Annotated in this window: 56 protein-coding genes, 1 tRNA gene, 1 other RNA gene and 1 pseudogene (1 of these 59 cut by a window edge); 34 read left to right on the top strand and 25 right to left on the bottom strand. The window is 66.6% G+C overall.

Features of this window, described 5'->3' with window-relative positions:
• The first annotated feature begins 75 nt into the window (after positions 1-75).
• Entirely contained in the window at positions 76-2475 is a 2400-nt protein-coding gene (locus tag DPQ64_RS01385) for a xanthine dehydrogenase family protein molybdopterin-binding subunit (protein WP_115862572.1), read from the top strand.
• A gap of 246 nt (positions 2476-2721) precedes the next feature.
• Here the strand turns inward: DPQ64_RS01385 and DPQ64_RS01390 are convergent, their stop codons facing one another.
• Positions 2722-3381 carry a nucleotide exchange factor GrpE gene (locus DPQ64_RS01390; protein WP_115862573.1) on the bottom strand — a complete coding sequence of 220 codons (660 nt, stop codon included), beginning with the start codon at positions 3379-3381 and terminating at the stop codon, positions 2722-2724.
• Positions 3382-3466: 85 nt separating this feature from the next.
• On the bottom strand, positions 3467-3907 hold the full coding sequence (locus DPQ64_RS01395; protein WP_157971549.1) for a luciferase domain-containing protein: 441 nt from the start codon (positions 3905-3907) through the stop codon (positions 3467-3469).
• Positions 3908-4027: 120 nt separating this feature from the next.
• Here DPQ64_RS01395 and DPQ64_RS01400 point away from each other — a divergent pair, with 120 nt between their 5' ends.
• Positions 4028-4555, top strand: coding sequence for a CinA family protein (locus DPQ64_RS01400; protein WP_115862574.1), 528 nt, complete (start codon positions 4028-4030; stop codon positions 4553-4555).
• 546 nt (positions 4556-5101) lie between these two features.
• Positions 5102-5584 (top strand): metal-dependent hydrolase, encoded by a 483-nt coding sequence (locus DPQ64_RS01405; RefSeq protein ID WP_115862575.1) that lies wholly within the window; start codon positions 5102-5104, stop codon positions 5582-5584.
• 63 nt (positions 5585-5647) lie between these two features.
• Here the strand turns inward: DPQ64_RS01405 and DPQ64_RS01410 are convergent, their stop codons facing one another.
• Entirely contained in the window at positions 5648-6406 is a 759-nt protein-coding gene (locus DPQ64_RS01410; RefSeq protein WP_115862576.1) for a PHP-associated domain-containing protein, read from the bottom strand.
• Positions 6407-6493: 87 nt separating this feature from the next.
• On the opposite strand from DPQ64_RS01410, the gene DPQ64_RS01415 reads away from it, so the two are divergent.
• On the top strand, positions 6494-7657 hold the full coding sequence (locus tag DPQ64_RS01415) for an acyl-CoA dehydrogenase family protein (protein ID WP_115862577.1): 1164 nt from the start codon (positions 6494-6496) through the stop codon (positions 7655-7657).
• A gap of 574 nt (positions 7658-8231) precedes the next feature.
• Here DPQ64_RS01415 and DPQ64_RS01420 read toward each other — a convergent pair.
• Complete coding sequence (locus DPQ64_RS01420; RefSeq protein ID WP_115862578.1) at positions 8232-9203, bottom strand: twin-arginine translocation signal domain-containing protein; 972 nt, start codon at positions 9201-9203, stop codon at positions 8232-8234.
• Positions 9204-9452: 249 nt separating this feature from the next.
• The gene (gene katG / locus DPQ64_RS01425; protein WP_115862579.1) at positions 9453-11591 is read right to left on the bottom strand and encodes a catalase/peroxidase HPI; all 2139 of its coding nucleotides are present in this window, start codon (positions 11589-11591) and stop codon (positions 9453-9455) included.
• Positions 11592-11942: 351 nt separating this feature from the next.
• On the opposite strand from katG, the gene DPQ64_RS01430 reads away from it, so the two are divergent.
• Complete coding sequence (locus DPQ64_RS01430) at positions 11943-12638, top strand: HAD family hydrolase (protein ID WP_157971550.1); 696 nt, start codon at positions 11943-11945, stop codon at positions 12636-12638.
• 268 nt (positions 12639-12906) lie between these two features.
• Positions 12907-13212: a DUF7565 family protein gene (locus DPQ64_RS01435; RefSeq protein WP_115862581.1), complete on the top strand. Its 306-nt coding sequence runs from the start codon at positions 12907-12909 to the stop codon at positions 13210-13212.
• 72 nt (positions 13213-13284) lie between these two features.
• Here DPQ64_RS01435 and DPQ64_RS01440 read toward each other — a convergent pair whose 3' ends face one another.
• On the bottom strand, positions 13285-13644 hold the full coding sequence (locus DPQ64_RS01440) for a DUF7410 domain-containing protein (protein WP_368275955.1): 360 nt from the start codon (positions 13642-13644) through the stop codon (positions 13285-13287).
• A gap of 19 nt (positions 13645-13663) precedes the next feature.
• The gene (locus tag DPQ64_RS01445; protein WP_115862582.1) at positions 13664-15046 is read right to left on the bottom strand and encodes a hypothetical protein; all 1383 of its coding nucleotides are present in this window, start codon (positions 15044-15046) and stop codon (positions 13664-13666) included.
• Between the two features lie 133 nt (positions 15047-15179).
• On the opposite strand from DPQ64_RS01445, the gene DPQ64_RS01450 reads away from it, so the two are divergent.
• The gene (locus tag DPQ64_RS01450) at positions 15180-15446 is read left to right on the top strand and encodes a hypothetical protein (protein ID WP_232820452.1); all 267 of its coding nucleotides are present in this window, start codon (positions 15180-15182) and stop codon (positions 15444-15446) included.
• A 141-nt stretch (positions 15447-15587) separates the two neighbouring features.
• Here DPQ64_RS01450 and DPQ64_RS01455 read toward each other — a convergent pair whose 3' ends face one another.
• On the bottom strand, positions 15588-15851 hold the full coding sequence (locus tag DPQ64_RS01455; RefSeq protein ID WP_115862583.1) for an MTH865 family protein: 264 nt from the start codon (positions 15849-15851) through the stop codon (positions 15588-15590).
• Between the two features lie 341 nt (positions 15852-16192).
• Here DPQ64_RS01455 and DPQ64_RS01460 point away from each other — a divergent pair, with 341 nt between their 5' ends.
• On the top strand, positions 16193-17671 hold the full coding sequence (locus DPQ64_RS01460; protein WP_115862584.1) for a hypothetical protein: 1479 nt from the start codon (positions 16193-16195) through the stop codon (positions 17669-17671).
• 214 nt (positions 17672-17885) lie between these two features.
• A complete protein-coding gene (locus DPQ64_RS01465; RefSeq protein WP_115862585.1) occupies positions 17886-18986 on the top strand; it encodes a DUF354 domain-containing protein in 1101 nt (366 codons plus the stop codon).
• A 144-nt stretch (positions 18987-19130) separates the two neighbouring features.
• Here the strand turns inward: DPQ64_RS01465 and DPQ64_RS01470 are convergent, their stop codons facing one another.
• Positions 19131-20150: a glycosyltransferase family 2 protein gene (locus DPQ64_RS01470; RefSeq protein WP_115862586.1), complete on the bottom strand. Its 1020-nt coding sequence runs from the start codon at positions 20148-20150 to the stop codon at positions 19131-19133.
• Between the two features lie 283 nt (positions 20151-20433).
• Between DPQ64_RS01470 and DPQ64_RS01475 the strand changes: the two genes are divergently transcribed.
• Positions 20434-21471 (top strand): M42 family metallopeptidase, encoded by a 1038-nt coding sequence (locus DPQ64_RS01475; RefSeq protein ID WP_115862587.1) that lies wholly within the window; start codon positions 20434-20436, stop codon positions 21469-21471.
• A gap of 326 nt (positions 21472-21797) precedes the next feature.
• Positions 21798-22382: a plastocyanin/azurin family copper-binding protein gene (locus tag DPQ64_RS01480; protein WP_115862588.1), complete on the top strand. Its 585-nt coding sequence runs from the start codon at positions 21798-21800 to the stop codon at positions 22380-22382.
• 77 nt (positions 22383-22459) lie between these two features.
• On the opposite strand, the gene DPQ64_RS01485 is transcribed toward DPQ64_RS01480, so the two are convergent.
• A complete protein-coding gene (locus tag DPQ64_RS01485; RefSeq protein ID WP_115862589.1) occupies positions 22460-23032 on the bottom strand; it encodes a type II toxin-antitoxin system RatA family toxin in 573 nt (190 codons plus the stop codon).
• A gap of 298 nt (positions 23033-23330) precedes the next feature.
• Between DPQ64_RS01485 and DPQ64_RS19445 the strand changes: the two are divergent.
• A pseudogene (locus tag DPQ64_RS19445) lies at positions 23331-23669 on the top strand (ATP-binding cassette domain-containing protein); the annotation flags it as partial.
• A gap of 30 nt (positions 23670-23699) precedes the next feature.
• Here the strand turns inward: DPQ64_RS19445 and DPQ64_RS19450 are convergent.
• Positions 23700-24095, bottom strand: a complete 396-nt coding sequence (locus DPQ64_RS19450) for a DUF7344 domain-containing protein (protein WP_232820460.1) — start codon at positions 24093-24095, stop codon at positions 23700-23702.
• Between the two features lie 232 nt (positions 24096-24327).
• Between DPQ64_RS19450 and coaBC the strand changes: the two genes are divergently transcribed.
• The 12 genes from coaBC (at position 24328) to DPQ64_RS01550 (ending at position 35612) form a co-directional block, all read left to right on the top strand.
• Complete coding sequence (coaBC, locus tag DPQ64_RS01495) at positions 24328-25530, top strand: bifunctional phosphopantothenoylcysteine decarboxylase/phosphopantothenate--cysteine ligase CoaBC (RefSeq protein ID WP_115862591.1); 1203 nt, start codon at positions 24328-24330, stop codon at positions 25528-25530.
• Between the two features lie 173 nt (positions 25531-25703).
• Complete coding sequence (locus tag DPQ64_RS01500; protein ID WP_115862592.1) at positions 25704-26819, top strand: monovalent cation/H+ antiporter subunit E; 1116 nt, start codon at positions 25704-25706, stop codon at positions 26817-26819.
• Positions 26816-27091: a cation:proton antiporter gene (locus DPQ64_RS01505; protein ID WP_115862593.1), complete on the top strand. Its 276-nt coding sequence runs from the start codon at positions 26816-26818 to the stop codon at positions 27089-27091. Before DPQ64_RS01500 ends, DPQ64_RS01505 begins: the two co-directional genes overlap by 4 nt.
• The gene (gene mnhG / locus DPQ64_RS01510; protein WP_115862594.1) at positions 27088-27426 is read left to right on the top strand and encodes a monovalent cation/H(+) antiporter subunit G; all 339 of its coding nucleotides are present in this window, start codon (positions 27088-27090) and stop codon (positions 27424-27426) included. The genes DPQ64_RS01505 and mnhG overlap by 4 nt, the downstream gene beginning before the upstream one ends.
• Positions 27423-27956 carry a DUF4040 domain-containing protein gene (locus DPQ64_RS01515; protein ID WP_115862595.1) on the top strand — a complete coding sequence of 178 codons (534 nt, stop codon included), beginning with the start codon at positions 27423-27425 and terminating at the stop codon, positions 27954-27956. Before mnhG ends, DPQ64_RS01515 begins: the two co-directional genes overlap by 4 nt.
• Positions 27953-28528, top strand: a complete 576-nt coding sequence (locus DPQ64_RS01520; protein WP_115862596.1) for an MnhB domain-containing protein — start codon at positions 27953-27955, stop codon at positions 28526-28528. Before DPQ64_RS01515 ends, DPQ64_RS01520 begins: the two co-directional genes overlap by 4 nt.
• Complete coding sequence (locus DPQ64_RS01525) at positions 28525-28881, top strand: cation:proton antiporter subunit C (RefSeq protein WP_115862597.1); 357 nt, start codon at positions 28525-28527, stop codon at positions 28879-28881. Before DPQ64_RS01520 ends, DPQ64_RS01525 begins: the two co-directional genes overlap by 4 nt.
• Entirely contained in the window at positions 28874-30451 is a 1578-nt protein-coding gene (locus DPQ64_RS01530) for a monovalent cation/H+ antiporter subunit D family protein (protein ID WP_115862598.1), read from the top strand. Before DPQ64_RS01525 ends, DPQ64_RS01530 begins: the two co-directional genes overlap by 8 nt.
• A 4-nt stretch (positions 30452-30455) precedes the next feature.
• Positions 30456-32318 (top strand): cation:proton antiporter, encoded by a 1863-nt coding sequence (locus tag DPQ64_RS01535; RefSeq protein ID WP_115862599.1) that lies wholly within the window; start codon positions 30456-30458, stop codon positions 32316-32318.
• Positions 32318-34075 carry a Na(+)/H(+) antiporter subunit D gene (locus DPQ64_RS01540; protein ID WP_115862600.1) on the top strand — a complete coding sequence of 586 codons (1758 nt, stop codon included), beginning with the start codon at positions 32318-32320 and terminating at the stop codon, positions 34073-34075. Before DPQ64_RS01535 ends, DPQ64_RS01540 begins: the two co-directional genes overlap by 1 nt.
• 84 nt (positions 34076-34159) lie before the next feature.
• Entirely contained in the window at positions 34160-34726 is a 567-nt protein-coding gene (hpt, locus tag DPQ64_RS01545) for a hypoxanthine/guanine phosphoribosyltransferase (RefSeq protein WP_115862601.1), read from the top strand.
• Between the two features lie 109 nt (positions 34727-34835).
• On the top strand, positions 34836-35612 hold the full coding sequence (locus tag DPQ64_RS01550; RefSeq protein ID WP_115862602.1) for a nucleoside phosphorylase: 777 nt from the start codon (positions 34836-34838) through the stop codon (positions 35610-35612).
• Between the two features lie 23 nt (positions 35613-35635).
• Here DPQ64_RS01550 and DPQ64_RS01555 read toward each other — a convergent pair whose 3' ends face one another.
• From DPQ64_RS01555 to DPQ64_RS01565, 3 genes are all read right to left on the bottom strand, one after another.
• Positions 35636-35923 carry a hypothetical protein gene (locus tag DPQ64_RS01555; RefSeq protein ID WP_198661965.1) on the bottom strand — a complete coding sequence of 96 codons (288 nt, stop codon included), beginning with the start codon at positions 35921-35923 and terminating at the stop codon, positions 35636-35638.
• A gap of 244 nt (positions 35924-36167) precedes the next feature.
• Positions 36168-36240 (bottom strand) — tRNA-Arg (locus DPQ64_RS01560).
• A gap of 18 nt (positions 36241-36258) precedes the next feature.
• A complete protein-coding gene (locus DPQ64_RS01565; protein WP_115862603.1) occupies positions 36259-36579 on the bottom strand; it encodes a Sec-independent protein translocase subunit TatA/TatB in 321 nt (106 codons plus the stop codon).
• Between the two features lie 213 nt (positions 36580-36792).
• Here DPQ64_RS01565 and DPQ64_RS01570 point away from each other — a divergent pair, with 213 nt between their 5' ends.
• A complete protein-coding gene (locus DPQ64_RS01570) occupies positions 36793-37272 on the top strand; it encodes a redoxin domain-containing protein (RefSeq protein WP_115862604.1) in 480 nt (159 codons plus the stop codon).
• Positions 37273-37367: 95 nt separating this feature from the next.
• Positions 37368-38198: an HD domain-containing protein gene (locus tag DPQ64_RS01575; RefSeq protein WP_115862605.1), complete on the top strand. Its 831-nt coding sequence runs from the start codon at positions 37368-37370 to the stop codon at positions 38196-38198.
• 9 nt (positions 38199-38207) lie between these two features.
• On the opposite strand, the gene DPQ64_RS01580 is transcribed toward DPQ64_RS01575, so the two are convergent.
• Together DPQ64_RS01580 and DPQ64_RS01585 are read right to left on the bottom strand one after the other, a co-directional pair.
• Positions 38208-39314, bottom strand: coding sequence for a glycosyltransferase (locus DPQ64_RS01580; protein WP_115862606.1), 1107 nt, complete (start codon positions 39312-39314; stop codon positions 38208-38210).
• A 123-nt stretch (positions 39315-39437) separates the two neighbouring features.
• Positions 39438-40445 carry a glycosyltransferase family 4 protein gene (locus DPQ64_RS01585; protein ID WP_115862607.1) on the bottom strand — a complete coding sequence of 336 codons (1008 nt, stop codon included), beginning with the start codon at positions 40443-40445 and terminating at the stop codon, positions 39438-39440.
• A 323-nt stretch (positions 40446-40768) separates the two neighbouring features.
• Between DPQ64_RS01585 and DPQ64_RS01590 the strand changes: the two genes are divergently transcribed.
• The 3 genes from DPQ64_RS01590 (at position 40769) to DPQ64_RS01600 (ending at position 42344) form a co-directional block, all read left to right on the top strand.
• A complete protein-coding gene (locus tag DPQ64_RS01590) occupies positions 40769-41047 on the top strand; it encodes a ribonuclease P protein component 4 (protein ID WP_115862608.1) in 279 nt (92 codons plus the stop codon).
• 72 nt (positions 41048-41119) lie between these two features.
• Entirely contained in the window at positions 41120-41365 is a 246-nt protein-coding gene (locus tag DPQ64_RS01595) for a YhbY family RNA-binding protein (protein ID WP_115862609.1), read from the top strand.
• A gap of 97 nt (positions 41366-41462) precedes the next feature.
• Entirely contained in the window at positions 41463-42344 is an 882-nt protein-coding gene (locus DPQ64_RS01600; protein WP_115862610.1) for a mechanosensitive ion channel family protein, read from the top strand.
• Positions 42345-42516: 172 nt separating this feature from the next.
• On the opposite strand, the gene ffs is transcribed toward DPQ64_RS01600, so the two are convergent.
• From ffs to DPQ64_RS01615, 3 genes are all read right to left on the bottom strand, one after another.
• An RNA gene (gene ffs, locus DPQ64_RS01605) (signal recognition particle sRNA) lies at positions 42517-42829 on the bottom strand.
• A gap of 139 nt (positions 42830-42968) precedes the next feature.
• Complete coding sequence (locus DPQ64_RS19455; RefSeq protein ID WP_232820453.1) at positions 42969-43535, bottom strand: DUF5658 family protein; 567 nt, start codon at positions 43533-43535, stop codon at positions 42969-42971.
• A 173-nt stretch (positions 43536-43708) separates the two neighbouring features.
• Positions 43709-44128, bottom strand: coding sequence for a DUF7548 family protein (locus DPQ64_RS01615; RefSeq protein WP_115862611.1), 420 nt, complete (start codon positions 44126-44128; stop codon positions 43709-43711).
• A 138-nt stretch (positions 44129-44266) separates the two neighbouring features.
• On the opposite strand from DPQ64_RS01615, the gene DPQ64_RS01620 reads away from it, so the two are divergent.
• Both DPQ64_RS01620 and DPQ64_RS01625 read left to right on the top strand, forming a co-directional pair.
• A complete protein-coding gene (locus DPQ64_RS01620) occupies positions 44267-44587 on the top strand; it encodes a DUF5798 family protein (protein ID WP_115862612.1) in 321 nt (106 codons plus the stop codon).
• Positions 44588-44689: 102 nt separating this feature from the next.
• Complete coding sequence (locus DPQ64_RS01625) at positions 44690-45670, top strand: PLP-dependent cysteine synthase family protein (RefSeq protein WP_115862613.1); 981 nt, start codon at positions 44690-44692, stop codon at positions 45668-45670.
• A gap of 588 nt (positions 45671-46258) precedes the next feature.
• On the opposite strand, the gene DPQ64_RS01630 is transcribed toward DPQ64_RS01625, so the two are convergent.
• From DPQ64_RS01630 to DPQ64_RS01645, 4 genes are all read right to left on the bottom strand, one after another.
• Positions 46259-46927 carry an HAD family hydrolase gene (locus tag DPQ64_RS01630; protein ID WP_115862614.1) on the bottom strand — a complete coding sequence of 223 codons (669 nt, stop codon included), beginning with the start codon at positions 46925-46927 and terminating at the stop codon, positions 46259-46261.
• 70 nt (positions 46928-46997) lie between these two features.
• Positions 46998-47408 (bottom strand): CoA-binding protein, encoded by a 411-nt coding sequence (locus DPQ64_RS01635; RefSeq protein WP_115862615.1) that lies wholly within the window; start codon positions 47406-47408, stop codon positions 46998-47000.
• Positions 47409-47462: 54 nt separating this feature from the next.
• Positions 47463-49670 (bottom strand): type II secretion system F family protein, encoded by a 2208-nt coding sequence (locus DPQ64_RS01640; RefSeq protein ID WP_115862616.1) that lies wholly within the window; start codon positions 49668-49670, stop codon positions 47463-47465.
• Positions 49670-51346, bottom strand: coding sequence for a type II/IV secretion system ATPase subunit (locus DPQ64_RS01645; protein ID WP_198661966.1), 1677 nt, complete (start codon positions 51344-51346; stop codon positions 49670-49672). The genes DPQ64_RS01640 and DPQ64_RS01645 overlap by 1 nt, the downstream gene beginning before the upstream one ends.
• 597 nt (positions 51347-51943) lie before the next feature.
• Here DPQ64_RS01645 and DPQ64_RS01650 point away from each other — a divergent pair.
• Positions 51944-52417, top strand: coding sequence for a DUF5793 family protein (locus tag DPQ64_RS01650; protein ID WP_115862617.1), 474 nt, complete (start codon positions 51944-51946; stop codon positions 52415-52417).
• 137 nt (positions 52418-52554) lie between these two features.
• Here the strand turns inward: DPQ64_RS01650 and DPQ64_RS19705 are convergent, their stop codons facing one another.
• Positions 52555-52677, bottom strand: coding sequence for a hypothetical protein (locus DPQ64_RS19705; RefSeq protein WP_269814461.1), 123 nt, complete (start codon positions 52675-52677; stop codon positions 52555-52557).
• A gap of 102 nt (positions 52678-52779) precedes the next feature.
• Between DPQ64_RS19705 and DPQ64_RS01655 the strand changes: the two genes are divergently transcribed.
• Positions 52780-54141 carry a phosphopentomutase/phosphoglucosamine mutase gene (locus DPQ64_RS01655; protein WP_115862618.1) on the top strand — a complete coding sequence of 454 codons (1362 nt, stop codon included), beginning with the start codon at positions 52780-52782 and terminating at the stop codon, positions 54139-54141.
• Positions 54142-54188: 47 nt separating this feature from the next.
• On the opposite strand, the gene DPQ64_RS01660 is transcribed toward DPQ64_RS01655, so the two are convergent.
• Positions 54189-54935, bottom strand: a complete 747-nt coding sequence (locus tag DPQ64_RS01660; protein ID WP_157971551.1) for a hypothetical protein — start codon at positions 54933-54935, stop codon at positions 54189-54191.
• Between the two features lie 164 nt (positions 54936-55099).
• On the opposite strand from DPQ64_RS01660, the gene DPQ64_RS01665 reads away from it, so the two are divergent.
• Positions 55100-55825, top strand: partial view of a BMP family lipoprotein gene (locus tag DPQ64_RS01665; RefSeq protein WP_394338826.1) — the 5' portion only. It continues 429 nt past the right edge of the window; the window shows 726 of its 1155 coding nt (coding positions 1-726); its start codon is at positions 55100-55102; the stop codon falls past the right edge of the window.

Below are 55825 nucleotides of genomic sequence, written 5' to 3' on the forward strand. Positions count from 1 at the left end.
GGACGCCGCGCGGGATCCGCGCGGCGTCCGCACACTCGCCAGAGCAGGGCAAACTGACGCCGTGGAGCAACAGAGATGGAGGACAGATCCGTGACCGGTGACGAATCCGAACCCACCGGCATCGGAGCCGAGACGCCCCGCCGCGAGGACGAACCCCTACTCACCGGCGAAGCCGAGTACACCGACGACCTGTCCGCACCGGGGATGGTCCACCTCGCGTTCGTCCGGAGCGAGCACGGCCACGCTCGCATCGAGTCGGTCGACACCGGATCGGCAGCCTCCTGCGAGGGCGTCCTCGGCGTCTACACGTGGGACGACATCGCGGCCTCCGACGCGCCCGGCGTACTCCCCATCGCCACCTCGCGGCTCGACTGCGACCCACCGGGCCACCCGGTGCTGGCCGGCGACAGGGTCCGGTATCACGGCCAGCCCGTCGCCGCAGTGGTCGCGGAAAGCCGGGCCGGTGCGCGCGACGCCGCCGAGGCAGTCGCGGTCGAGTACGCGCCACTCGACGCGGTGGTCGACCCGGAAGCAGCAACCGACCCCGACGCGCCGACCATCTTCGAGAGCGCGCCAGACAACGTCGCCGTCACGAGCGAGCAGGGCGACCGCGAGGCGACCGACGAGGCGTTCGCCGACGCCGACCGCGCGGTCGAGGTCGAACTGGAGAACAACCGGCTCATCGCGTCCGCGCTCGAACCCCGGGCTGCGCTCGCGCGCTGGAAGGCCGGCGACGACCAGCTCGCGGTGGAGATGACCAGCCAGTCGCCCCACGGCCACCGCCGGAAGCTCTCGACCACGCTCGGACTCCCGGAGAACAAGATTCGAGTAATCTCGCCGTCGGTCGGCGGCGGCTTCGGGCACAAGGGCCACCACTATCCGGGCGAGGCGATGGCCGGGTGGACGAGCAGAGAACTCGACCGCCCCGTCAAGTGGACCGCCACGCGCTCGGAGAACTACCTCGCGGGGGCACACGGCCGCGACCACCGGACGACCGCCGAGATCGCGGTGGACGACGACGGGACGATTCGGGGCCTCCGCGCCGAAACCCACGCGGGCGTCGGCGGCTACGGCCTCGGCGGCGGCCCCGCGATGCCGGGCTGGTACGGCCGACTGCTCTCCTCGCAGTACCGTATCCCGGCCATCCACTGCGAGACAAAGGCGTTGTTCACCAACACCGCCCCGGTCCACTCGTACCGCGGCGCGGGCCGCCCGGAGGCCATCTACGTCACCGAGCGCCTCGTGACCGCGGCCGCGCGGGAACTCGACCTCGACCCCGCGGAACTCCGCCGCCGGAATCTGCTCGGTCCAGACGACTTCCCCTACCAGACCCCGGTCGGCGCGGAGTACGACAGCGGCGACTACGAGCCGGCGCTCGACGCCGCGCTGGACGAACTCCGCACCGGGAACAGCGAACTCGACGCCGGGAGCGACGAACTCGACTACGAGTCTCTCCGCTCGACCGACCGCGACGACGAGGGCCGCTTCGTGGGCGTGGGCCTCGCCTGCTTCGTGGAGTCGACTGGCGGGGGCTTCGAGAGCGGCGTGGTCCGGGTCCACCCCGACGGCGGGGTGACGGCCTACGCGGGCACCCACTCGCACGGCCAGGGTCACGGGACGACGTACGCCCAGATCGTCGGCGAGGCGCTCGGCGTGGCCGACGAGCGCATCGAGGTCGTGGAGGGCGACACCGAGCCAATTCCGCAGGGGACCGGCACCTTCGGCAGCCGGAGCACCATCGTCGGCGGCAACGCGGTCGCCGAGGCCGCCGAGGCAGTGCGCGAGAAGGCCGAGTGCATCGCGGCGGGGCTGCTCTCGGACGAGAGCGACGGGGACGGCGACGGGGCGGTCAGTCGCGAGGACGTGACGGTCGACGCAGGCCAGTTCCGCGTCGCTGGCAATCCTGGGCTGTCCTGCTCGTTCGAGGAAGTCGCCTCGGCGGCGTACGGCCGAGGACGGCCCGAGGGCGTCGAACCCGGACTGGAGGCGACCAGCTTCTACGAGCCGGACGGGACCGCCTACGCCTTCGGCACGCACGCGGCGGCGGTCGCGGTCGACCCCGAGACGGGCGAACTCGACATCGAGCGCTACGTCGCGGTCGACGACTGCGGCGAGCGCGTCAACCCGACCATCGTGGAGGGACAGGTCCACGGCGGGGTCGCGCAGGGCATCGGACAGGCCCGCTCGGAGCACGCGGTGTACGAGGCGGACGGGACGCTCGCGACCACGCACCTCACCGACTACGCCGTCCCGCGGGCCGCCCACCTCCCGGAGTTCGAGACCGAATCGACCGTGACCCCGAGTCCGCGCAACCCCCTCGGCGTGAAGGGCATCGGCGAGGCGGGCACCATCGCCGCACCGCCTGCGGTGGTGAACGCAGTCGTCGACGCGCTCGCCCCGCTGGCCGTCCGGCACCTCGACATGCCGCTGACCGACGAGACCATCTGGCGGGCCATCGAGGACGCGCGGGAGTGAGACGGCGGATTCGCGCTCGGTCCCACAGCCACCGTGGGTGGGACTGAAACGGCCGCCCGCTCTCGTTCACATTCCATCGTAGCGCGAGCGGGCGGGGGATTTCGAAACAATGCTAGCTAGTGATCAACTGATAGCAGACTGGCACGAATAGGCGTATAGTTTCCAGAAGTTCACTATCTCCCAGCCACCTCTATCGCGGAAAACTACTACAGCTGACTCCGAAAAATCTACTCCCGACGACACAACTTATTCGTCCGAGTCGCCGTCGCTGACGGTGACCTGCGCGGCGCGCAGGACCTTCTCGCCCATCTCGTAGCCGGGCTGGTACACGTCCGCGACGGTGCCTTCCGGCTGGTCGCTCTCGACCTGCATCATCACCTCGTGGCGCTGTGGGTCGGTCTCCGCGCCGGGCTCGGGCGCGATCTCGTCGACGTTCTCGTCGTCGAACACGCGGTCGAGTTCCTTCAGCGTGATCTCGACGCCCTCTCGGAGGCTGTCGAGGTCGTCGTGGTCGTCGTCGAGCGCGCGGACGAGATTGTCACGCACGTCGAGCAGGTTCTCCACGAGGTCCTCGGTCGCGGTCTCCTGCAGCTGTTCTTGGCGCTTCTTGGCGCGCTTCTTGTAGTTCTGGAAGTCCGCGCGCTCGCGCTTGAGCTTCCCTTCGAGGTCGTCGGCGCGCGCCTCGGCCTCCTCGGCGTCGGCCTCCAGCTCTGCGAAGTGGGCTTCGAGGTCGGTGGCGAGTTCGGCGTCCTCGACCGCGACCTCGGCGACGAGCTGCGTGCTGGTCGGGCCGAGCGCGTCCTCGGTTTCTCCCTCGTTAGCCTCGGCCTCCTCGGCGTCGGCCGCGGACTCGTCGGACGCCTCGGTGTCCTTGCGCACCTGCTCCGTGGCTTCCTCCTCGGTCATGTGCGGTACAAGTAGGCGGGCGCGTTTAAGCATTCAGAAAGCGGCCGAGGCCCACCGTTCGACTCGCCCGTCGAACACCTATGTCTCACCCCTCGAACGCCGCCTTCACCTCGTCGCTCGCGCCCAACTCGGCTAACTCCGCGTCGACGTCCACCTCCGCGAACGTCTCGGCTCCCGCAGGCGTCTTCTTCAGCGTGGCGACGTGGTAGAGGTACGAGAGGCGCAACAGCCAGACGCACCGCTCGACATCCTCGTCGTCGCGGACGTAGCACGTCGTCCACCCCGACTCCGGGACGACCTGGTGCTCGCCGGTCATGCCCTCCGCGACCAACTGCTCGCGCAGGCGCTCGGTGAACGGCACGTCCACGATGCCCCAGCGGTGGACGTGTCCGACCTCCCGCGGGCCGAGCGTGAACTCCCGGCCCTCGAAGCGATGTTCCTCGGTGGTGACGTGGGGCCACGCGGCTACCTTCTCGATGACGCGGTCGACCAGTCTGGCCGCCTCGCGCTTGTCCAGATTCCCCATGGTAGTCCCACATGACGAACGCCGTCCGGGAACTTAGTCTGCGTGCCCGCGACGGGTTCGCTCGCCCGGAGGCGATTCGCGTCCCCCACTTTCATCCTCGCGCGCTGCGTTGGAACTCCCATGAGCGAGGACGACACGGAGCCACCTATCGAGGAGGCCATCGGAGACGCCCTGCGCGAAGCGGACGCCACGGTCGCTGTCGCCGAGTCCTGCACGGGCGGGCTGGTCGGCTCGCTGCTGACCGACGTGCCGGGGTCGAGCGACTACTTCGACCGCGGGCTGGTGACCTACTCTTACGACGCCAAGCTCCAGCAGCTCGGGGTCGCCCGCGAGGCACTCGACGACCACGGCGCGGTCAGCGAACCGGTCGCCCGTGAGATGGCTCAGGGCGTCCGGGACGTAGCCAGGACGACGTGGGGCGTGGCGACCACCGGCATCGCCGGGCCGTCCGGCGGGAGCGACGAGAAGCCGGTCGGCACGGTGTTCGTCGCGGTAGCGTACGCGGGCGAGTGGGGCACGCAGGACTCCTACGCGACGGTTTCGCGCTACGAGTTCGACGGTTCTCGGACGGAGGTCAAGGCCCAGATCGCTCGACAGGCGCTTCGGGATCTGCAAGCGGAGGTGGAGTCAAGGCGGGACGAGGGCTGAGGGATTCTGGTGGATTTCGTGATTTTGATTTTGAAACCCGGCGCGCGCTGCGCGGCGCACGGGAGCGCCGCGCAAAGCGTGCGAGGGACGAGCATCGCAGCGAAGCGAGAAGCGCAGGCGGCTGGGGAGGTCCGAGGATGCGGTGCTGTGCGGTGCGGTCACGCCTATGCTCAAGCAGTAGTTTGCTAATCTATTCGTACGACAGAAATGGACGAGACTGAGAAGCTAGCTATCGCTTGAGCCGAGGCGTGACCGCAACCGCACCGCACCTCGTCCTCCCCAACCGCCTGCGTTGCTCGGTCGCTTCGCTCCACTGCGCTACTCGGCCCTCGCGCGTTTTGGCGCGAGATGAACTCGCGCCAGCACGCGCCGGGATGGAGGAACAACCAGCGCGAGCGGGATTGAAAGACGAGTAGCACGAAGCAAGCGAACTGACCCACAGAGCAGACACCACGACAAAACCCGAGATCGCATGACGTGCGTCAGACACAGGAGAGAAAGGCTTGAGTCCTCCCCGGAGAAGGAATCGAACGTGACCGAATTCGCATGAACAAGGAGGGGCACGTCCTGAACGCGGTCCTGTTGAGCATCGGACTCGGGTACGTCCTCCACCCCGCGGGCGACGTGCCCACGTTCCGGGCCATCGCCGAGATGTCGGTCCCAATCGTCCTCGGCGCGCTGTTCCCGGACGTGGACACCGCCTTCGGCAAGCATCGCAAGACACTCCACAACCTGCCCGTGCTGGCGGTGTTCGCCGCCTACCCCGTCTACTTCGGCAATCTCCACTTCGTCTGGATCGGGGTGGTGACCCACTACGTGCTCGACCTGCTCGGGAGCAAGCGCGGCATCGCGCTGTTCTACCCCTACGCGAAGGAGTACAACCTCCCGTTCGGCGTCGCCGTGTCGAGCAAGTGGGCCACCGGCGTCACGGTCGCCGTGACGGCGGTCGAACTCGCGCTGGTCGCGGTGGTCGTCCACTTCGATCTACCCGTGCAGGACCTTACGCGGACGGCCGCGAGTCTGCTGTAGGGCAACGGAGCTACGTTGTCCACAGCGTCGAAAACGAGCCGTTCCAGTCTGCGACGTCGAGTTTCAGTCCGCGACCCCGAACCGGTCGTCGTACGCGACGTGGTCCGGGTGGGTCGGCTCCATCCCCGAGAGCAGCACGCGATCCAGTTTCTCGTAGGAGTTCTCCCAGCCGAGGTGCGCGAACTCGGCGGCACGGCGCAGTCGATGCGTCCAGCCCGAGCGGTGGGCCACCCGGCGCGGGACCGCGCGCTTCAGTCCGTCGATCAGTTCCTCGCGCGAGTCGAACGACGCGTCGAACTCGGTCCACGCCTCGCCGACCGTCCCGCGCAGGTGGGCGTACGAGGAGGTGAAGCCCGGCAGGTCGAACTTCGCCGACAGCGCCTTCGCCCGCCGGTCGTGGTGGGGCCAGTGCTTGGGGTTGTACACCTCCACGGCATCGATTGTATCACGGTAATCGGCCACGTCGTCGGCGCTGAGGGACACGTTGAGGAACGTCGGGTGGGGCACCAGCACCGCGGCGTCCTGGCGGTCGAACGCCGCCATCGCGTCGTCGAGCGGGAGGAAGTCCGGCACCGGCTCGTCCAGTCCGAGCGCGAGGACGTGTTTGCGCTCGTGCCAGCGCCCGGTGAACACCTCGCGGGCGGGCACGACGAGCAACTCGTCGTCGGAGAATCGGTCGGCGCGCTCGCGGACGTCCGGCAGTCGGGTGAAGTGGGGCGCGTACGCGAGCGCGTCGAGCCCGCGGGCCTTCGCGCGCTCGACCACGGACTCGTCGAGCACCTTGACGTGGAAGTCGACGCGGAACGACTCGGCCCCTGTCACGTCCGAAGATTGAGAGACTGCGGTGTTAACGATTCTGATTCTCACAAGCACCCCGGAGCATAACTCCGTGGGGGCCGTTCTGCGAGTATGGAACTCCTCGCAGACGACATCGTTCCGGAGGACGCCCGCGACGTCAAACACGAAGCGCGCGAGTTCGCCGACGAGCACGTCGCGCCCAACGCCGAGGAGTACTTCCGAGCGGGCGAGTATCCCCACGACGTTCTCGAAGCCGGGCAGGAGGCCGGCCTCGTCGCCCAGGACATCGGCGAGGAGTGGGGCGGCCGCGGCTGGAGCCTCACCCAGATGCTCGCGGTGGCCGAGGAGTGGTTCCGCGCGGACGCCGGCATCGCGCTGACGCTCCAGCTCGCCAGCTTCGGCGCGGAGATCGTCGAGCAGTACGGCACCGACGAGCAGCGCGAGGCGTACCTCCGCCCGGTCGCCGAGGGCGAGCAGATCACTGGCCTCGCGGTGTCGGAACCCGACACCGGGAGCGACCTGACTGGGATGGAGACCACCGCGGAGAAAGACGAAAGTTCCGACGAGTGGGTGCTGAACGGCGAGAAGTACTGGATCGGCAACGGCGTCGAGGGCGACTGGCTCACGGTGTACGCCCGGAGCGGCGACCCGCCGGAGGAGGCCGACGACCGCTACAGCAACCACTCGCTGTTCATCGTCCCCACGGACGCCGAGGGGTACGAGGCCGAGCACATCCCCGAGAAGATGGGGATGCGCGCGAGCAAGCAGGCCCACATCGTCTTCGACGACTGCCGGATTCCGGCCGAGAACCTCATCGGCTACGAGGGCGCGGGCTTCGCGATGCTCGCGGAGTTCTTCAACTTCGGCCGGGTCGTCGTCGCGGGCCACGGCCTCGGCCTCGCCGCGGCCGCCATCGAGGAGACGTGGGCGTTCGTCCACGACCGCGAGGAGTTCGGCCGCACCATCGCGGACTTCCAGGCGGTCCAGCACGGCCTCGCCGATATGCGCACCGAGTTCGAGGCGGCCCGCGCGCTCACCTACCGCGCCGCCGAGAAGGTCGAGAACGGGACGAAGCCCGGGCTGTGGGCCGCGATGGCGAAGACGAAGGCCACCGAAACTGCGACCGACTGCGCCGAGCAGGGGATGCAGTTCCACGGCGGGCGCTCGATCCTCGCCGACCGGCGCATCGCGCGGGTCTACCGCGACGTTCGCATCCCGGTCATCTACGAGGGCGCGAACGAGATCCAGCGGAATCTGGTGTATCGGCAGTCCTAGTGACCTAGATTGCTCCTAAAATACAGAATTATATAACCGAAAGTTTTGAAAGGAGGCCTACATGTAACTTATCACACAAGGGATAACGAACCGAAAGGAATTTATTTTAGATTTACATTAATACGGGTAAATGAACCGGCGGAGCTTTGCACGCGCCCTCTGTGCTTCTGCAGGAACTTTTAGCGGGTGTACATTCTTACGGCAAACTGATACGGTGCGGATTGAACTTGCAGAAATCGTTAACGCGGACGAATCAAGTGAACACCAAGTCCGTGTTCAGTTTCGTGAGGGTGGCAACGTCATTTATGACAAAAATCACTTAATTCCGAAACAGACTGGGTCAGTCCCACCAAGTGTGGTCCTAGACGATGAACTTCCGGACACACAGGGCCAGTACGAACTTCGAGTAACCGTAGATTCACAGCCAGAACCGGAGCAAATGGACATCGTGTCGATGACAGATAATGATTGCACAAATGTAATTGTTCTAATCAGAAGTGCTTCTTGGGTTGGTCTGACGGCAACTGAGCGATGCTATGAGCAGACTACTAAAGAACAGACTAATCTCTGAGTCCTACTCGCGGAGAGGTCGAACCTTAACTCCGGGGTTCTCTGCGACGTAGATCGACTGGTTGGGGTCAACATCCCCTTGAATCGCTAAGGAATGAATGTCGCCTGCACGCTTCTTTTTGATTCCGTACTCCTTCATCTGAGTCGTGTTTGCAGACGATGGGCTTGGGAGGACGGGGTGTGAGAGACTCCAACTCATCGAATAGTCTTTATTCGGAATGTTATCTCCATCGTTCTCGAAAAGCGTATTGCGCAATTTGTTTTCCACTGTCATGTCGACATAGTCGACATCTAGGACTTGTTCAGATGGGAACACAATATTGAACCGCATGAAATGTCCGGTCGTCTGTCTTGTTTTGTAACGTTTCCATTCGTGTTCTATCCCGTTATCGACAGCTCCATTCTGACTCGCCTTTTTCCAGTAAGTATGTATTTGATCCGCAGTTGTAACACCTGAGACTGAATCCGCAAAATGGTTAATGACTGCAATGATGGATTGCACAGTTGCCGTACTCCAAGAGTACCCGTGATCTTGGCCAGTTGTCACACCGAGGCCCCAATCGGCGTTCCCGAAGTAGTTCGTGCTGACCTGACTAGGGGCGTCATGTTCAGTTATATTGACCATCTGGTCTCCTTCAAACATCGCGTATTTAGATCCGTCTCCACTTGAGCCAACCTGCTTTCTGCAATTTGAGGCGTCAGCCGACGTGAGATACACATACTGCCACTTCTCCGAACCGGGGAGCCAGACAGCGTTGTCGACCAAGTCGAGAGTCGATCCAGCCGAGGTAGTGTACTGGATTTCATGTCCAAGCTCGTTAATCTGAATTTGACTACTTTCTGCGTGATTCTTGGGCCAGTCTCCATCTCCGACATTATCAGCTAAAGCGAACCCACTTAACCCGGTCACTCCGACCGTGGCCGCAACACCTGTCAAACTTGACTGCTTCAGGAACGCTCGTCTATCGTATGACATCAGTTAATAAGATAGACATAAATAACTTATAATTTTCTAAGTATAGTTTATATATTAATAACTTATGGATAATATGAAGATAAACCTGTAGACTATAGAAGTAGAGTTCTATACAGAAAAATATTTTAAATATTTAACAATCAGGACCTTCATAATGGCATGAATTCTATGCTTGTGCCTGTGCTATCAACGAATAGTGGCGCAGGCTAAGACGCGAGGTAAACCACCAAAATATACTTTTAACCGAAATTACGCGAGGTCGAAGCGGTCGAGGTGCATCACTTTGCCCCACGCGTCCGCGAAGTCGCGAACGAACTTCTCCTCGCCGTCCTCGGATCCGTACACGTCCGCGATGGTGCGAAGCCGGGAGTTCGACCCGAAGATGAGGTCGTTGCGAGTGGCCGTCCACTCGAGTTCGCCCGTGGCGCGGTCGCGGCCCTCGAACACGCCCGCCTCGTCCTCGGACTCTTCCCACTCGGTGTCCATGTCGAGCAGGTTCACGAAGAAGTCGTTGGTCAGCGTGCCCGGCCGGTCGGTGAGGACGCCGCGGTCGGTGTCCTGGTAGGTCACGCCCAGCGCGCGCATGCCGCCGACCAGCACCGTCATCTCGGACGCAGTCAGGTTCAGCAGTTCGGCCTTGTCGACCAGCAGGTCCTCGGCCGGTCGGTCGGCTGCGTCGCCGAGGTAGTTCCGGAAGCCGTCCGCCTTCGGTTCGAGCGCCTCGAACGACTCGACGTCGGTCTGCTCCTGCGAGGCGTCGACCCGCCCCGGCTCGAAGCGAACGTCCACGTCGTAGCCGGCCTCTGCGGCCGCCTGCTCGACCGCCGCGTTGCCGCCCAGCACGATGAGGTCTGCGAGCGAGACCTTCGTGCCGTCGGACCGCGACTCGTTGAACTCCGCCTGGATCTCCTCGTAGGTCTCCAGCACGGTCTCCAGCTCCTCGGGTTCGTTCACGTCCCAGCTCCGCTGGGGTTCGAGGCGGACGCGAGCACCGTTCGCGCCGCCGCGCCTGTCGCTGTCGCGGTACGTCGACGCCGACGCCCACGCGGTCTTGACGAGCTGAGGAATCGACAGCTCCGAGTCGAGAATCTCCGCTTTGAGCGCGTCGACCTCCTCGTCGCCGATCACGCCGTAGTCGGCGTCGGGGAGCGGGTCCTGCCAGATCATCTCCTCGTCCGGAACCTCGGGGCCGAGGAACCGCTCGGGCGGGCCCATGTCGCGGTGAGTGAGCTTGTACCACGCCTTCGCGAAGTTGATGCCGAACTCCATCGGGTTGTCCTGGAAGCGCTCGATAATCTCCCGGTAGTCGGGGTCGCGCTTCAGCGCGATGTCGGTCGTGAGCATCATCGGCGTGACCGACTCCTCACCCTCGACGTCGGGTGCGGACGTTCGGAGGTCCTCGTCGAGCGGGATCCACCGCCAGCCGCCGCCGGGGCCCTTCTCGGCCGCCCACTCGTAGTCGAGCAGGTTGTCGAGGTAGCCCGTGTCCCACGAGGTCGGTGCCTGCGTCCACGGCCCCTCGATGCCGCTCGTGATGGTGTCTTTGCCCTTGCTCGAGCCGTAGTCGCTCTCCCAGCCGAGGCCCTGCTGCTCGATGGGGGCGGCCTCTGGCTCCGGGCCGACGTGCTCGTCGGGGTCGTCCGCGCCGTGGACTTTCCCGAACGTGTGCCCGCCGGCGATGAGCGCGACGGTCTCCTCGTCGTTCATCGCCATGCGGCTGAACGACTCGCGGATGTTCTCCGCGGACGCCTCGGGGTCGGGGTTGCCGTCCGGGCCTTCGGGGTTGACGTAGATGAGGCCCATCACGGTGGCTCCCAGACCTTCGTGGAGTTCGCCCTCCTCGCCGAAGCGCTCGGAGGCCTCCCATTCGTCTTCGGGCCCCCAGTCGACGGCTTCGTCGGGCTTGAACGCGTCCTCGCGACCGCCGGCGAAGCCGAACGTCTTGGCACCCATCGACTCGATGGCGACGTTCCCGGCCAGAATGATGAGGTCGCCCCACGAGAGCTTGCGACCGTACTTCTGCTTGACCGGTTCGAGCAGCCGGCGGGCCTTGTCGAGGTTCGCGTTGTCGGGCCAACTGTTGAGCGGCGCGAGCCGCTGAGCGCCCTCCGAGGCGCCGCCGCGGCCGTCGCTGGTTCGGTAGGTGCCGGCGCTGTGCCACGCCATCCGGATGAACAGCGGTCCGTAGTGGCCGTAGTCGGCGGGCCACCAGTCCTGCGAAGTCGTCATGACGTCTTCGATGTCCGACTTCACCTCGTCGAGGTCGAGGTTCTGGAACGCCTCGGCGTAGTCGAAGTCCTCGCCGTACGGACCGAGGTCGCGAGCGTTCTCGTCGAGGACGTCCAGGTTCAACTGGTCGGGCCACCAGTCGCGGTTGGACCGACTCATCGTCGAGCCACCTCCGCACCTTCGTCGGTCGTCAGGGCGTCGCGTTCGCTGTCGGGCGTTACGTGATCGGAGCTGCCCGTTCCGCGCGTGGGCGTGTTGTCATCAGACATTAGGGAAATCTCCTACGGGCGAATGATACGAGTAGTAGCGTATAAATTCACCGATGATATTTTCGCCTTCCGACGCATATGTTCCGCAACTGGCGCAGATAGTCTCCTGATCCCGTATAATTTGTTCGTATTTCGTAACAGAATATTCGGTTATTCGAGGATTGAGGGACGAGGGCGTACCCTCACCGTCGACTCCGCGCTCACACTGACGTTTTTCGGGGTGGAGTGTGAATCTCACGATATGCGCGCCGTCTTCTTCGACCTCGACGGAACGCTGGTCGAACTCCCCGAGGACTTCGCCGGGCTGTTCGAAGCGACACTCCGCGAGCACGGCGTCGGTTCGGACGCAGACTCCCACGACCTCCACGATTACCACGAGCAGTACATGGAGGCGTTCTTCGACCATCTCGCGGACTGTCACCCCGAGCCGTATCGCGCGGCGATGGCAGACCTTCGCGAGAGCGCCGACCTCCCATCGAACCCGGACGCGCTCGCCGAAACGTACACCGAGCGCGAGGCCCGCGCAACGGCCATCCGGCCGAGTGCGCGGGAGATGTTAGAAGTACTCGACTCCGGCGGTCCTGACGCTCCCGACACGCCCGATCTCGCACTCGGCGTGCTGACAAACGGCGGCGCAAGAGCCCAGCGCCGCAAACTGGCCCACCACGGAATCGCCGGCCAGTTCAGGGCAGTCGTTGTCTCGGGAGAGGTGGGCGCGAGCAAGCCGGATTCCGAGATTTTCGCCGCCGCCGAGGACGCCATCCCGGCCGACGAGCACGTCTTCGTCGCCGACGATTTGGAGCGCGACGTGGTTCCCGCACAGGAGGCCGGCTTCACCGGCGTCTATCTCGCGGACGAAGACCCCCCCGAGGATGCCGAAGAGCGCGCGAACCACGTCGTGGAATCGCTCGGCGAAGTTCCGGATGTCGTCCGCTGAGTAGTCTCACCACCGGCGGGCGAAGACCGATTTTCCGCCAGCGCCCAGCAGTCGTCCCGCGAGCGACGACCGCAGGGAGGAGCGAGCGGCCCAAGTGACGACCGGAGCGAGCGTCGCGAGCGAAGGGAGGAACGCGGTGGTTTTGGTCGAGCTTTTGCCAGCGAGGGAGGCGGACGCCGCAGGCGTCCGCCGACCGAGCGCAGCAAAAGGTCGTGTTAAAAGGTCGTGGGGCGAAAGCTTGTTACCCCGGGACTTCGACCACCCGCTCATGAGCGACTGGGAGTGCGGCATCGACAGTTGCGGCGAGACGTTCGACGACGTGGAGGCTGCCATCGTCCACCAGACGACAGATCACAAGCGCCGCGAGTGCAAGGTCTGTGGGTCGGTCGTCCCCGACGGCTACTTCGCCATCAGACACGCGTTCGACGAGCACTCGCGCGCGGAGTACGTCCGGGCGTACGGCGCGAGCGCGGCCGAGGTCCGCCAGCGCGAGCGCGTGCGCGAGGCCATCGAGGACGACGCGGACCTCCAGCAGGTGGTCGACAAACTGGACGAAGTGACCGGCGGGCTCTGAACGGCGTCGCTGACCGAGAGTTCGTTCGTGCAGCAGCGCTGCGAATTCGTTCGTGAGTGCTGGGAGTTCGTTCTATCTGACCCCGCGCCAGCAGCCGACCAACAGTAGCGCGGCGTTCGTCGAACTGAAGGGGTCTTCCATCACGTAGGAGTAGACGAACAGGAACGCGAAGTACACAACGACCAGCAACGCGAGCATCTTGAGCCGGAACGTCCGGAGGTCGTCGCCCTCGCCGACGTACGCTTCCTGGAACGCCTCGCGGCGGTCGTCGTCGAGGCGCTCCCAGTGGTCGAGCCCTTCGTGGAGCACCAGCAGTCGCTCGCTCTCCAGCGGCCGCCCGCAGTACGGACACTCGGCGGGCGACTCCTCGGGCGGCACGCTGGTCTCGTAGCCCGTCTCGTCGGGGGAATCGGTGAGGTTGGAGTCGGTCATGGTCTACGAATATCGCTCATCAGACGAACGGCGGTTCCGCGCTCGGCGCGGAGACGATCCAGAGGCTGGTCATCGTGTACAGCACCATCACGATCACGAACGGGTACTGGCTCCGGACCGCCTGTAGCCGTCCGGGGAACACCTCGTACGCGCTCGCGTGGGCCACCCACACGGCGAGCAGGTGGCCGAGCAGGACGAACGCCACTGCGAGGCCGCCGAACCAGTCCGGCAGGACGATGACGGAGGGGTTGATCGGCGGGTTCCACGGGTTGGTCAGCGCAGACGCCAGCGCGGGCGACAGTGACAGGAAGTAGCCGAGGAAGTGCGCGAGGTGGTAGCCTGCCGCGATGGGCAACAGCGAGGGTGCGAACCGCCGCGCGATGGCTCCGACCGTGAGGTAGGTGTCGGCTGTCTGCCGGGAATACCGCGCTGCGGTCCAGTACGCCCAGAGGAACAGGCCGAAGCCGGCGACCAGCGCGGACGGATAGACGACCACTGCGGGCACGCCCGCGCCCACGACCGCCTCCGCGAACTCGGCCCACTGTGGCGTTCCGACGAGCCCGTCGAACGTCGTGACCCAGAGGATGGCGACCACGAACGCGACCTCGTCGGCGTCGTCGACCAACTTCGGCTCGGCCAGCGCCGCGCCCGGCGGCCGGAGTTCGAGCCCGTCGTCGCCGTACCGGAGCGGCGCGACCCGGCCGTAGTAGCGGAACACCCGCGCGACGGGGTCGACGTGACCGAACCACCGGTCGGGGCCGAACGCGAGTGCGCCGGCCAGCGTGACGGCCGAATAGCCCGCGATGACGGTGGCCAGAAGCCGCGGGTCGTCGGCCAGCGGGCTGACCACTTCGAGCCAGATCAGCGCCAGCAGGCCGACGACGCTCGGCCACGCGCCGAGCTTATCCGGATAGTTCCTGTCGAGCGTCGGGAGCCACTGGGTCACCGCGCGCCACGGGTTGAGCGCGGGCCAGGTGTTGCCCACGAGGTACACCGTGGCGACGTAGCCCGCCCACCAGCCGACCCACACCACTAGCACCGCGGCGTTGCGCAGCGGGTCGGTCGGGCCGTCGAACCCGACGGCGACGACGCCGACCAGCGCGAGGACGGACAGTGCCTGCGTCACGGTCGTCAGTCCCGCCAGCGGCGCGCTCGCGACGCGTCGCCAGTCGTGGATCGCCCGGATCAACGCCCGGTCGGTGACGAAGCTTGCGAGCAGGAACGACGCGCCGACGACGCCGCCGCCGGTCAGCAGGAACAGCCACGTCGGGACGGACATGCTTCCGGCTTCCGTGCGCAGGCTTCCCCCGTGGGCGAGCGCGGTGCCGGCGAACGCAATCGCGGCGACCAGCGCGGTCCCGGCCAGCGCGAGCAGACGTTTCCGAGCGGTCGACCGTCTCATCGTCGGCTTTTGGCGCGGTCGTGACTTGTCGCTTCCGGACGTTCGTTAGCTCCGAAGCCTCGCCGTTTCGGAAATCCCGTGCGCCGGTAGCGTTTTGTGAACCCGGGTGGTACGGAGCGCCGGGAGGTTCACCGTGGAACGTCAAGATACACCGACAGGACCGGGAGAGCAGGGCGTGGGCGACGGGATGGAACCGGGCCAGCAGCCCGACGACATCGCGGAGATGGACATCACGGAGCCGACCGTGACGTGGCTCGAAGTGTCCCATCCTCAACAGCCGATTCCCATCGGCGAGAACGACCGCGTGCTGAACAGCCACTTCAACGAGCAGTACGACGTGTGGGAGGTCCTGCTCGTCGCGCTCCCGGAAGACGACGAGGAAGAGGACAGCGAGGACTGATCGAGGAAGAGAGCGAAGAGAATTGACCGAGTAGAGTTCGACGGAGACGCTTTTTATCGTCTGTTTGGTCGTCTCGCGCCGATTGCAAGAAGTAGTCCGAGTCGGTGACTCGGATCGGTTGATCTGTGCGGAGTCCCGCTCTCAGAGCATGTCGTTCGCCTTCAGCCCCTCCAGCAGGTCGTCGACCAGCGTCTCGACGTCGTCGTAGGGGAAGTCCTGATCGCCCGAGAGCTTCGTCGACAGCTCCATCGCGGTGAAGCTCACGTCGCCCGCCTCGAAGCGCGTACCCGGGCCGTCCGGGAGCCCGGGGACGAGATCCATCGGGTTGTTGACCGGGTAGTCGGCACCCTCGAACGCCTCGGTGAACTGCTCGCGGAGTTCGGCCTCTGTTTCGTCGTCTGCCATACCCGGACATGAGTGTCGGTTTCGGCAAAAACGTTCCGGAACAACTGAGAACTGGTTGAGGGTTGTTCGCGTTCGGAAAGACGCCCGGCCGAAACGGTCGCTCTTCGGAGACGATAACGTCGAATTACGGCCGGAAATGGCTTCGTACCGGACCGTTCAATACTCCACATCTGCTGTTTTCAGGGCCCAGAAACCGATTTTCCCCGGTTGCTCTCTCGGGCTTCTCTGACGAGAAATCTGCTTCGAAATCGGTCCCAAGTAAGCTCTACTGATAAATCGATACGCGGCCCTTGAAGAGAAACCACAAGGTTTGTAAACCAGTAATCGAGCATTGAAGCCGCATGGCACGCGACAAGGCACGCGAACGCGACGACGAACTGACGGTCGACAGGCGCTCCTTCCTCGGAGCGGCGGGTGCGGGCATCGCTTCCGCGGTGGGAGTGGGCACGCTCGCGAGCAGTGGGGCCGCAGCGGACTACCGGACAGTTACGGTCCCGGCCGGCGAGACCCAGTCGTTCAGCGTCGGCGACGGCGAGACGCTGGAGAACCTCCTGATCGACATGACCGCCGACGGCGCGTCGGCGAAGATCACCGCCTCGGGCGACGACTGGACCATCCGGAACGTCGGCTTCGAGGGCGAACACCCCGGCGGCCACTACCTGCTCGTTCCCGCCGTGTCCAGTCCGGACGCGACCGGAACCATCGAGAACGTCTACATGGGCGACGGGCAGGCCCCCCGAAGCGCGAAGGGCGGCGTCTGGGTGAACGCGAACGTCCCCCACCGTGGGACGATCGAGTTCCGGAACGTCCACATCGCGCACATGATCGACAACGGCCTGTACGGGAGCGGGCCGGGAGCGCAGGGCGCCGGCGGCGTCACGAACGTGTACGACTCGTACTTCCACTCGAACATGATCTCGAACGTTCGGCTCAACTCGCGCGACGAGACCAGCTACGTCGAGAACACGACTATCGACGTGGACGACTCGGTCCGACCGTGCGGCGCGGGCTGTAGCGCCCCGGGCAGTACGAGCACCCGAGCGGTCTGGTCGTGGTACGGCAAAACCGTCGTCGAGAACTGCGACGTTCGCGGCGATATGCTCGGTCACGACGGTGGTTCTGTCGAGACCAGAAACACTCGGACCGGGAGCGACGCCGACCTGAAACCCCCGAGCGGCGTCCCGATGTCGGCCGAGGAAGCGGCGGGCGGTAGCTCCAGCGCCGACGGTGGCGACTCCGGATCGTCGACGACCACGGAGTCCGACGGGGGCGCCGATGGGAACGCCGAGGGCGCGGTGCTGGAACTGGTCGCGGGGTCGAACACGTCGGACGCCTCCTACGAGTTCACGGTCGAGGGCAGCGCCAGCAAGCGCACCTCGGCGGGTGACGTTGCAGCCGAGTCCAACGACACCGTCACCGACAACGGCGACGGCACGGTGACCGTCTCCGGCGTCGCTGGCAACGGCTACGGCGACTCGTTCCTCGTGGACGGCGAGGTGGTCTCGATGGATCTCGACGAGAGCCAGTGGACGCTCCGCTACGAGGGCGACGAGGTGGCAGTCAGCGATCTCGTGCTCCCGAACAAGCTGGTGATCGACGGGAGCGACCACCCACGACTCGCCAGCACCTACTCGTTCACGGTCAGCGGCGAGGCGCGCAAGAGCGCTGCGCTCGGGTCGGTCAACGACCGTGACACCATCTCCGAGGGCGAGATCTCGGGCCGCGTCATCGGTGGCAAAGACGGGTTCCGGTTCTCCGGGGAGATCACCGGCTTCTCGCTCGAGGGCCCCGCGAGGGTCCGCGTCGAGAACGGTTCCTAACTCGAACGTCAAGACGGTTTTTGAGACGGAGTACTACGACGGTTTCTCCGAGCGGCGCATCGCGCCACCGCGCGTTCATGCGTCACCCGACGATAAGCCAGCCTTACCGTGGGCGACAGAACTCGCGTACCGGAGCTGTACGGGCGGTTGTCCGACGCTAACCGGGCGAACGTACCGTAGAACAATGGCTCGGCCCGTCCGACGTGAGGCTGACATGAGGTACCTGTTCTTCACGAACACCCCCGCACACGTCCACCTCTATCGGAACGCCGTGGCCGAACTGCGCGACCGCGGCCACGAAGTACTGTTGCTGGCCCGCGACTACGGCTGTACCCGCGACCTGCTCGACTACTACGACCTGCCGCACGTCATCTACGGCGAACTGGCGACCAGCAAGCTCTCGCTCGCCCGCCAGCTCCCCACCCACTACGTCAACATCGTCCGGGAGGCTCGCGAGTACGACCCGGACCGCATCTTCGGGGTCGGCGCGTACGCGGCTCACGCCGGGGCCGTCACCGGAGCCTCGGTGGTGCTCATCACCGACTCGGCGAACACGCACCTCGACCACGCCATCTCCCGGCCCTTCGCGGACGCCTACCTCACGCCCCACACCTTCGGGAAGGACCTCGGCGAGAAGCACCACGCGTTCAACGGCTTCAAGGAGTGCGCCTACCTCCACCCCGAGGTGTACGACCCGGACGCCGATATCCGGGACGAACTCGGCGTGGGACCGGACGAGACGTACGCCATCGTCCGGCTGAACGCTTTCGGCTCCCACCACGACGTAGGCGAGGACGGCTTCACGCCGGAGAAGCGCGAGCACCTCGTCGAGGAGCTCAGCGAGCGCGCCACAGTGTTCGTCTCGGACGAGGGCGGCGACATGGACTTCGCGTCGGTGCCCGCCGAGCCGTTCGATCTCCACCCCGCGCGCATCCACGACGCGCTCGCGGAGGCGTCGCTGCTGGTCGCCGACACCCAGACGATGGTCACCGAGGCCGCGCTCCTCGGCACGCCAGCGGTTCGCTCGAACTCCTTCGTCGGCGAGGACGACATGGGCAACTTCCACGAGCTCGAACGCGAGGGACTGGTGTACAACCTCGAAGCGTTCGGTGCGGTGCTCGACACCGCAACCACCCTGCTCGAACGCGAGGGAGTCGCCCGCGAGTGGGAGCGCAGGCGCGAGGCGTTCCTCGCGGACAAGGTGAACCTCACCGATCTCGTCGTAGACGTGGCGACCGACCCGACGATGATCCAGTCGTTGCCGACCGAGCGGACCCACAGCCAGCTTCCGCGGGAAGCGTCGGCCCTGAAGTAGTCGGCGCGACTCCGACCGTCGGCCGAACGGCTGAAGATCCGAGAACCGTCGAAACCCGCGAGGAGAGCGAAGCCGTCCGTCCCTGTCGTGAGCGTTCGTTTTCGTCCCGAAAGCCAGTCACCGTCCGGCGTGTCTGTCTCCGTCCTACGCGTCTGCTTCCGCCTCGCCGAACACCTGTATCTCCAGGTCCTCGTTGCGCTCCACGTCGAGGAGCACGGCGAGCGCGAGCGACGTGGCGCTCACCAGTCCGGCCACGCCGACGTGGTCGAGGTCGATGGCCACGCCGCCGAGTACCCCGAGACCGGCGAGGAGCGTGGCGAGGAGTCCGAGGACGCCCAGCACGTAGCAGAGGACGGTCGAGCGGTCGCCATCCTCGGTGGACTGGGTCCGGAGCCGGCGACAGAAGTTCACGAGCAGGAGCGTCGACAGTCGGGGCACGAAGGTCCGGTACCGAATGGTGCTCTGCTCGTCGCCGTAGAGCGCGGGGACCGCCACGTCGGCGACCTGCATACCGCACTCGTTCAGGCGCACGAGGAGCTCGTTGGCGAAGCCGTACTCCTCGTAGAGGTTCTCGACGTCGAGTTCGTCCAGCGCACGGTAGGAGATAGCGGTGTAGCCGTTCTGCGGATCGCCGATGCGCCAGTAGCCGCTGGCGATCTTCGTGAGCAGCGAGAGCACGGCGTTGCCGAACAGCCGGAATCGGGGCATCCCGTCCCGGAACTCGGGGTGGAGGAGCCGGTTGCCCTTCGCGTAGTCGGCTCCGTGGTCCACGACGGGATCGAGGAGGCCGTCGAGCAGGTCGGGGTCCATCTGGCCGTCGCCCGCCATCACGGCCGTCACGTCCATCTCGTCCCGATAGGCGCGTCGATAGCCGGTCTTGATGGCTCCGCCGACGCCGCGGTTGGTCTCGTGACGGATGGGGACGACGCGCTGCGAGGAGGCGAGGCCGCCGTCAGCGATGGTGGCGTCGGCTCGGCGCTGGCTCGCGACCCGATTCGCCTCGTCGGCGTGGTTGCGGATCTCCTGCCACGTCCCGTCGGTCGACTGGTCGTCGACCACGTAGACGCGGTCCACGAAGTCGGGCATCGTGTCGATGACCTCCCCGACGAACCCCTCCTCGTTGTACGCCGGGACCACGACGCCGACGGTGTGACCCTTATACATCGTTCGACGCCGCTGCGGTGTCGGTCGTCCGATAGCAGTCACAGGCAGAACGGGTCTCAGTCATGGCGCTCGCGTCTATTATTCCGACAGATACGACTTTGTTATACGCGCGCTTCGCGACGATTGGCGGAGGATATAACCGGATAGGGGCCGCCATCCGGCGAACAGGCCCCAACAACCGACCGGCTGACGCGAGCCTCGGGTTGGTCCGGTCCGATCAGGGCCGCTCGACTCCTCCCGCGTACGACGGGTCTTTATACCGGCGGAGCCGCCACGGTTCCGCATGGATTTCGACCTGCTGTGCGAACTGACCGAGACGAGCGGCGTTCCGGGCTACGAGGACCGCGTGCGCGACCTCGTCCGCCGGGAACTCGACGGCGTCGTGGACTCGCTGCGGACCGACGCGATGGGCAACGTCGTCGGGACGGTCGAGGGGTCGACCGACTACGAGGTCGCGATCGCGGCCCACATGGACGAGATCGGCTTCATGGTCAAGCACGTCACCGACGAGGGGTTCCTCGAAATCGACGCGCTCGGCGGCTGGGACCCGGACGTGCTCCGGGCCCAGCGCGTGACGGTCCACACCGAGTCGGAGGACCTGACGGGCGTCATCGGCTCGATTCCGACCCACGTCCGGAGCGACGACGACGAGGAGTACTCCGTCGAGGACGTGACAATCGACCTCGGGCTCCCGGCCGAGGAGGTCGAGCAGCGCGTCTCTGTCGGCGACCTCGTGAGCACGGACCAGACCACGGTCAGGATGGGCGACCAGATCACCGGCAAGGCGCTCGACGACCGGGTGTGTCTGCTCGCCATGCTGGCGGCCGCCGAGCGCGTCGAGGACCCCGAGGTAACTGTCCACTTCTGCGCGACGGTGCAGGAGGAACTCGGCGTGCGCGGCGCGCCAGCGGTCGGCGCGGACCTGGACCCCGACCTCGCGGTCGCGCTCGACGTGACGGTCGCCAACGACATCCCCGCGGTCGATGACGAGGGCAAGTACGTCACGCGACTCGGCGACGGCGCGGCGATCAAGGTCAAAGACTCCAGCGTGGTCACGACGCCGAAGGTGTACCGCCGGATGGCCGCGCTCGCCGACGAGCGTGACATCGACCACCAGATGGAGGTGCTGCCCTCCGGGGCCACGGACACCTCGGGCTTCCAGAACACCCGGCGCGCGCGACCCGTCGGCGCGATTTCGATCCCGACGCGGTACCTCCACACCACGACCGAGACGGCCCACTGCGACGACGTGGAGGCCGCCACCGACCTGCTCACGGCGTTCCTCGAAACCGAGGACGGTCAGCACGACTACAGTCTGTAGAGCCCAGTTTTCGTTCCACCTTCTCACGCTCGCCCATTCTTCCCCTAACAAACTAGCTGTTCTACCGCGAGCGACGAGCGATAGCGCGGCGCGAAGCGCCGCGGACACGCGAGCGGTGAAACCGCGAGCGAAGCGAGGAGCGAGCGGACCAAGGAACCCTCGAAGGAGCGAGGGCGAGGCGGCCTCGCCGCCTCGCTCCAAGCGACTGAGGGGGTGACGCCGTGTTTTTCATCAACGTTTTGCCAGCGAGGGAGGCGTCCCGCCGACCGAGCGCAGCAAAAGGTTGGACCGAAAGTATAGAGTACCCGCCACCGCTACCCTCGGGCATGAGCACGGACGGAAGCGAGTCGGTCACGCGGCGCGGGTTCATGCGGACCGCCACGGGCGCGGCGGCGGCCGCGGGCGCGGCCGGAACTGCATCGGCGCAGGACGAAACCACCGAAGGCGAGGACGGCGGCGGGGGCGGTGGCGGCACCGAGGAAGTGGCCGTCGGCCCCGGTGGGAGTCTGGTGTTCGAGCCCGCAGAACTGGAGATCCAGCCCGGCACGACGGTCCACTGGGTCTGGGACTCGGACAATCACAACGTCCAGCCCTCGGCTCAGCCCGAGGACGCCGACTGGAGTGGCACCGAGGGCGGCGACGACCAGACGTACAACACCGGCCACGAGTACTCCTACACCTTCGAGGTCGAGGGTGACTACGAGTACTACTGTACGCCTCACCGGCAGGCGGGCATGACCGGCACCATCACGGTGTCGGCGGACGCTGGCGGCGATGGGAGCGCCGGTCCCGCCATCCCGTCGAGCGCGAAGACCCTCGGCATCGCCACCACCGCCGCGATGGTGTTCACGCTCGGGCTGGCGTACTTCTTCCTGAAGTACGGCGGCGACTACGCCGGCGTCGAGGAGTAGCGCGGCTCGGAAGGGGACTTTCGAGAGTTTTCACCGGTGTATCCGAACGCGAGCCTCGACTTCACCTCGTCGAGTGGCTAAATCTCGTCGGGCGACTCGTGGAGTGTCAAATTCACCTCGCGGCGCTCGCCTTCGAGGTCCTCGACGATCCGGGCGACCACCTTCTCGGCCTCCTTCAGGACCAGCGGTCGCACCTTGTCGACGACCCAACCGAGCGAGACCAGCGCCGGGAGGTCGAGCATGTCGGAACTCGCCGAGTTGGGGTCGAACTGGATGACCAGCCGGACGCGCGAGGCCGCCTCGGCGTCGTCGGGCGTTTCCGCGTCGTCGTTTGCGGCGTTGGGGGCTTCGTCGACGGACGCCTCGGGCGCGTCCTCGACCACCCACGCACCGTGCGCGTGGAGGTCCTCGACGATGCGCCAGTCGATGCGCTCGGGCGGGTCGGTGTCGGTCACGGCCGACCGGACGGTGTAGTTCAGCTTCCACCACTGAAGGTGGATGTCGTACTCGGTGCCGACCTCGCCCTCGCCGTGGCGCTCGACCCGGTCGAGGTACTCCGAGTAGCGGGCGTACCCCTCGAAGTCGAGCAGGAACTCGTAGGCCTCCTCGGGCGGCACGTAGACGACGGTACTGAGTTCGACGCTGTCCACGCGCCGGGATTCGGGTGAGTCCGGCGTAAAGGTTCCGGCGAGGAAAATCCGCTTTTAAGATCGGATAGTGTCGAGAATCGCCTCCACTGATGGTAGCTCGATGTTAAAATTGGATGTCGGCGCGCGCGAGCAACGCGAGCGAGGTCTGCGCGAGTGGAATGAGCGCAGGCTCGTGGGAGCAAGCTCGGACGGTGGACAAGTGAGCGACCAGCGGGAGCGAACGAGGAGGCTGGGGAGGTGTGAGGTTGCGGCGACTCATATGCCTCGGCAGTAGCTAGCTTCGTGATTCTTTGATTGATTGCTGAGTCCGAGCGAGCTACTGCTTGCGCCTCGGCGTGACCGCACAGCACCGGCGATCACCGACGCGCCGGACGCCGAGGAACTCGGCGCAGTCCGCGGGCAGGTCGAGGACGATTCGGTCGACTTCGTCTACGAGGACGAACGCGTACTCGATGACATCGACTTCGAGGCCGAACCGGGCGAGACGGTCGGGCTGGTCGGCCCCACCGGCGCGGGCAAGACTACGGTCCTGAAGCTCCTCGTACGGCTGTACGACGTGTCGGACGGCGCGACCCGGGTCGACGGCCTGAACGTCCGTGACGTGACCCTCGACAGCCTCCGGAACGCGGTTCGGCTTGTCTCCAGTTTGCCTGCCCGCGACTCGCCCTCAGTCCGCGGGCTCGGTTCGACGGGTGAGGTGGGACGGCGGCGACTCGGACTCGCCCGCGGCGCGGAGGTACGGATCGAGGTCGTGGGCTTCCGCAAGCTCCACGGTGCCGTCGTGCGCGTCGTAGTCGACGACCTTCGCATCAGCCAGCTTGGGCAGGTGGACGTGGAGCAGCGACGTCCGCACGTCCGCCGGCGAGGGTGACGCGTCACCCTCGCCCTGCTGCGCGCCCGCGCCGGCCTGCCACGCCGCGATGCGCTCGGCGAGTTCCTCGACCGTCGCCGCGCCGTCGCGCTTGACAGCGTACAGCACGCCGCGGCGGCGGGCGTTCGCCAGCAGGTCGAACGTGACGCTCACTTCGGCGCTGTTCTCTTCGGCGGGGGTGCCTTCGGTCATACGATTCGTGGCTTGGACCGAGGGCATATCAACCGGCGTTTCGCTCCCGGTGCGTTCGGCGGAACCGTTCCGGCCGTTGCGACTGTTTCAATGCAATCTTTCCATTTTTATTCGTTTCTTCGGATTCGGCGCTGTTTCCGAGACCGCGGTATTCAGCGGTTCTCCGCGACCGATGACGACGGCCCGGCGTGACTTCCACGGGTTTAACGGCTCACGCTCCGAACCCCCGGTAATGCTCGCGGGAGTCAACGTCGCGCTGGGCGTGACCGGCAGCATCGCCGCGGTGAAGGTCGTCGAATTGGCCCACGAACTCCGCCGGCGGGGCGCGTCGGTCCGGGCCGTGATGACGAATAGCGCCCAGAATATCGTCCATCCATGGGCGGTCGAGTTCGCCACCGAGAATCCGGTGGTGACCGAGATCACCGGCGCGGTCGAGCACGTCGAGCTCTGCGGTCGCGACGGCTGGGCCGACGCGTTCCTGATCGCTCCCGCGACCGCGAACACGGTCGGGAAGATGGCCGCGGCGGTCGACGACTCGCCGGTCACCACCTGCGCGACCACGGCGCTCGGCGCGGACGTACCGGTCGTGGTCGCGCCCGCGATGCACGAACCGATGTACGACCACCCGGGCGTGCTCGACGCCATCGAGCGCGCCGAGTCGTGGGGCGTCGAGTTCGTGCCGCCCCGGATCGAGGAGGGGAAGGCGAAGATCGCGACCGAAGACGCCATCGCGCAGGCGGTCGCGCGCGAGAGTTCACCGGACCTCCTCGCGGGCGCACGGATCGTCGTCACCAGCGGTGCGACCGCCGAACCCGTCGACCCGGTGCGCGTGCTGACCAACCGGTCGTCGGGGAAGACCGGCCGGGCAGTCGCGCGCGCCTGCGACGCGCTCGGCGCGGACGTGACCCTCGTCCACGGCGCGGTCGGCCCGCACGCGCTCGGCCGCGGGCCGGGCGTCGACGGCGTCCCGTACGTCGACCTCGTGAGCGTCGAGACGACGGCGCAGATGATCGACGCGGTGGTGGAAAGAGCGGACGGCGAAGCCGGAGACCACGAGGCCGACGCGCTCGTCTCGGTGGCCGCCATCGGTGACTACACCGTCGAGGCCGCCGACGAGAAGATCCGGTCGGGGCAGAACCTCTCGCTCGACCTCTCGCCGACGTCGAAGCTCCTCGACGAGGTGCGGGCGGCCAGCGACGTTCCCATCGTCGGCTTCAAGGCCGAAACGTCGGGCGACGACGAGTCGATGGTCGAGCGCGCTCGCGAGACGCTCCGACGCGCGGACCTCTCGTTCGTCGTCGCCAACGACGCGAGCGTGATGGGCGAGGCCGACACGCGCGCGCTGTTCGTCCGCGAACGCAGCGTCCGCGAGTACGTCGGGTCGAAGGAGAAGCTGGGCCGGCGGGTGGCCGAGCAGTTAGCTGGAGCGGTATAAATCGTAGATTCGCACGCGCGAGCGCGACGCGGACGACTTGGGAACGCGAGCCGACCGCGGGAAACCGAAGCAGTCTTTGGACGCGGGGCCCGCGTTTCGGGTAAGAGACTCACGATGGTCGGCCACGGACAGGTGAACAGCCGCTTCGAACGAGATTACGACGACACAGTACAATGACGGGAGCGAACGTCCTGGTTCCGGTTCGGGAGTCGGTCACGCTCAGGAACACGGTCGCCTACGCGGTCGACAGCGCGATCGAGTCCGAATCGGAGTCGCCACCGACCGTCCACTTCGTCTTTCCACTCGTCCGGCGCGCCGTCCTCGGACCGCCACCGGACGACGCCGAGGAGTTGCTCGGCCGGGTCGAGGCGTGGGCCGAGGAGGACCTCGAAGAGCGCGAGACGGACGTCCGGGTCGAGACGGCGTTCGTCGGCCGCGAGGAGTACCTGTTCAACCCCGGCGACTACGCCGACGTGCTCGCACGGTACGCGACCGAGCACGGCGTCGAGACGGTCGTGCTCGACCCGGAGTTCAACCCCGCGGGGATGACGCCGTTGCTGCCGCCGCTGGAGACCGAGCTCGAACGTCTGGGTATCGACGCGGAGATCGCGCCCGTCGAGCGACCCACGCGCCGGTTCCCCATCATGCGGCGCGCCAGCCTCGGCCAGTTCGTCGTGCTGTTCGGCTGGGCTTTCGGCTTCTACCTCCTCATCGCGGGGTCGCTCGCGCCCTTCGAACTCGCGACCGGCGCGATAAGCGGCCTCGTGGTCGCCGCGCTGCTGTGGCGCATCTCGCTGAGCGGCTTCGCCAACGTCCGCCGACTGGCGGGGCGGCTCGCCCGGATGGGGCTGTACGCCCCCTACCTGCTGTGGGAGATCGCGGTGGCGAACGTCCAGATCGCCTACGTGGTCCTCCACCCGAAGCTGCCCATCGACCCCGAAATCGTCGAGTTCGACGCCGCGGTGTGGTCCGAACTCCCAGTGACGACGCTCGCGAATAGCATCACGCTCACGCCGGGCACGCTCACCGTCGACGTGAACCGCCGGCAGTTCACGGTCCACGCGCTCACGACCGAGACGCGCAAGGACCTGCTCGACGGCGGACTGGAGCGGGCGGTCCGGTTCGTCTTCTACGGGCGCTCGGCCGCCCGCATCCCGAGCCCCGCCGAGCGGAACGCGGAACGGACCTGGGAATCGGACGCGGACGCGGAGTCGGACGTGGCGGAAAATTCGGACTCGGACGCCGAATCGGGAGCCGACGACGACTCGACGGGAGGTGAGAACGCGTGAGCTTCGTCAGTAGCGTCCTGCTGGGCGCGGCCGGAGCGCTCGTCCTCATCTCACTGGCCATCGCCTACCGGCTCGTCCGCGGGCCGACGATGCAGGACCGGGTCATCGCGGTCAACGTCATCGGCTCGAACATCGTCGTCATCATCGCGCTCGTAGCGGCCGCGACCGGCGAGGCGTCCGCGCTGGACATCGCCATCGTCTACGCGCTGTTGAACTTCCTGATGAGCATCGCCATCTCGAAGTTCACCGTCGAGCGGGGTGGTGTGCTGTGACGCCCCGCGAGATCGCCATCGCGGTGCTGGCGGCCGGCGGCGTGTTCTTCGCGTTCGTCGCCGCGGTCGGGGTGCTCCGGCTCCCCGACCTGTACACCCGCTCGCACAGCGCCTCGAAGAGCGATACCCTCGGGGCCGGACTCGCGCTGGGTGCCGTCGTGGTTACGTTCGGCGCCAACCTGTCAGCTGTCAAGGCACTCCTGCTGATGCTGTTCATGCTCATCACGAACCCGACCGCCGCCCACGCCATCGCGCGGGCGGCCGCGGAGGAAGGCATCGAACCGTGGACCAGAGACGACGGAACGCAGACGAGCGACGAGGAGGTCGAACGATGAGCACCCTCGAGTTCGCGCTGGTGGCGTTCGTGCTCGCGACCGGGCTCGCGACCGCGGTGCTGCGCGACGTGCTCGGGTCGATCATCGCGTTCGCCGCCTACAGCCTCGGTATCGCGGTCGTCTGGGTCGTGCTGCAGGCCCCCGACGTGGGGCTGACCGAGGCCGCGGTCGGTGCCGGGGTGACCACGGTGCTGTTCTTGCTGACCATCGCCAAGACGGTCCGGCCGTCGGGCGAGCGCACCCTCGAACGTCTCGATCTCCCGGCGCTCGGGGTCGCGGTCGCGCTGGTCGCCGTGCTGGCGACCACGCTCGGCGCGCTCCCGCCCGTCGGCGGCGCGGAAACGCCGGTGGCGACCTCCGAGGTGACCAGCTACTACCTCGAAAACGCGTATCACGAGGCGGGCGTGGAGAACGTCGTCACCGCGGTGCTGGCGGCGTACCGCGGCTTCGACACCCTCGGCGAGGCCGTGGTGGTGTACGCCGCTGGCGTCGGGGTCCTCGTCGTGTTCCAGAGGGAGGTGTTCGCGTGAGCGACGACGCCACCTCGGAGCCGGGCAGCGAGCCCGTCGCTCCCGAGGGATCTGAAGTCGACGAACCGGCCGAAGAGTCCGCGACCGAAGAGCCCGCAGAGGAGTCGCCCATCGCGGAGACCGCGTCCCGGCCGTACGTCGAGAGCCCGATCATCATGGCGACAGTGCGGGTCGTCGCGCCGTTCGTGTTCACGTTCGGGCTGTTCATCATGTTCCACGGCGCGGACTCCTCCGGCGGCGGGTTCCAGGGCGGGGTCATCGTCGGGACCGTCGTGTTGATGCTCGGCATCGCGTTCGGCATCGGGCCGACCCGCGAGTGGGTCGACCCCTCGACCATCGTCGTGCTGGTCGGACTCGGCACGCTCGGGTTCGTGTCGGTCGGGCTCGGGACGGTCGCGCTCGGCGGCGCGTTCCTCGACTACCCCGTGTTCGGCACGGCGCTCGGCGTCCCGCACCCCAGCAAGTACGGCATCGAGCTGGTCGAACTGCTCATCGGCGTCATCGTCGCGGGCATCATCACCGGCCTGTTCTTCGCCATCGCGGCCGGGACACGGGGAGGTGAGTCGGCGTGATCGACGCGTTCGCTCCCCGGTATCTCTACCTCGTGACGTTCCTGCTGCTCGGCATCGGCACGTACATGATGATCGGCAATCGCAACCTCGTCAAGAAAGTCATCGGGATGAACCTGTTCCAGACCGGCATCTTCCTGTTCTTCATCGCGGCCGCATACGTCGAGGGCGCGAGTCCGGCGGTGTTGACGAGGGAAGCCCCGCACGTCAGCCCGCTGCCACACGTGCTCATCCTGACCGCCATCGTCGTCGGGGTGAGCCTCACCGCGGTCGCGCTGGGTTTGATCGTGCGCATCTACGCCGACTACGGCACCCTCGACGCAGACGTGCTCTGGGAGGTGCGTCACGATGACTGATCTGGTCCCCATCGCGGTCGCGCTCCCCATCGTCGCGTCGGTGGTCGCGCTGCTGGCCGGGCTGGTCCGCTCGCGGAGCGGCTGGTACGTCGCGCTCGTCGGCTCGGTCGCACAGGTCGCGCTGACCGCCGAACTCGCCCGCCGCGTGGTCGCGGACGGGGCCATCCGGTACGTGGTCGGGAACTTCTCGGTCCCGTACGGCATCGAACTCGTGATCGACGGGCTGTCGGCCACGATGATCGTCCTCGTCGCGGTCACCGCGCTCGGCGTGCTCGCGTACGCGCGGCGCGCTGGCCCGCGCTCGAACCCCTTCTACGGAGCATACCTCCTGCTGGTCGGCGGGCTGACCGGCATGAGCATCACGGGCGACCTGTTCAACCTGTACGTGTTCCTCGAAATCACCGGACTGGCGACCTACGTGCTGGTCGGAAGCGAGGAGGGCGGCCGGTCGGCCGTCGCGGCGCTGCGCTACCTGCTTGTCGGGACGGTCGGCGCGTCGCTGTTCCTCCTCGGTATCGGCTACGCCTACGTCGCGACCGGGACGCTCAACATGGCCGACCTCGCCGCGGTCATCGGCGAGGACGTGGGCTACACGGCGACCCTGATCCGGGCGTCGTTCGCGTTCGTCGTCGTCGGCCTGTTCGTCAAGGTCGCGGTGTTCCCGCTCCACACGTGGCAGCCCGAGGCGTACGCGAGCGCGCCCGACTCGGTCAGCGCGCTCATCTCGGCGCTGGTGTCGACCGTCTCGGCGTACGCGCTGATTCGCGTGATCTACACCGTGTTCACGGTCGACTTCCTCGAAGCGAATCCGCTCGCGGCCGACCTGTTGGCCGCGGCGGCCGCGGTGAGCGTCGTGGCCGGGAGCGTGCTGGCGGTCGCCCAGTCGGAGGTAAAGCGGATGCTCGCGTACTCGTCGGTGGCCCAGTTCGGCCTCGTCGTGGCGGCGGCCTCCCTCGCCAACGAGACCGCGATGATCGGCGCGTTCGTCCACCTCGTCGGCCACGCGATGATGAAGGGGAGCCTGTTCCTCGCGGCCGGCGTGGTCGCGACCGCGACCGGCGCCCGCACCGTCGACGAGTACGACGGCCTGGGCGAGCGCTTGCCGGTCGGCGCGGGCGCGTTGGCCGTGCTCGCGCTGGCGATGGTCGGGGTCCCGCCGACGCTCGGCTTCGTCGGCAAGTGGTACATCGCGCTCGGGGCGGTCGAGACCGGGTCGTGGGCGCTGCTCGCAGTCATCGTATCCTCCACCCTGCTGACCCTCGCGTACTTCGCCCGGCTGATCGAGCGGATATTCTTCCGGGAGTACGCGGCCCCTGCCGGCGAAACCGGTGTCGCCCCGGACGACGCCGACGTTCCGGGCGACGCCGACGTGGTCGCGGACGGGAACGGCCTACCCGCGGACGGGAACGGCGTGTCCACGGACGACGGGGACGCGCCGCTCCGCGAGGACGTGTCGTTCGGCATGTACGCGGTGGTTGTCGTGGCCGCGCTGCTGGCGGTCACGCTCGGCGCGGCCGTCTTCGAGTACGCACAGTTCGTCCAACCGACCGTAACACGGCTCCTCTCCTGACACCATGACAGACGTCTCCTCGCTCCGACCGCTCGCAACGGTGCTGGTCTCGGCCGTCGCAATCGCTCCCATTCTCGCCTCCCGCGGGCGACCGAACCTCCGGGAGTCGTGGACGATGCTGGCCGCGCTCGCCACATTCGGTCTCTCGGCGAGCATGGTGCCCGGCGTACTCGCCGGTGACACGTACGTCACCGACTTCGGCACGTTCCTCCCCGGCGTGGAATCGGGTTCCGTGGCGTTCGCGCTGCAGGCCGACGCGCTCGGACTACTGTTCGCGCTGCTGGCGAGCGCGTTGTGGGTCATCACGAGCCTCTACAGCATCGGCTACATGCGCGGGCTCGACGAGGACAGTCAGACGCGGTACTTCGCGGCGTTCGCGGGGAGCGTCTCGGCGGCCGTCGGCGTCGCGCTCGCGGACAACCTCGTCGTACTGTTCGTCTTCTACGAACTGCTGACGGTCGCGACGTACCCGCTGGTCACCCACGACCAGACCGACGAGGCCAGGGCCGCCGGCCGGAAGTACCTCGCGTACACGTTCGGTGGCGGCGTCGCGGTGCTGGCCGGGACGCTCATCGTGGTGTGGCTCACCGGCACGGCCGACTTCACCGCTGGCGGTATCGCGGCGCTCGCCGAATCCGACCCCGCGATGGCCCGGTTGGCGTTCACCCTGCTCGTCACCGGCTTCGGCGTGAAGGCCGCGCTGATGCCGATGCACTCGTGGCTCCCGGACGCGATGGTCGCGCCGACGCCCGTCTCGGGGCTGCTCCACGCTGTCGCGGTCGTGAAGTCGGGCGTGTTCGGTATCGCGCGGGTGGTCCTCGACGTGTTCGGGCCCGAGACGGTCTCGGACCTCGGGATGGGCCTCCCGCTGGCGGTCGTCGCGGCGTTCACCATCGTCGTGGCGAGCATCATCGCGCTCCGGCAGGACAACCTCAAGCGCAGGCTGGCGTTCTCGACGGTGAGCCAGCTGTCGTACATCGTGCTCGGGCTGGCCCTCCTCGAGCCGAGGGCGCTGGCCGGCGGGCTGCTCCACATCCCCGCCCACGCGTTCATGAAGCTCACCCTGTTCTTCTGCGCGGGTGCGATCCACGTCGAGACCCACACCGACGACATCAGCGAGATGGCCGGCATCGGGAAACGGATGCCGGGGACGATGATCGCGTTCGGAATCGCCTCGCTCGGGATGGCCGGCATCCCGCTGGTCGCCGGGTTCGTCAGCAAGTGGTACCTGCTCATCGGCAGCGTCCAGGCCGGCGGCGTCGTGTTCGCGGGCGCGCTACTGGTGTCGGGCGTGCTCAACGTCGCGTACTTCTGGCCAATCGTCTACCAGGCGTTCTTCGAGAGCGAGGACGCGGTCGGCTCGAAGCCGTTGATCGAGAACCCCTTCGGCGGCCGGGACGCGCCGGTCCCGGACGGCGGCCGCAACGCCGACGACGAGCCAGCAGGTGCGACGGACGGGGTCGCCGACCCCGACGAGGGCGAGTACGCGGTCGACCGCAATCCGAGCGACCACGTCGTCGAGCACTCCGCGTCCAAGCGCGCCGAATCTCCCGACGCGGCGCACGCTGACGAAGACGCCGAGTCGGACCGCGCAGTTCCCGACGACGCCGATCACAACGGCCCCTACGAGCCCGAACACTACGATCACGTGGCCGACGACGAGGACGCCCCGGAACACCACCACGCCGGGCCGCCCGCGGGCGGTTGGGAGCGCCGGGCGCTATCGTCCGAGACGACGTGGTTCATGCTCGGGCCGATACTGACCGCCGCGACCGGCGCGGTCGTGCTCGGGATCGTCCCCGACAGGGTGGCGTTCCTCCGACTGGTCGAGATCGTCGTCGCGGGCGCGACGGGGGTGACCCTCTGATGGTCGACTTCGCCGCGTTCCCGCCGGCGTTTCTCGTCCTCGCCGCGGCGCTGGTCGTTCCGCTGCTGTCGCGGCGCGGCGGCCACGCGGTCGGCGCGGTCGCCACGGCTATCGTGGCGGCCTGGTCGGTCGTCGTCCCGGCCGAGACGTACCTCCGAACCTCGTTCCTCGGGTTCGAGGTCGCGCTGTTCAACGTCGACGAGTTCTCCCGACTGATGGGCATCATCTTCGGACTCGTCGGCACCGTCGCGGTGGTGTACTCGTACGCCAGCGACGCCGAGAATGCCCAGACCGCCTACGCGCTGTCGTACGTGGGCACCAGCCTCGGCGCGGTGTTCGCCGGCGACTGGCTCACCCTGCTGTTCTTCTGGGAGCTGATGGCGATCACCTCGACGCTGCTTGTCTGGGACTACGGCGGCGCGGCGATCCGGGCCGGCTTCCGGTACGCCATCCTGCACGCCATCGGCGGCAGCCTGTTGATGGCCGCCATCATCTGGCACTACGTCGAGGTCGGGTCGTTCCTGTTCACCGCCGCGGACGGCATCGCTCCCGGGCTCCCGCAACTGCTCGCCGCGCTCGGCATCGGCGTCAACGTCGGCTTCGTGGGCCTGCACGCGTGGCTGCCCGACACCTACCCGCGACCCCACGTCGCCGCGAGCGTGTTCCTCTGCGTGTACACCACGAAGACCGGCGTGTACGGCATGCTCCGGGCGTTCCCGGACGGCAACGTCGCCATCGCCTACATGGGCGGCGTGATGGCCGTGTTCGGTGCCACGTACGCATTGTTCCAGAACGACATGCGCCGCCTGCTCTCGTACCACATCCAGTCGCAGGTCGGCTACATGATCGCCGGCGTCGGTATCGGAACGGCGCTGGGCCAGGCCGGCGCGATGGCCCACGTGTTCAACCACATCCTCTACAAGGGCCTGCTGTTCATGACGGCGGGCGTGGTCATCTACCGGACCGGTACGGAGAGCCTGAAGAAACTCGGCGGTCTCGGCCGCGAGATGCCGGTCACGGCCGTCGCGTTCACGGTCGCGGCCCTCTCTATCGCCGGGTTCCCGCTGTTCAACGGCTTCGTCAGCAAGGGCATCGTCATCTCCGCCAGCCACTACGACTTCCCGGCCGGACCCGTCGCCGTCGGCGACTTCCACACCCTCGAACTTCTGCTCCTCGTCGGGGGCGTCGGCACCTTCCTCTCGTTTATCAAGTTCGGCTACTACGCGTTCCTCAACGGCGAGTACGCGGGCAGCGTCGAGGATGCCAACCGCGGCCAGACCGTCGCGATGCTCACCGTCGCGGCGCTCTGTGTCTTCTACGGCGTCTTCGACGGCGCGCTGTTCGCCATCCTGCCCTTCGACGTGACGAACGGCGACGTCGTCTCGCACGTCTACCACACATACACAACCGACCACGTGGTCGAGGGGCTGGCGCTGGCGGCCATCGGTCTCGTCGGGTTCGCGCTCATCAAGAAACCACTGGAGAAGATCGGCGGCAACGTCCCGGACGTGGACGCGCTCTACAACCCCACGGCGTTCTACGGCACCCGCGGCGTGGTGGTCGGCGTGACGGAACTCTACGCCGCGGTCGACCGGCTCGCGGTCGGATTGGCGAGAACCTCGGGCGAAGCGGTCCGGTCGCTGGGCACCGGCGTCGTGTCGATCGCCGGACGACCGACGGAGCTTCGGACCGACATCCGCAACGGCGTCCTCCTGGTCGTGTTCGGGCTCGTTATCGCGCTCGCCGTGGTGCTGTAGGGCGTTCCATCGAGATCCCGCGGTAAACCAACCCACGGACGACCGAGACCGTCACCTTTTATTGGCGTGTCGAGTACTCCCAACATGGAGAAGCTGAAGCAGTCCCTGCTCGACGCGCCGATCATCGAGAAAGACGGCTACCACTACTTCGTCCATCCCATCAGCGACGGCATCCCCGTCCTCGAACCGAGCCTGCTCCGCGAGATCGTCATCCAGATCATCCGGAAGGCCGAGTTGGAGGACGTCGACAAGATCGTCACGCCCGCGGCGATGGGCATCCACATCTCGACCGCGGTGTCGCTGATGACCGACATCCCGCTGGTCGTCATCCGCAAGCGCGAGTACGGACTGGAGGGCGAGGTCTCGCTGTCCCAGCAGACGGGCTACTCCGAGAACGAGATGTACATCAACAACGTCGTCGAGGGCGACCGCGTGCTCCTGCTCGACGACGTGCTCAGCACCGGCGGCACGATGAACGCCATCACGGAGGCGCTCGAACACATCGGCGCGGACGTGGCCGACGTGCTCGCGGTCATCAAGAAGGTCGGCCCGAACGAACTCGACGACAGCGGGTACGACGTGAAGACGCTCATCAACGTGGACGTGCAGGACGGCGAAGTCGTCATCGTAGACGAGCACGGCGACGGATAAGGGACTGCGCGTCTCCCGCGGAAATCGGGTTTTCGCTGAGCTTGCGAACTGATATCAGTGTCCGCGCCTGCGGAACGCATTTCACCGCGGCCTCGCTACGCCCGTAGCGATGCCCGTTCCGAACCTCCCGGAGAAGCTCGACGCCGAGCCGCTCGTCACGCCCGAGAAGAACGCCGAGTACAAGGCCGAGCGGGTGGACGACGACCTCGGAACCCCTCCGGAGGCGGTCGTCCTCTGCTACAGCCGGAGCCTGATGGACTACGTCACCGAGAACTACGACGGGCAGGAGGTCGACCACTACTACGGCAGCCTGTTCGTCTTGGACGCGACCGACGGCGCGGTCGGCGTTCTCGGCAACTTCGGCATCGGCGCGCCCACGACCGCGATGGTGATGGAGGAACTCATCGTGGACGGCGTCGAGGCGTTTCTCTCCATCGGCTTCGCGGGCTGCTTCGACGACTCCATCGAGATGGGCGAGTTCATCGTCCCCGACCGGGCCATCCGCGACGAGGGCACCTCGCATCACTACGCCGAGCCTGCGAAGTGGGCGACGGCGAGCGAGTCGTTGGTCGTCGAGACGACGCACCTACTGGCCGACCGCGGCGAGTCGTTCCACGAGGGCCCCACGTGGACGACCGACGGCCTCTACCGGGAGACGAAACTGGAGGTCGAGCAGTACGCCAGCGAGGGCGTCCTGACCGTGGAGATGGAGGCGGCCGCGGTGTTCGCGGTGGCGGCCCACCGCGGCGTCGACGCGGCCGCGATGTTCGTCGTCAGCGACTACCTCGGGCTCTCGGACTGGGAGCCGAAGTTCCACCTGACCGCCGAGGACATGCAACGACTCGCCGACACAGCCGTCGACGTTCTCGACGGCTACGTGGGTTGAACCTCGGCGACGAAACGGAATCTTCAGTCGGAGGCGGTCTCGCTTCGATGGCGGAAATCGGGGAGCAGCGCCGCCAGTTCTGGCGAGCGAAGGGCGGCGATGGCCGCCCACAGCGCGCCGGTCACCACCGACCCCGTCGCGGAGAACGTCATCCCCATCGTGTAGAAGCTCGCGCCGTAGACGAAGCCGAGTCCCGCGGATGGGAGGCTCGTTCCGAGCGGGACGCGCGCAGTCTGGTCTTTCAGCGTCGGCGCGAGGAAGACGATGGAGAAGACGCTGCCGACGAGGAAGACGACGTCTTGCCAGATCACGATACCACCTCGACCGGGGAGAGTGTTGGAATCATTTACTCGACTTCGAGTACTCTTTTCGGGTAGGTAACGCTGGCCCGTATGGATATTCGGCTCAGACCGACGAGGGGGTTCGATAGCTAGCGTTGCGAACGAGTGTCGTAGAACGGACTGACCGTAGACCGCCGGAGCGGAGGTTTGACGATACTTTCGTGACCGGTCTCGCCGAGCGGCGCTCACGAGCGCCGCTCGGCGAGACCGGTCACGGGCGTGGCGGGGGTCGAACCCGCGATCTGAAGGTTAGGAACCTTCCGCCCTGTCCACTAGGCCACACGCCCCGAAGTGAGAAAAGTCGACTACTCGGCCTTGTTGGTTTCGGTCGCCGCGTCCGTGCTGGTCGAGGACTCGCCCACGGGTTCGGTCGAGGACTCGCCCACGGGTTCGGTCGTGGACTCGCCGACCGGTTCGCTACCGGTGTCGACGCCGCCCTCCTGCATCTCCTGAAGCTCATCCTCGACTTCCTGGCGCCCCTTCTTGAACTCGCCCATCGCCTCGCCGGTCGACCGCGCCAGTTTCGGGATCTTGTTCGCGCCGAACAGCAGGACGGCGATGAGGAGAATCACCATCATCTCCATCCCGCCCGGCACGGGTCCGAACAGTGGAATCATCTGTGCCATCTCTATCTGATGATAGCTGATTCTCGACTATAGGCTTTTTGCTCGTTGTTCGACGCGAATAGTTGGTGGGGTTCGCTCGCGCGGCTTCGCTCGGCCCCAGTCGACGGGGCGTACCGTCGCGCGGCCGGGGCCGATGGGGCAGCCGTCGCTCTTCCGGAGGAATCGGCCTGATTCACAACTGTCTTCCCCCGGACCTGTGTAGCTTGGAATACAATGGTCGACGTAGGCGACGACGCACCCGACTTCACTGCACCGCTCGCGAACGGCGACGTCGAGGAGTTCACCCTCTCGGATCATCTCGACGAGGCACCGGTCGTCCTCGCCTTCTTCCCCGGCGCGTTCACCGGCGTCTGCACCTCGGAGATGAACGCCTTCGAGGACGAACTCGCCGCGTTCGAGGAGGCCGGCGCGACGGTGTACGGCATCAGCGTGGACTCGCCGTTCGCCCTGAACGAGTTCCGCGAACAGGAGGGTCTGAGCTTCGGGCTCGTCAGCGACTCGAACAAGGAGATCATCGAGGACTACGGCGTGGAGATGGACTTCGCGGACATGGGCTACTACGGCGTGGCCGAGCGCGCGGTGTTCGTCGTCGACGAGGAGGGCGAGATCACCTACGCGTGGGTCGGCGACGACCCCGGCGTCGAACCCGACTACGAGACGGTTCGCGGGGCCGCGGCCGAAGCGGCCGATTAAATGGAGTCGGGGCAACGAGTCCCGACCGAAGAATTCCGGCCGTCGAACCCGGCCGGACCGAGCCCTTTTTTCGCTGGACCGACTACGTACCGAGCATGAGCGACGCCGACGAGACGGCGGTGACCGACGACGCGGGCCGGGAGTACGACCCGGACGCCGACCACGCGTTCCCCGACGAGCGCGTCAACGAGGTGCTGGAGTTCGTGAACGGCGATCCCGAGATACAGACGTACCTCCGGGCCCAGAACGTCAACCCCGTGCTCCGGAAGGGGTACAACGACCACGGGAGCAAGCACATCGAGATCGTGCGCAACCGGGCGCTGAGTCTTTACGACCTTCTCAAGCGCGGTGGCGTCGAGTTCAACGGCGCGTCTCAGCAGGGACTGGACGAGGCCGACGAGAGCGTCATCGTCGCGCTGGCGGCGACCATCCACGACATCGGCCACGTGGTCCACCGCGACGACCACGCCTACTGGTCGATTCCTCTCGCTGCGGACCTGCTCGACCGCGTCCTCCCGGAGTTCGACTTCTACGGCACCGAGGAGGTCGTCCGGATGAAGGGCGAAGTCCTGCACGCCATCCTCTGTCATCACACCGAGGAGGACCCGCTCACGACCGAGGCGGGCATCGTCCGCATCGCGGACGCCCTCGACATGGAGGAGGGTCGCTCGCGGATGCCCTACGAGAAGGGTGGCCGCGGCATCGACACCGTCTCTAGTCAGGCCATCCGGCGCGTCACGCTGATGGAGGGCGACGCGGTCCCCGTCCTCGTCGAGATCGAGATGCTGAACGCGGCCGGCGTGTATCAGGTCGACAACCTCCTGAAGGCAAAGCTCCGGGACTCGGGACTGGAGGACGACGTGCGCATCGTCGCAGTCAACATCCGGGATGGCGAGAACAATCTGGTCGAGCGCGTGGAACTGTAGGCGACAGGGTCACGACCTGAGCGATTCGTACACGCTTCGGAGCTTCTCGACGGCGTGGTCGACGCTGACGGCGTCGCGACGGACAAGACACGTCTCCCGGAGCTGCTCGCGCTCGTCGAGCGTCCGATCGATGGCGTCCTGGAAGTCGGTGATGTTCCCGCTCTCGTAGTGATAGCCGGTCTCACCGTCCTCGATGGTGTCCGCGAGCGCGCCCGCGTTCGCGCCGACCACGGGCGTCCCGCACGCGTTGGCCTCCAGCGCGACGAGACCCTGCGTCTCGACCGGACTGGGGAACGCGAATGCGTCGAGCGCCGAGTAGAACGCCGGTAACTCCTCTCGGTCGAGGAAGCCGAGGAAGCGCGCGTCCGCCCCGAGCGACTCGGCCTGTTCGCGGAGGTCCTCGCGGGCGGGGCCGTCGCCGCCGAACACGACGGTCACGTCCATCTCCGACGCGGCCGCAACGAGCTCCGGGAGGCGCTTCTCGTAGCCGTGCCGGCCGGTGTAGCCGATCAGCGGGCGGTCCCCGTCGAGGTCGTAGCGGGCGAGGAACTTCTCGGTCTCGACCGGCCGGAACCGCTCGGTGTCCACGCCGTTGGGCACCACTTCGACCCGCGTCTCGACGCCGACCGCGTCGCGGAGGTGGTCGCGGGTCGCCGTGCTCGGGACGAGGACTGCGTCGGCGCGACCGAAGAACCATCGCTCGTAGGCCTCGGAGACTCGCTCGACCAGCGAGGCCACCGCGTCGGTGGGCGAGACGTACTCGGCGTACTCGGCCGTCGGCGTGTGGTACGAGGCTACCAGCGGGAGGTCGCGGTCGCGCGCGAGGCGAAGGCCGCCGAGCCCGATGGCGAACGGCGTGTGAGCGTGGACCACCTCGGCGCTTCGGACAGCCTTCGGGATCTTTGGCGTGCCGAGTCGGAACCCGTCGTAGAACGGGAATGGGAGGCTCCCGACCGGGTGCTCGCCGTCGTTGGGGCGATGGCCGTCGGCGTTGGGGTACACCACGTCCATCCGGCCGCCGGCCCGCTCCCAGCGGTCGCGCCACGACGCGATGGTGTAGGTCACGCCGTTGACCGTGGGCAGGTAGGTGTCGGTGAACGCGGCGACCCGATGCATTTGTTCGGTCTTTGCGAACCGATAGTTAAATCCTTGTGAAGTTAGCTCGACGGGCCGACTCGCGGGCGAATCGCGACGCTGGGCCTGTCGTTCGGCGAGTCCGCCGCGAAAAACGTCGTCGAGTCAGACCAGCTCTCGGTACAGCGACACGAGGCGTTCCCCGATCGCGTCGAGCCGGAACGCCTCGCTCTTCTCGGCGGCGTTGGCTCCGAGTCGCTCGCGCAGGTCGGGATTGCGGAGCCGGTCGAGCCGTTTCCGGAAGTCGGCGATCGAGCCGCTCGACTTGAGGCAGTGGGTCCCGTCGTCGAGCCAGTCGTAGGTCGGAATGTCGCGGATGACCAGCGGTTTCCCACAGCCCATCGCTTCGAGCAGCGCGATGCCTTCGTTCTCGTTCTTGCTCGGCCAGAAGAAGATATCGCCCGCGGCGTACGCCCCGCGGATGTCCTCGACGTACCCCGTGAACTGGCAGTTTTCGGGCGCGTTCTCGACCAACCTCTTGGTGTCCCTGCTCTTGAGCAGCCGGTCGAGGTCGCCGCCTGCGGGGTTGAGGTAGCCGAACCAGACGAAGTCCAGATCGGGCATCGCGCGGGCCGTCTCGACGAACGCTTCGAGCCCCTTGCGCTTGATGACGTGGCCGACGTTGAACACGACCGGCGGGTCGAGGTCGTAGCGGTCGAGGTACTCCGCGCGCAGCCCTTCGGCGTCGAATCCTTCGACCTTCGCGGGGTCGAAGCCGTTGCTGATGACGGTCTTGGGCGCGTCGGCGTATTCCTCGATCACGCGCCGGTTGTGCTCGGAGGGACAGACGAGGTGGTCGGCCAGCGAGTAGGCGTACCGGAGGTACGGCTTCATCGGCTTGGCCAGCGCGTTCGAGAACGCGAAGCTCTCCCGGAAGTCCTCGGCGGTCTGATGGGTGTGGACCAGCACCGGCACGTCGGTCCGCCGGGCCTTGTGCGCCCAGTACAGCGACCGGGGCCCCATGTTGTTGAGGTGGAGCAGGTCGGCGTCGAGCGTAGGGTCGGTAGTGTACTCGATGCCGTGGAGGTCCAGTATCTCGCGCTGGTTGTCCACCGACTGGACGTGGCCGCCGGTGATGTACTCCTCCCACTCGAAGTAGTGGCTCACCTTCATGGATCGGTCACGGGTCGGCGTTCGGCCGGAATCGTCGGCGTTCGAAAGGTGCGTCTTCGGAGGGTTCGAGCGCTCTCACTGCCTGAGCGAAAACGCGGCCCGGACAAAATCCTACCGGAACGTCGTGGGAAGGCGACGAAGCGGGCGTGAGAGAAACAGAGCGGTCGCGAGTAGAGAACAGTCTCGACGGTGAGTTCCACCTGAGAGAAACCAAAACTTATTTTACCCGTTCGGAGAATCTCCCCCATGGGGCAACACAGGCCAGTTTCTATCCTTGTCCTGTCTCGCCCCGGAAACCCCCACCCCCCATTCCCCCTTACTGCATGACGATAGCCGAAGAACGCATCGAGCGACTCGCGTCGCTCGCCCGCGACGCCGCGGCCGACTGCCACGACGAGCGCGCCCGAGAGTACGTCCGCCTCGCGCGCAGGCTCGCCGAGCGAAATCGCCTCTCGCTTCCCACCCGGTTCGAGCGGTTCACCTGCGACGCCTGCGACCGCTACCTCCGACCGGGGAAGAACGCCCGCGTCAGGCTGCAGGACGGCCACGTCGTGATAACCTGCGACTGCGGCGCGCAGGCCCGGTACCCGTACGACTCCTGAATCACTTCCTTCGTGGCGCGCCCCGAGGGTTCGTTCACGCCCTTTAAGGTCGTCCCGGCCTGAGAGGCGAGTATGACCGACGAAGAACTCCGGAAGCAGGCCCACGACCTCGACGTGACCGTCTGGGTGGGCAAGTCCGGGCTCGAATCCGTAACGAACGAACTCGACGACCAACTCGACGACCGCGACATCGTGAAGGTGAAGTTCCTCCGAGCGGCCCGCGGGGGCACCTCGACCGAGGAACTGGCCGACGACCTCGCCGACCGCGTGGACGCCCACCTCGTGGAGACGCGGGGCAACACCGCCGTGTACCACTGAATCGAGCGCGCCCACCTCGGTGGGTCCTGCACCGCCCTGTACCGCCGCGTATCACCGAGCCGGTAACTTTTCCTTTCGGCGGTCCCCGACACGGCGTATGGTCGAACCACTCCCGGTGACCGAGGACCTCCTCGGCGATTACGCTGTCGCGCTCACGCAGTTGGTGTACTTCGTCGTCTCGTTCGTCGCGATATACCTCGTCGGGCGCGCGACCCTCGTCCCGCTGGCCGGCCGGTTCCTCGATCGGCGCGACCTCGACGCGCACGCCAAGCGTCCGCTTCTCAAACTCGTCCAGTTCGGGATCGTGTTCGTCGCCATCTCGGTCGCGTTCGGATTCGCGGAGTACGGCAACTTCCTGACCGCACTGGCGACCATCGCCGCCGCGGCCACCCTCGCCATCGGGTTCGCGATGCAGGACGTCATCGGCAACTTCGTGGCGGGCGTGTTCATCTACGCGGACAAGCCGTTCAAGATCGGCGACTGGATCGAGTGGGACGGCGGGAGCTACTCCGGCGTGGTCGAGGACATCAGCCTACGGGTGACCCGCGTCCGGACGTTCGACAACGAACTGCTGACGGTGCCAAACTCCCAGCTCACCGACGGCGTCATCAAGAACCCGGTCGAGGCCGAGAAACTCCGGCTCAAGTTCGTGTTCGGCATCGGGTACGACGACGACATCGAGCGCGCGACCGACATCATCGTCGAGGAAGCAGACCGCCATCCGGAGATTCTCGACGACCCCGCTCCGTCGGTCCGGCTGACGGAACTCGGCGACTCCTCGGTCGGACTGCAGTCCCGCATCTGGATCGAGGACCCGAGTCGCGGCGACTACGTCAAGACCCGCGGCGAGTACGTGACCAGCGTCAAGGAACGGTTCGACGACGAGGGTATCGACATCCCGTATCCGAACCGAACCCTCGGTGGCGGGCTGGAGCTCACGAACCCCGAGGAACTGGAGCGGGCGACCGGCGACGACTAAACCTCGCGCGACGCTTTCAGAACTCGCTTCTCGGTCAATCGATGCGATAGACGAAGGTACTGACGGCAGATAACGGCCGTTTTCCGGAAATTCTCCCCTAGATGTTTTGGACCAATGGTCGGGGGTTCACGAGCCAGTGGCCGGTGAACTCGCGAGTTAAATTAAAGTATGAATGTGGACGCCCGGATTTGCCCGGCGTTCCGTGCCGGGGAATCTCGGTCGCGTCCTCCACCCCGCGACCCTGCGAGCGACAGGTGTCCAGTGGCCCGCTGCTCGCTTCCGCGCCTGACGGATTGCCACCGGTAAACCCCGACTGCGACACTCCTGCGAGTGTCCGCCGAGGACCGCTGTCCCCGCAGGACGAGGCTTCGAAGTCGGCTTCCGGGGCCCGGCCCGGTCTGACCGGACGCCTCCGGGGTTCGGTCCCCGCTGAAGACCGTAGTGCGGGTGAAGAGCAGGGCCTAACTGCCCGACCTAGTCCATCTCGACGTAAGGCACGTCGGGCTTAAGGACCTTTCGTCTCTCCATCTTTCTCTCCCGACCGTTCGCCCCGACCTTCCACCTCCCGACCTCGCGCTGTCGGAGAGTCCGTCGGCGCTTTGGCTCGACTGTCGCGAACCGAATTCATCCTGCGACCGCGAGGATGGCCCACGAGTTCGAGAGCACCACCACCACGCCGATGAGGAGGTACGCAGCGCTCCCCGCGCGGAACGTCTGGCGGGCGTTCCCGGTCACGCCCGGCAGGACCAGCAGGACAACCGCCGCCATCGCCTTCAGCACGACGAGCCCGCCGAGTCCCGCCTCCCGCATCACCGCCGCCGCGACCGGGTTGGCCTCTTCCAGCCCCATCGCCAACCCGACGCCGGTCGTTATCACGTCGCCGACCATGACCGCAATTACCGCGCCGAACAGGAGCGGCGAGACGTAGTCCGTCCACGACCGGCGGTCCCGGACCACGTACTCGCGGTCCTCCTCCAGCAAAAACTCGTCGTCGCGGAGCATCCACCGCGCGGCGGGGTCCGAGGAGTCCACGACTTCGGACGACTCTCGGAGTTCCGCCGGTAGTTCGGCATCTCGGCCAGCGATTCCGGCGGAGCCGGGATTTTCCCCAGCGGTGGCGTCTCCGTCCGTGCCGATCTCCGCCGGTGTGGTTCCGAAGCTGGCGGTTCCCTTTGCGTCTCTTTCGGACACGAAGCAACGATAGGACATCCGACACCTTCGTTACGCGCCGACTGACCGTGGAGTACGCTCCATCTGTCGGTGGAACACGCGTCGGCTGATTTCGGAGAGGGCGAGACTGTCCAGACCGTAAGCACGGTCTGAGCGCGCGAAAACCATCGAGAGTCGTTCGACTCGACGAATCCTCACAGCACGTCGCGGGCGTACCAGCCCGCGCTCGCCGCCACCGCGAGCGTGGTGGCCAACAGCAGCCAGCGGTGGTAGTCGAACGCCGCCTGCTCGGTGAGGCTCCCGACGAGTCCGCCGACCGCGACGGCCCACCAGAGCACGACGGCGGCCATGAACCCGCCGAGGACGACCGTCGCGCCCGCCGCAGTCGGCGGGTCGGTCCGGCCGTTTCGCCCCGCCGCGAAGACGATGATCGCGACGAGGGCGAACAGGCCGACCAGCAGGTGGACCGGCACGAACGTCGGCGCGCCGTAGTACACCCCGGCCTCGGTGGCGTCGATGATCGCGTACGGGACCGCGATAGCGAGGAGGACCGCGAGGGCGGCGATCACGCCGACCGTGGGTGCCGGCGTCTCGGGGAACTGTTCGTGCGACATGCGCGATACTTTTGGTGGGCGTGGCAAAAGCCCAGCGGTCGAACGGAGCGCTGTCGCACGGCGCGTCCTCGTCGGATGTGGTCGAATTGGATGCGGTCGAGTCGGAAAAGTCACGTAACGGGGGACACAACACCAGGTATGGGATTCGGAAGCACGGCAAAGAAGGTCCAGAAGCTGGCCGACACCGCCGAGAAGCTGTACAGCAAGCTCAACGACCTCCGCGAGCAGGTCGCCGAAATACGCGAGCAGCTCGATTCGACTAGCGAGCGCGTCGAGACGCTCGAACGCCAGACCGCCGAGCAGAGCGCGCTCCTCGAAGCCATCGCCGAGGAGCAGGGCATCGACCCCGCTGCGGTGGAGGTCGACTACCCCCAGGACGCGGGTACGGAGTCCGACGCCACGGACGGGGAGGCTAGCGACGGGACCGAGGGCGGAGACGCCGAAGACGCGACCGCCTGATCCGGAACCAGGGCAAGCGACCCCGACGCAGTGACTGACTCCGATGCGGTCGCCGACTCCACACAAAAAAGGTTATCCGCGTTCCCAACTTTTGCCTACGCGATGACCGACCACCGGACGCCGCTCGACTCCGTGCTCGGCACGGTCGGGGAGACGCCCCTCGTCGGCGTGCAGGCGGCACCCGAGGAGGTGCCGGTGTACGCCAAGCTGGAGACGTTCAACCCCGGCGCGAGTGTCAAGGACCGCATCGGGAAGTACATGGTCGAGGCGATGCTCGACCGCGGGGAACTCGCACCCGGCGGCACCGTCATCGAACCGACCGCCGGGAACACCGGCATCGGGTTCGCCATCGCGGCGGGCCAGTTGGGCGTCGACGCCGTCTTCGTCGTGCCCGAGCGATTCAGCGTCGAGAAACAGCAGTTGATGGACGCGCTCGGCGCGGAGGTGATCAACACGCCCACGGAGGACGGGATGGGCGGTGCCATCGAGCGCGCCCACCAGCTCGCCGACGAACTCGACGATGCAGTGGTCCCCCAGCAGTTCGGCAACCCGCTCAACGTCGAGGCCCACTACGAGACGACTGCCCCCGAGATTTACGACGCACTCGACGGCGAGGTGGGCGCGGTCGTCGCGGGCTGTGGAACCGCGGGGACGCTCATGGGCATCGCCGAGTACGCGCTCGAACAGAACGAGGACACCTACGTCGCGGCGGTCGAGCCCGAGGGCTCGCTGTACGCCGAGACCAAGGGCGGGGACGCCGCGGAGGCCGAGTACAAGATCGAGGGCATCGGCACCCACGATCCGAGCACGAACGAGCTGTTCGACCCGGATCTCGTCGACGAGATCTATCAGGTGCCCGACCGCCGGGCGCACGAGGAACTGAAGCGACTCGCCAGCGAGGAGGGCCAGCTGGTCGCCTCCAGCGCGGGTGCGGCCAGCGCGGTCGCCCGCCACGTCGCCGAGGGCATCCGGGACGGCGAGATCGACGCGCCGTACGACAGCGTGGTGACGGTGTTCCCGGACTCCAGCGAGCGCTACCTCTCGAAGGGCATCTACCGGTCGTTCGAGGAGTGGGAGGGGTAATCTCGGGGATTTGGTTATTCTGCGTTTTTCTTGTTGGGTCGAACTTGTTTTGATTCTCGCGTGGTTCGGTGTCTATCGGCGAATGCCTGATTCTCCTTCTACTCGGCGCGTGCTGGCGCGAGTTCATCTCGCGCCAAAGCGCGCGAGGGCTGAGGACCGCAGCGAAGCGAGGACCGCAAGCGGTTGGGGAGGACGAGGCTGTCGCGGTCGCGGTGCTGTTGCGGTTCTCATATGCCTCGGTAGTAGCTAGCTTTATTTCTCCATTGACCGTTGTTTCAGGGCAGTCTACGCTAGCTACTGCTTGAGCCTAGGCGTCACCGCAACCGCACAGCACCGCACCTCGGCCTCCCCAGCCTCCTGCGTTGTCTGCGAACTGCGTTCGCAGAGCAGCGAGACGCCGCAGGCGTCTCGCAAGCCTCGGTCTTCGTTTCACTCCGACCTGCGCTACTCGTCCCTCGCGCGGTTGGGCGCGACACGAGGTCGCGCCCAGACGCGCGCCGGAGCGGTTAGCAGAGTTCCGCGGCGGAGCAAAAAGGTACGATTCCGCGCTACAGAAGTTGACGCGATTCGTTTTACCGATTCTGCAGATCACATCCACGGCGGCTCGTGAAGGTCGTGCATCGACGCGATGGTGTGGTGCGGGTCGTGTGCGCCCGCCATCTCGCGTTCTTCGAGCCACACCGACTGGAGCCCCGCGGCGTGCGCGCCCGCAACGTCCGCGCGGAGCGAGTTCCCGACGTGGACCGTCTCGTCGGCCGAGACGCCCATCGCCGAGAGCGTGTACTCGAACGGCTGCGGGTCGGGCTTGACCGCGTGGTCCGAGCCGGCGAAGGTCAGCGCGCCGAAGTGGTCGGCGATGTCCAGCGCTTCCAGCTTCGCGGTCTGGGTCTCGCGCCCGCCGTTGGTCACCAGCGCGAGGTCGTGGGTGGCTCCGAGGCGGTCGAGCGCCGACTCGGCGCCGGGCAGGAACTCGACGCTGGTCGGGTCCGGGTCCTCGTAGGTGCGGGCGACCGCGAGCGCGTCGGCAGGGTCCCGGCCCTGCTCGTCGGCGATGCGCGCGAAGCACTTCTCGCGGAGTTCGAGCCGGGTGTCGGCCGACACCTGGGCCAGCCAGCGCCGGAAGTCGGTCACGTCGAAGAACGGGTTTACCCCCGCCGCGTTGAAGGCGTCGGCGAGCCGGTCGGCCGTGGAGCGAGGGTGGCGACAGATGGTGTCGTCCAGATCGAGGAAGACGGTGGAGATGTCCGCAGTCGTCATGGGAGATTGTACGCGCTCCGTGGTCAAAAGTGGCTCGTCAGAAGACGTCTTGGTGAGTGCCGATACTCTCTCAGGCCACCAGCCGCTCGTGCTCGACCTTGATGCAGCGGTCCTGTACGACCCGCTTGCCTGCGGCCTCGGCGCGCTCGGCCGCCTCGTCGTCGGCGATGCCGAGCTGGGTCCACACCACGGCCGCGTCGTCGCGCTCGATGGCCTGCTCGACGATGCCGGCGACCTCCGCGCTCGGCCGGAACACGTCCACCACGTCGACGGTCTCCTCGACCTCAACCAGCGAGTCGTACGCCTCCCGGCCGAAGATCTCGTCGGCGAAGGGGTTGACCGGGATGACCTCGTAGCCGTGCTCGCGCAGGTACTGGGGCACGTCGTGGGCGTCCTTGCCGGGCGTGGTCGAACAACCGACGACCGCGACGCGGTCCATACCCAGAATCTCGCGGAGTTCGGCGTCGCTCTCTACGGGCATGTTCGAGTCGTGGCGGTCGTCGTGCAAAAGCGTTCAGGTCGCGGCGGAAGGCGGTCACGGCAACAGCAGGAACACCACGTACGCGATGGCGAGCAGGGCAGTCGCGTGCTTCGCGCCGTTCTTCACGCTCCCCTCGCCCATCTGCCCCGCGACGAGCCCCGAGAAGACCGCCTGTATCAGCGCGGTGTGGAAGAACAGCAAGGTGTAGGCGTCCACGTCCACATCCGAGATCCCGCCGAGCGGTCCGCTGCTGATCGGACTCCCGCTGGTCGGTGCGCTCGCGCCGGTGGGTAGGTTCGGGATGAGGATGCTGTTGAGCGACCCCACGATGACGAGGAACACGAAAAAGGAGAGGTAGATGATGACGATGTAGGTCAGCATCTCCTGACGGCGCTTGCGCTGGAGCCGCCGGGTGTCCTGGGCGTCGTCGGCCGCGATGCGGAGCACGCGCGCGAGGTCGCCGCTGGCGTGCATCGCGTTCGCCAGCAAGGTCACGACCCGCGTGATGGTCGGCGTGTCGAGCCGGTCCTCGAACCGGTAGAGCGCGGTCTCGACGTCGACGCCCCACTCGACGTCGGCCCAGAGCCGCCCGACCTCGACGTCGAGCGCGTCGAGGTCCCCCTTGTTGACCCGTTCGAGGCTCTCGATGACCGACATCCCGGCCTCGTTCGTGCTGGCGAGCCGGTCGAGGAAGTCCGGCACCGCGGCCTCGATGGCGGAGATGCGCCGGCTGTGGAGCCACTGGACCGCGGCGAACGCGACGAGGACGATCAGCGCCGCCTGCACCACGAAGTCGTCGAGCACCGGGAGCGTGAGCGACTCCGCTGTCAGGTGGGGCCACGCTCGGAGGAGTATCGAGAGGAGACCCAGCGGGACTGCGGCGTACAGCACAACGACGGGGTCGTTCCTGAGCGTCCGCATCGGGTCGGCTACCGCCTCGCGCAGCCAGCGCACCCGCTCGAATGCGGCGAGGCGTTCGAAGTTGACCGCGCCTGCGCTCGCTCCCGCGTTCGCGGTGTCGGCTGTACCGGCGGACGTCCGGTCGACATCAGCGTGGCCGCCCCCGTCCGAGCGAGCCGAATTCCTGCTCCCCGCACCGGCGTCGAACGCGCCGCCAGCGGCGCGTTCGACGCCAATGCGGTCGGACGAGGGGTCGTCGGTCCGGCGGACGTCCGCCAGCGAGGCCGCCGCGAGGTCGACGTCGCGGTCGGTCCGCGTGCCGCCCAGCGACTCCGTGATGCTGTCGAGATAGATCACGAACGCCACGTTCATCGCGGGGATGGCGAGGTACGCGAGCACCCTGAGCAGCGGGAGGGTCTCGCCCAGCGCCATCAGGCCCATGATGACGAGGATGGTGATGAACAGGAGCGGCGCGACGACGAACACCGACACGTACGCCTCCGCGAGGGTCGAAAGCAGTTCGAGGAACGCCTCCTGCTGGTCCTCGGCGTCCTCCTGATAGCGCTCGTACTGGTCGTCGAGGTACGCCGAGACGTTCTGGCCGCTCTGGAGCACGCTGGCGAGGTTGTCGGCGAACTCGCCGAACTTCTCGCTGGGCGTGCGCTCGGCGATGCGCTCGATGGCCGACAGCATGTCGAGCCCGCCGTAGTCCATCGCCTTGACCACGACCGCGATCTCGGCCGCGGCCTCGCCGTACACCTCGCGGTTGTCCGCCAGCGTCCGCATGATATCGGGGAACGCCATCCCGCTCCGCGAGAGCGCGTAGATGAACGCCACGGTCCGGGCGAGGCTCTCGTCGATTTGGCGCTCGCGGGCGTTCGCCCGGTAGGAGAGCGTCTCCCAGCGCAGCCAGTAGGTCACCCCGCCGGCGGCCACGCCGAGGGTCGAACTGCTCGCGAGCAGGATGGCGAACAGTTGCCCGGCCGAGACGTCCGGGAGCACGAGCAGTCCCGCCAGAAAGTCGAATCGCGTCGGGAGCATCGCCCGCATCGCCTCGGGCGAGATGCGGAGGATCTCCAGTCCGCCCGCCACGGCGTACACCCCGAGGACGCTCCCCACCAGCGCCGCCAGCCCGGTGTACAGCAGGGTCTTGGCCGCGTACATCCGGTAGGTCTCGCCGACGTGGACCGACTGGAGGAGCATCCGGCGGCCCTCGCGCCGCCTGCCTCGGTCGGTGACCCAGTCGCCGAACGTCACCAGCGCCACGCGGGTGACCAGCAGGTGTGCGCGCCGGGAGACGGGCGCGAGCGCCACCGGCCCGAGGACGAGCACGACCAGCAGGAGGGGCAGGAGCCAGAGCATCAGTCGAAGCCGGTCACGACCTCGTTCTCGAGGTCGATGGTGTCCAGCACGCGCTCGGGATGCGAGTAGTACTCGTTGATCATCGCGGTGAACCGCCGGTAGTCGGTCACCCCGCGCTCGCGGAGGTACTGGAGCACGCGCTTGCGATCCCTGATCTCTTCGAGGAGTTCGCTTCTCGACCAGCCCTTCTCGTCCTGTATCTCGTCGACGATGCTGCTGTCGTTCTGCCGGAACGAGTCGTCGTCGGCTCGCCACGAGAACGTGGTCGAGTAGTCGAGATCGCCGGTCCGCTGGTCGATGCCCTCGATCTCCGCGATGACGTTGTTCCGGCGCACCCGCTCCTCGCCGACGTAGGTGAGCCGCTGGACCGAGAGGATGTCGAGGCTCTGGATCATCGCCCGCGGGACGTTGATGGGCTCGTTCTCCAGCCGGTTGATCACCGTCTGGACCGAGTCGGCGTGCATCGTCGAGTAGGTGGTGTGGCCCGTGTTCATCGCCTGAAACAGGGTCATCGCTTCTTCACCACGAACTTCCCCCACGACGATGTACTCGGGGCGGTGGCGGAGCGCGGAGCGCAGCAGATCGTACATCGTGATGTCTGCGCTCTCTCCGCGGCGCTCGCGCGTGACCGACGACAGCCAGTTGTCGTGGTAGAGGGCCAGCTCGCGGGTGTCCTCGATGGTCAGCACCTTCGAGCGCGGCGGGACGAACATCGAGATGGCGTTCATCGAGGTGGTCTTCCCGGAGGCCGTCCCACCGGCGAAGATGAGCGACTTGTTGTTCTCGATGGCGAGCCAGAGGTACGCCATCTGGTCGAGGCTGAAGGTGCCGTAGTTCACGAGATCGACCGGGGTGAACGGCTCGTCGGCGTACTTCCGGATGGTGAACGCCGATCCGCGCGGGGTGACCTCCTCGCCGAGCGCGAGTTCCGCGCGCGAGCCGTCCGGGAGCGTGGTCTCGACCACCGGTTCGCCGATGCTGACGTGACGGCCCGACTGCTGGGCGAGCCTGACCACGAGGTTGTCCAGTTCCTCCTCGGCGTACGCCACGTTCGTCTCGATGTCGGTGTACTCGTCGTGGTAGACGAACAGCGGTAGGTCGTAGCCGTCACACGAGATGTCCTCGATGTGGGGGTCGTGCATGAGCGGGTCGAGCTTGCCGAACCCCCGGAAGGATCGGTCGAGATAGTAGAACAGCCGGAAGAAGCTGGCGGGGTCGAGGTCGACGCCGTACATCGTCAGGAGTTCGCGGAGTTCGGCCTTCAGCACGGCCTCGGGGTCGTCGCTCTGGACCCCGTCACCGCTGCCGCCGTCTCCGTCCCCGGCCCCTCTCCGGTGGATGAGCGAGTCGCGCACGTCGGCGAACAGCCGTTCGAGCAGGTCGGCTTCGAGGTCGTCGAGTTCGGGCTCGACGACGTGGTAGCGGTACTCGTTCTCGACGTCGTCGTAGTTGACGGAGACGAACGCGAACGGGGCGTTGACCCAGTAGCGCTCGACCTCCTCGTACCCCACGTGGCCCGAGAAGCTGACCAGCGGGCCGTGTTCGGCGGGGTCGTACTCCTCGACGTCGATGGACGAGCCCCGGAGCACCTCCGCGGTCCGGCGGAGCGTGCGCTGGACGTCCCGGATTCGCACCCGTACGTCGTCGGTCCACTCGGACAGGGGAGACTGTGACATGGGGAGTCCACGCACGCGGCGTCGCCCGCGTGCGAGAGTTCACGCCGCACATCACGTCGGTGGTACTTAAATCACCGGTCAGACGCTCGAAAGCCAACAAGTCGAGGGCGGCGGGGCTGGCGGGCGACTGTTCCGCGGTCGCGTCGGCTGTCTGATCCCCTCGCGCACTTGCTGATCTGACTCTCGGACTGTGGCTATTCGATCACTCCATCCAGCGCGCTCCATCTGGTCCTTCCGGCTCGGCGCGCGCTGCGCGGCGTCTCGGCGGGATATCTGGCCGCTCCGCAACGCCCGGCCAGATAGTCGCCTCCAGAGACGACTAACGTGAACGCCGGAAGACAACCCGCGTCTTCCGAGCTCACACTCGCTACGCTCGTGTGACCGCGACCGCGCCTCGCCCTTTCAGTTCACCGGGGTCGTGGATCGGCTCGTCGGGCGACCTCGGTTGTCAATCGCCCTTCTCTGGACGCGACGCTTCGAACGCGGAACCCCACGACCGTCGAACTTCGACCACCGAAAACACCCGTCGGAACTCCGAATCGTGAGTTCCGATGGCGTTACGTTCATGACGGGGCGTCCCGTAGTGGGACGTACGGAATGAGGCGCGACTACTTCACGCTGGATGCTCGGAACGTCGATTGGGTCGAGGAGGACGGCGAAGTCAGCAAGCCAACAGTACACATCGACTTCGAGGGTCCGGCCTCGACACTCCGAGAGCGCCTCACGGGGACGGAAGACGACCTGCTCGACGCCGGGGAGACCGACGTGGCCTTCCGACTCCAAGGTGCGGTCGACGACCCGGAGACGACCGGCGTGGTCAGCGTCACCAACCGCATCACGGGCGACTTCGTGCTGGAACTCAACCAGGACGCCGAAGACGTGCTCCGGTTCATCGCCGCCGCCCGCGAGTACGGCAAGGAGACCGGTGACATGGACGGTCGCTACCACGTCGAGATCACCCTCGACGGCGAGGACCTCGTCGAGTACGACAAGAGCACCTTCCTCGTGTACAACGACGAGGGGAACCTGCTCCGTAAGCACAGCCTCATCCCCAGCGGCGTCGAACTCTGAGGCGCGGGCGGATTGCGCTCGTGATCGGACCCGGCCCGAAGTCGAATCCCGCCCTAAACGGCTCTCTCCAACCGCTCACCGCCCGCCGAGCTACTGGCGGCCTCCAGTCTTCCATTCACCCGTGGTGATCCGGACACTCAGAACGACCCGAACACCAGCAGGACCGCGAGCAGGATGGCGGCCAACAGGAGGATGCCCCCGATGACGACGTCGAACAGTCCTTGTGGGTCCGTGAGCATACCGGCGATGCTCAGTTTCATATCTGTTCCACGACGCTGGGTGGCTTCAGTGTCACGGGCGTCACGGACCGCTCTCGCGCCGAACCGCGGAAAGCTAAGTATCCGGCTCTCCGAAGTCGGAGCATGGACCTCTTCGGAACCGCGGGCATCCGCGGCGACGCAGTCGAGACGGTGACGCCCGAGCTGGCCCTCGCGGTCGGGCGGGCCGCGGGCCGCGATGGGGACGAGTTCGTGGTCGCGCGCGACGGCAGGGAGACCGGCCCGGCGTTGGCTGCCGCCATGGAGGCCGGGCTGGAGAGCGCCGGGGCGAACGTCCGCCGGGCGGGCCAGCTACCGACTCCCGCGCTCGCCTTCGCCTCGCAGGGTCGCCGCGGCGCGATGCTGACGGCGAGCCACAACCCGCCGACCGACAACGGCATCAAGCTGTTCGTCGACGGCGAGGAGTACGACCGCGACGCCGAGCGGACGGTCGACCGGCGCGTCGAGGCCGACGAATCGCCCGTCGCGTGGGACGAGTGGGGCGACGGCGAGCGCGCCGACGTGCTCGACGACTACCGGGCGGCCGTGGCGGAGTACGCCCGTCACCACGGCGCGCCGCTCGACGGCCTGCGCGTCGTTGTCGACTGCGGCAACGGGATGGCTGCGCTCGCCACGCCGCAGGTGCTCCGGGAACTCGGCGCGCACGTCGTCACGCTCAACGCGAACGTGGACGGTCATTTCCCCGGCCGGGAAAGCAAGCCCACACCGGAGACGCTCGCAGACCTCCGGAACTTCGTGGCAGACGACCCCGACGCCGATCTCGGCATCGGCCACGACGGCGACGCGGACCGAATCGTGATCGTGGACAGCGACGGCGAGGTCGTCCACGAGGACACCGTGGTCGCGCTGCTGGCGGCCCATTACACCGAGCACGTCGACGCGGGCGACCCCGTGGTCGTGACGACGCCGAACGCCTCGGGACGCATCGACGAGCGGGTCGAGGCGGCCGGGGGTCGCGTCGAGCGCGTCCGACTCGGCGCGCTCCACGAGGGCATCGCGGCCGCCCGCGACGCCGGTGGCGACGACACCGAAGTCGCGTTCGCGGCCGAGCCGTGGAAGCACGTCCACACCCAGTTCGGGGGCTGGATCGACGGCGTGACCAGCGCGGCAGTGATCGCCCGCCTCGTCGCCGAGACCGGCGGGCTCGCGCCCCTCCGCGAGCCGGTGACAGAGCGCCCGTACCGGAAGATCAGCGTCTCCTGCGCGGACGACGCCAAGGCCGGAACGATGGAGCGGCTGGCGTCGACCGTCCCGGAGCAGTTCCCCGACGCGAGCGTCTCGACGGAGTACGGCGTCCGGGCGACCATGCCGGACGGCTCGTGGGTGCTGGTCCGGCCGAGCGGCACCGAGCCGTACGTCCGCATCTACGCCGAGAGCGACGAGGTCGACGCGCTCGTTACGCAGATGGACCGATTAGTCTCAAAAATTGTCTCCGAAGAAGAGTAACTGAGTAGGTTACATCGGCGCGAACGGGCGTCCTACCGCTCAAACGATTACGGCGGACAGTTCTCGTTGCAGCAACTACACCCGTCGAGACACGAGGTCTCACCGATGTATCCACATCCCATATCCGGACAGCACTGGTACTTCTCCTCCCGGTAGTACAGTGTGACGCAGATTACGCCCTCGTCGTAGTGGCAGTAGCTGTCGGCACAGACGTAGTTGATGTAGCAGTCGCTCTCCATCGTCCCGACTTCCACTGAACCACCACTAGCGTTTAGGTACGTCGCGTCTCCGCCGTTCTTCGGTGTCACATACGAGTACGCTTCACCTGCTTCCGGTTGGACGTAAATCGCGACGTGGTGAGTCTCGGTGTGCTTCGAGACGAGGATGACGCCGGTATCTACGTCACTACCCAGTCGGGCGGTGACGCCGACTCCCTCGAAAGAGTCTCCGGGTTCCAGTTCGATCTTCCCCAAGTCCATGTTCCCGGTCGGCAGAGCGTCGAGACCTGCGTCGTTGAGGAACCCCTGTTCGACCAATTCCGTTATCAGGTCACTCGCGTTCTGTCTCAGGGCGGTTCGAACCTTCGCGGGCGTGTCGTAGTTCTTCCGCAACGACCGCCGCCGCTCTTTCGTCTCCTCGGCCTGCTTTGCAATCTCGTCCACATCGACATCACTTTTCTTCGCGGTAACGCCACCAAACATTGACAGTCCCGACGTCGTCCCGCCAACAGCGCCGATACTGCGAAGCATTGTTCGTCGCTCGATTCGCCGGTCGCCTGATTTTCCATCAGACATGTATTATAATAGTACCATACAGGTTATTAAATTATCTAACCCATATTAAAATTATTAGATTGTACACATATAATAAATCTACTTATAAATGTTATTAGTGAGTTTAGTTACTTTAAGTGGAAAGCGACGGTTTTATACTACCTTGTCGGACTTCTTCGGGTAAGATGTCCGAGATGGACCCACAGCGGCGGCGGCTTCTCAAGATTGGTGGCGCAGGCATCGTCGGAACCGGACTGGCCGGCTGCATGGGCGGTGGCGGCGACGACGAGAGTACGACCGAGTCCGACGAGACGACCGAGGAGTCGGACGGCGGCGACGAGACCACCGCGTCCGACGACGGCGAGGAGACCACAATGTCCGACCCCCTGAACGTCGGGATGGTGTACGCGACCGGCGGGCTCGGCGACAACTCGTTCAACGACATGGCTCACCAGGGCGTCCAGGACGCCGAGTCCGAGTACGGCGTCACGTTCCAGAACTCCGAGCCGACCAGCCCGAGCGAGGTCGAGTCGCTCCAGCGCCGGTTCGCCCAATCGGGCGACTACGATCTGGTCTGTTGCATCGGCTACGTCCAGACAGACGCGCTGACGACCAACGCCGAGCGCTACACCGACCAGAAGTTCATGCTCGTCGACTCGGTCGTCGAGATGGACAACGTGTCGAACTACAAGTTCAAGGAGCACCTCGGCTCGTTCCAGGTCGGCCACCTCGCGGGCCTGCTGACCTCCGAGGACTTCAGCGCGGGCGCTGGCGAGACCACCGACGACCTCGTTGTCGGCTTCGTCGGCGGCGAGGAGGTGCCGCTCATCAAGCGCTTCGAGGCGGGCTTCAGCGCCGGCGCGAAGCACGCAAACAGTGACGTGGAGGTCCGCTCGGCGTACGCCGGCGCG

The sequence above is a fragment of the Halorussus litoreus genome, assembly GCF_003382685.1.
Classification (GTDB): domain Archaea; phylum Halobacteriota; class Halobacteria; order Halobacteriales; family Haladaptataceae; genus Halorussus; species Halorussus litoreus.

Coding starts and splice junctions, on each gene's coding strand:
- DPQ64_RS01385 (WP_115862572.1), top strand. CDS start 76: ATGGAGGACAGATCCGTGACCGGTGACGAATCCGAACCCACCGGCATC.
- DPQ64_RS01390 (WP_115862573.1), bottom strand. CDS start 3,381: ATGACCGAGGAGGAAGCCACGGAGCAGGTGCGCAAGGACACCGAGGCG.
- DPQ64_RS01395 (WP_157971549.1), bottom strand. CDS start 3,907: ATGGGGAATCTGGACAAGCGCGAGGCGGCCAGACTGGTCGACCGCGTC.
- DPQ64_RS01400 (WP_115862574.1), top strand. CDS start 4,028: ATGAGCGAGGACGACACGGAGCCACCTATCGAGGAGGCCATCGGAGAC.
- DPQ64_RS01405 (WP_115862575.1), top strand. CDS start 5,102: ATGAACAAGGAGGGGCACGTCCTGAACGCGGTCCTGTTGAGCATCGGA.
- DPQ64_RS01415 (WP_115862577.1), top strand. CDS start 6,494: ATGGAACTCCTCGCAGACGACATCGTTCCGGAGGACGCCCGCGACGTC.
- DPQ64_RS01420 (WP_115862578.1), bottom strand. CDS start 9,203: ATGTCATACGATAGACGAGCGTTCCTGAAGCAGTCAAGTTTGACAGGT.
- katG (WP_115862579.1), bottom strand. CDS start 11,591: ATGAGTCGGTCCAACCGCGACTGGTGGCCCGACCAGTTGAACCTGGAC.
- DPQ64_RS01430 (WP_157971550.1), top strand. CDS start 11,943: ATGCGCGCCGTCTTCTTCGACCTCGACGGAACGCTGGTCGAACTCCCC.
- DPQ64_RS01435 (WP_115862581.1), top strand. CDS start 12,907: ATGAGCGACTGGGAGTGCGGCATCGACAGTTGCGGCGAGACGTTCGAC.
- DPQ64_RS01440 (WP_368275955.1), bottom strand. CDS start 13,644: ATGACCGACTCCAACCTCACCGATTCCCCCGACGAGACGGGCTACGAG.
- DPQ64_RS01445 (WP_115862582.1), bottom strand. CDS start 15,046: ATGAGACGGTCGACCGCTCGGAAACGTCTGCTCGCGCTGGCCGGGACC.
- DPQ64_RS01455 (WP_115862583.1), bottom strand. CDS start 15,851: ATGGCAGACGACGAAACAGAGGCCGAACTCCGCGAGCAGTTCACCGAG.
- DPQ64_RS01460 (WP_115862584.1), top strand. CDS start 16,193: ATGGCACGCGACAAGGCACGCGAACGCGACGACGAACTGACGGTCGAC.
- DPQ64_RS01465 (WP_115862585.1), top strand. CDS start 17,886: ATGAGGTACCTGTTCTTCACGAACACCCCCGCACACGTCCACCTCTAT.
- DPQ64_RS01470 (WP_115862586.1), bottom strand. CDS start 20,150: ATGTATAAGGGTCACACCGTCGGCGTCGTGGTCCCGGCGTACAACGAG.
- DPQ64_RS01475 (WP_115862587.1), top strand. CDS start 20,434: ATGGATTTCGACCTGCTGTGCGAACTGACCGAGACGAGCGGCGTTCCG.
- DPQ64_RS01480 (WP_115862588.1), top strand. CDS start 21,798: ATGAGCACGGACGGAAGCGAGTCGGTCACGCGGCGCGGGTTCATGCGG.
- DPQ64_RS19450 (WP_232820460.1), bottom strand. CDS start 24,095: ATGACCGAAGGCACCCCCGCCGAAGAGAACAGCGCCGAAGTGAGCGTC.
- coaBC (WP_115862591.1), top strand. CDS start 24,328: ATGCTCGCGGGAGTCAACGTCGCGCTGGGCGTGACCGGCAGCATCGCC.
- DPQ64_RS01500 (WP_115862592.1), top strand. CDS start 25,704: ATGACGGGAGCGAACGTCCTGGTTCCGGTTCGGGAGTCGGTCACGCTC.
- DPQ64_RS01515 (WP_115862595.1), top strand. CDS start 27,423: ATGAGCACCCTCGAGTTCGCGCTGGTGGCGTTCGTGCTCGCGACCGGG.
- DPQ64_RS01530 (WP_115862598.1), top strand. CDS start 28,874: ATGACTGATCTGGTCCCCATCGCGGTCGCGCTCCCCATCGTCGCGTCG.
- DPQ64_RS01535 (WP_115862599.1), top strand. CDS start 30,456: ATGACAGACGTCTCCTCGCTCCGACCGCTCGCAACGGTGCTGGTCTCG.
- DPQ64_RS01540 (WP_115862600.1), top strand. CDS start 32,318: ATGGTCGACTTCGCCGCGTTCCCGCCGGCGTTTCTCGTCCTCGCCGCG.
- hpt (WP_115862601.1), top strand. CDS start 34,160: ATGGAGAAGCTGAAGCAGTCCCTGCTCGACGCGCCGATCATCGAGAAA.
- DPQ64_RS01550 (WP_115862602.1), top strand. CDS start 34,836: ATGCCCGTTCCGAACCTCCCGGAGAAGCTCGACGCCGAGCCGCTCGTC.
- DPQ64_RS01565 (WP_115862603.1), bottom strand. CDS start 36,579: ATGGCACAGATGATTCCACTGTTCGGACCCGTGCCGGGCGGGATGGAG.
- DPQ64_RS01570 (WP_115862604.1), top strand. CDS start 36,793: ATGGTCGACGTAGGCGACGACGCACCCGACTTCACTGCACCGCTCGCG.
- DPQ64_RS01575 (WP_115862605.1), top strand. CDS start 37,368: ATGAGCGACGCCGACGAGACGGCGGTGACCGACGACGCGGGCCGGGAG.
- DPQ64_RS01580 (WP_115862606.1), bottom strand. CDS start 39,314: ATGCATCGGGTCGCCGCGTTCACCGACACCTACCTGCCCACGGTCAAC.
- DPQ64_RS01585 (WP_115862607.1), bottom strand. CDS start 40,445: ATGAAGGTGAGCCACTACTTCGAGTGGGAGGAGTACATCACCGGCGGC.
- DPQ64_RS01590 (WP_115862608.1), top strand. CDS start 40,769: ATGACGATAGCCGAAGAACGCATCGAGCGACTCGCGTCGCTCGCCCGC.
- DPQ64_RS01595 (WP_115862609.1), top strand. CDS start 41,120: ATGACCGACGAAGAACTCCGGAAGCAGGCCCACGACCTCGACGTGACC.
- DPQ64_RS01600 (WP_115862610.1), top strand. CDS start 41,463: ATGGTCGAACCACTCCCGGTGACCGAGGACCTCCTCGGCGATTACGCT.
- DPQ64_RS01615 (WP_115862611.1), bottom strand. CDS start 44,128: ATGTCGCACGAACAGTTCCCCGAGACGCCGGCACCCACGGTCGGCGTG.
- DPQ64_RS01620 (WP_115862612.1), top strand. CDS start 44,267: ATGGGATTCGGAAGCACGGCAAAGAAGGTCCAGAAGCTGGCCGACACC.
- DPQ64_RS01625 (WP_115862613.1), top strand. CDS start 44,690: ATGACCGACCACCGGACGCCGCTCGACTCCGTGCTCGGCACGGTCGGG.
- DPQ64_RS01630 (WP_115862614.1), bottom strand. CDS start 46,927: ATGACGACTGCGGACATCTCCACCGTCTTCCTCGATCTGGACGACACC.
- DPQ64_RS01635 (WP_115862615.1), bottom strand. CDS start 47,408: ATGCCCGTAGAGAGCGACGCCGAACTCCGCGAGATTCTGGGTATGGAC.
- DPQ64_RS01640 (WP_115862616.1), bottom strand. CDS start 49,670: ATGCTCTGGCTCCTGCCCCTCCTGCTGGTCGTGCTCGTCCTCGGGCCG.
- DPQ64_RS01645 (WP_198661966.1), bottom strand. CDS start 51,346: ATGTCACAGTCTCCCCTGTCCGAGTGGACCGACGACGTACGGGTGCGA.
- DPQ64_RS01650 (WP_115862617.1), top strand. CDS start 51,944: ATGAGGCGCGACTACTTCACGCTGGATGCTCGGAACGTCGATTGGGTC.
- DPQ64_RS19705 (WP_269814461.1), bottom strand. CDS start 52,677: ATGAAACTGAGCATCGCCGGTATGCTCACGGACCCACAAGGACTGTTC.
- DPQ64_RS01655 (WP_115862618.1), top strand. CDS start 52,780: ATGGACCTCTTCGGAACCGCGGGCATCCGCGGCGACGCAGTCGAGACG.
- DPQ64_RS01660 (WP_157971551.1), bottom strand. CDS start 54,935: ATGTCTGATGGAAAATCAGGCGACCGGCGAATCGAGCGACGAACAATG.